This is a genomic window from Exiguobacterium sp. s161, from assembly GCF_018619045.1.
In the GTDB taxonomy this organism is placed as follows: Bacteria; Bacillota; Bacilli; order Exiguobacteriales; family Exiguobacteriaceae; genus Exiguobacterium_A; species Exiguobacterium_A indicum.
Map to the genome: position 1 here is coordinate 57,672 of NZ_JACSNH010000005.1, position 57,514 is coordinate 115,185.

The window sequence follows — 57,514 nt, forward strand, 5'->3', positions numbered from 1 at the left end:
CGGGTGGCGGAATCACCTTCTCTGGAGGTGAACCGCTCGCTCAGCCAGAATTCTTGGAGGCTGCTTTAACAGAAGCAAAACGCCATGGACTGCATACGGTCATCGATACCGCGGGATCCGTCGTCCCGAAAAACATCGATGCGATTCTCGATGCGACGGATCTAGTACTACTCGATATCAAACATATCGACGATGCCGCTTGTCGCGTCTTGACTGGACGGAGTAACGCCAATACACTCGCCTTCGCAAAACACCTAGCCGAGCGAAACATTCCCGTCTGGATTCGCCACGTCCTCGTTCCAGGTATTACGATGTCAGAACATTTCCTCCGCCAGACCGGCGAGTTCATCCGGACGCTCGGAAACGTCGAGCGCGTCGAAGTACTCCCGTATCATCAGCTCGGTGTCTATAAGTGGGAAAACCTCGGTCTTGCATATCCGTTAACTGATGTGCTTCCCCCTTCATCAGAAGAAACGGATACTGCGCAAACCTTACTTGAATCGTACTTGTGTTAACGTTTCCAGTTTGTTACAATGACGGCATAGACTATGAACAGGAGGTACAACACCGAAATGAAGCAATCACTCGTACACGTCGCTTGATGAATGAAATCATCTCTTTCGCAATGCAGTTGCGGATGTCTGACGCTACGAGTCTGCTCTTTTTCGGTGTGACCAACCTCTGGCCAGCACCTTCTTTGAGTTACACTCTGGCACACCATCCGCTCGCTTCGGATGGTGTGTTTTTCATTTCATCTTATCGGAAATGAACACTAAAGGAGCTGCTTTTATGCCTACTGAAACACTTACGATCCAACACCTATCGATGGACTACGACGAACGACGTCTTTTCTCGGACGTTTCTTTTCATATTCATACCGGTGAACATGTCGCCTTAATCGGTCCGAACGGCATCGGAAAAACGACACTGTTACACTTGATCGCTGACCAACTTCAGCCGACTGACGGTTCGATCAGGCGTCATTACAAAAAACTCGGTCTACTATCACAACACTTCGTAGCGGGCGATCACACCGTTCTTGATGTCGTCGAACGAGCGGATGCGGTTCGTTATCAACTTCGCGCTAATGCCATGAATGGTGACTTGACGATCTATCAACAAGCACTCGATCAGGACGCCTTCTCGCTTGAAGCAGATGCAACACGCGTCTTAAAAGAAGTCAAATTAGAGGAAGCACTCTGGACACACAAAGCATCTAGTTTAAGCGGTGGTGAACAGACGCGCCTCCAACTTGCCTGCCTGCTTCTGTCACGACCTGATTTCATCATTCTCGATGAACCGACGAATCATCTGGATCAAGAGACACTCGAGTGGCTCACGGAATGGGTCAACATGTCACGGACCTCGATTCTCTACGTCTCACACGAACGATTTTTCATCGACGCAACGGCTGATGCCGTCATTGAATTATCTGAATCAGGGGCAACGCGATACAGCGGAAACTATCAGTCCTATAAAGAACAAAAGGAACATCAAGCTCTGTCGCAACAACGAGCGTACGAAAAACAAGAACGCACACGTAAAGAGCTGACACGCATGATTCAGGGTTATCGGCAATGGCATCAAAAAGCCTCGAATCAAGCGAGTGAACGGGATCCCTATGCGAAAAAGAAGGCTGCTAAACATGCGACGAAGGTCAAGGCAAAAGAGCAGCAACTCGAGCGTCTACTCGAGGATCGTGTACAAAAACCACAGGTTGCACCGACTGTTCACGTCGCATTCGAACATGAAGCGATTCGTGCGAAACGACTGATTTCGTTTGAACGTGTCTCTTTCATGCATGAGACGAAACCGATCCTAAAGGATGTTTCGTTTACGGTAGAACATGGTGACCGAATTGCTGTCATCGGACCGAATGGAAGCGGAAAAACGACCTTACTGCGTCTCATCGAGGGCGAATATGCTCCTCATCAAGGGAACATAATCCGTCATCCTCGATTGAAGACCGGCTATTTTTCACAATCCCTTTCCCACTTACCGACATCAGGTACGTTGTTAGAGGCATTACTTGAGTACGGCACGATGAGTGAGACGGACGCCCGGACGTTGCTCGCCTGTTTTTTATTCCGTCGCGATGATGTTTACCGGTCGATTTCCGACGCCAGTATGGGTGAGAAATGTCGGATTGCTTTCTTACGCCTGTATTTTTCTGGTGCTCACTTGCTTATTCTCGATGAACCAACGAACTATTTGGACCTTGCGACTCGTGAACAAATCGAAGCCGCCCTCGATGTTTTCCCTGGTGAGCTCCTCTTCGTCTCCCACGATCGTTATTTTACTGATCGGCTGTCGAATCGGACGTTTGATTTAACGACTGGATTCAACGATCATCCGGTCGGAACGGCCACGGTACGAAACGCGCGCCGAAGTGACCCTGAAGCGATTCAATCCGACTTTCATCGTCTTGATGCGTTGACGGGTAACGTGCCGTTCCATACAGAAACAAATGAATTCCTTTCAAAAGAATAACGAGAAAAAAGCATCTGCATAGAAAAAGAGACTCCTTTTTCCGTTGCAGATGCTTTTCATATTTCAGTCGTATTATCGCTTTTGATACTTCACTTTCGTATGCGCTTGGGCCTGCTTGTGGATTTTTTTCCACTTTTCTTTCTCCGCCGCCTGCAACGCCACATTTTGCTTGCGTTCCGCATAAGCGATTTCTCGTTTTAGCTTGACGAAGCTATTCCAGCGTTCAGCAGTTAGTGTGCCATCTTCTAAAGCTGTCCGAACGGCACAGCCCGGTTCCTTATCATGTTTACAGTCTCGGAAACGACAGTTTTCAGCAAGCTCCTCAATATCGGAAAACGTCGACGATAAACCGTCACTTCCATCCCATAAGGCCAATTCTCGCATCCCCGGTGTATCAACGAGCAGTAGACCGTTCGATAGTCGTTTCAGTTCGCGATGCGTCGTCGTGTGACGTCCACGTTCATCGTCTTCTCGTACGCCACCCGTCTCCATTAACTGTTCTCCAGCTAAAGCATTGACGAGCGTCGACTTCCCGACGCCGGACGATCCGACTAACACGATCGTCTGCTTGATTTGTAACTGTTCACGCAACTCCTCTAATCCGTCGCCGGTCAAAGAATCAACGGCAAGGATTGGTGTTCCGAACGCGATCGCTTCGACAGCCTGCAGTTCCGTTTCAATCGACGGCATCAGACTTTTTTTCGTCAGGACGATGATTGGTGTCACCCCTGCATCCCAAGCAACCGTTAAATAACGTTCCAGTCGACGGACGTTGAAGTCATGTCCAAAAGCCATGACGAGCAAGGCAACGTCGACATTCGCGCAGATGATTTGTTCCTCGGTCTCCGTTCCTGCCGCTTTTCGGGAAAATTGAGAAGATCGTGGCAAGACACGTTCGATCCGTCCCTTCCCCGGTTCTCGCTCTGTTTGGATGATCCAGTCACCAACCGCTGGCAATTCAGCTTTCGTTCCCGATTGAAAACGCAATTTACCAGACAGTTCGCTCAGCGATTCTCCTGTTTCCGTCATGACGCGATAATGTGTTTGATAGACGGCTATGATCCGTCCTAATCGTTCTGTTCCTGTCGTTTCGTAGACAGGTGGTGTACCCCATTCGTTCAAATAGTTTCCTCCTCTGATTTAAGGGAGGGAAACCCCTCCCTGGTTTCCGATACATGTTACTTTTTTAGCGTTGATTGTTGCACTCATCAACATCACTCCTCTCGATTCAATTCCCTTATAGAGTATCATATGAATCATTGGTTCTGATAGCGCTTCCCTTAAAGTCAGACCTTCTCTCCGCCTTAAGCCCGAGAGCAAATACGGTCCAAAGAGTGTCGTAGGAATAGAAGGACTCCCGTATCATAAAGGTATCAACACAAGGGAGGCTTCCTCATGAAGCAATCGAAAGGAAAACAACTGGTGATGATTCTCGCCGGACTGGCGTTACTTGCCGTCGTTATCGGAACATTACCGCATATGATCGGACTTGGTTTAGGGGCGTTACTCGCGTTCTATTCGATCAGTAAGTTCATGCAATCGAACAAATGGCCAGCGAAACTCGGCTTCGGATTCCTAGCAGCCATCGGAATCGGACTTGCCCTCTCGAACATCTGGGCAGTCATCGGAATCGCAGCAGCCATCGCATTGTACGTCGGTTACATGCGTATGAAACTACAGCGTGTCAATGTTCAAGATCTCTTTAACCGTCGCCGTACATCAACGACACATTTCGAAGCAGACTGGAAAGACTTAGACGAAAAACGTTTCTAATCAAAATGTGTGACCCGATATCATTCGCCACTTCCAAGGAGGAATTTTTTCATGAAAAACGTATTTGATCAACTTAACGATTTTGCGACACAAATGATGACAGAAGTCAAAAAAGCAGCCGAACAGGGTGAAGTACCTGCTAAAAAGCTCGTTCGTCATATTCGATCTACAGAAGCTGATTTAAAAGAGATTGATCGACTTCTCGAGCGTCAACGGACATTACTGCAAGAATTAACGCATAAACAAGAAGAAGCGAAGGATTTAGCAGATAAACGCTTCAAGCAAGTCGAAATCGCAAACGAAGCCGGTGAACAACAACTGGCTGAGCGTGCAGCCATCGAATCGAAGCATTATGGGGAGCAATACCGCTTCTTCGAAGAACTCGTCGCTGAGACGAAACGCGAGCTGAATGAATTGGAACGTGAAGCCCTCGAGTTGAAGTTGAAGCTCGAAGATCTACAAAACAAACGGTACGAATGGATGATGCGTGAAAACGTCTCGAACTTAAAAAACAAGATGAACCAGGTGCTAGATCGCGAACCAAATGCTACTATAAAAGAAGAAGCACATCCGTTCACGGCAGAAGAGCCTGAAGCAAAACAACCAGCCGTTGATGAAGATGATATCGATGCGCGTATTGCTGAACTCGAACGCCGCATTCACCAATAAGCAGTCAATGATGAAGGAGGCGTATGCCTCCCTTTGTCATGTTAGAAAGGAGATTGATCGTGCGACGATTAAGTACGAAACAACTGGTCGGTTACGTATCGATCCTGTTCGCCCTCGGTCTGTTCTATGACCTATTGTCCGGTGCAGGAAATGTATTGTTTGGTGTCTTATTTCCGTTCCTGCTGTATTATGTCGGGATTCATTTCCGACGACGCAATCATGAAAAATTAGCAATCCTCTTCTACATCGTCGGTACGATCATTCTTGCTGGCGTCGTCCTTAGTTCGGCTGCCATCGGTTTTGTCATTGCTGGTATCTTGCTCTATCTTGGGATCATTCTCGTGACACGACATTCTGTCCGCGAATTTTTATTTTCACGGATTGCTCCGCATCAATATGAAGAGGAAGGGATTAAGATTCAACCCGCTTACTCCTTCTCGACTCAAGCCGATGCACCGTACGTCTTACAGGATTTGAGTGAACAGTTCATCGTCAAGGATTTAGAAATCGATTTGACGCACGCTTACGTCCCGGAAGGTGAGACCTTGATCGTCGTCAGTGGTGTCGTCGGGGACGTCCGAATTCTTTTACCGTCCGGCTACGACTATACACTCGACACGTCAATCGGCTTCGGAAGCGTCAAGACAGATATCCGCCGGATTCCGACCTTCTTTAATCGACGCATTCAATTCCGGGCACCGGAATACGGCGAAGCAACGCGGAAGGTTCGCATTCATGTCATGCTCGGTATTGGCAACGTGGAGGTGTCTTCGATATGAAGCGTGATCAATTCCCGCTTGGTGTCATTGCACTCCAAGTCATGACGGGCTTTTTGACTGCCGTCATGACGACGTTGTTATTCTTAAGTACACGACAAGTCGATTGGCATGTCCTATTCGTCCGTCAACAAGATTTCCCTGTCCTTCTACTCGTCATCGGACTCTCGTTATTACTACCGCTTGCCATCGGTAGCATGCATTACTTTTTCTTGCGACGTGACTTCAAACGTGTCACGACTGCCATCATTGAACTGGAACAAGGAAAAGATGTGACGATCGTTCCGGGTCCCTACTTTCATACGTTGACGCGCTTGTCGCGGATTGGAAAACGTATCGACGAACAAGTCGAGACCGTCCAAAAAATCAGTACACGTCCGCAACACGTTGAACAAGTAAGAGTTCAAGCCGTCACGGAGGAACGAAAGCGACTCGCACGTGATTTACACGACTCCGTTTCGCAACAGCTCTATGCCATCTCCATGATGACGACAGCAGCTAAACAGACGATTCTGTCTCAACCTGAAGCTGCAGCCAAACAGATCGAGATGGTCGAGACGATGGCGCAAACGGCGCAGTCTGAAATGCGCTCCCTCTTACTTCAGCTTCGCCCTGTCGAACTAGAAGGGATGACGTTACAACAAGGACTTTCGCAACTGCTCGAAGAATTATCTAGAAAGCAGTCCACACAGTTGAGTTGGAAGTTAGAAGAGATGACACTTCCACGACAAATCGAAAACGAGTTGTTCCGGATCGTCCAAGAAGGATTGACGAATGCATTACGTCATGCGAAAGCGTCTCATATGGATATCGAGCTCCGACAATTCAACGAAACGATCATTCTGAGCATGAATGATGATGGTGTTGGATTCGTCGTTGATGAAAAAAAACTTGCCTCTTATGGCATTAATTCGATGCGGGAACGAACGGCTGAGATGGGCGGAACGATTCGTCTCGTCAGTGTTCCAGGACAAGGAACCCAAATCGAAGTCAAACTTAGAAAAGATCGGATGGTGCAAGTATGATACGCGTATTATTAGTAGATGATCACGAGATGGTCCGGGCCGGTGTGTCTGCTTTCCTTTCCACACAACCAGACATCGAGGTCGTCGCCGAAGCGTCGGATGGTCAAGCAGGAGCCTTGCTTGCGCTTGAACACCGACCGGATGTCATCTTGATGGATTTAGTGATGGAGCCAGTCGATGGCGTCGAAGGAACGCGACTGATTCGCAAAGACTGGCCGGAAGCAAAAATTCTCGTCGTGACGAGTTTTCTTGATGATGAGAAAGTTTATCCTGTCATTGAAGCCGGTGCGATGAGTTATGTCTTAAAAACGGCTAGCGCCTTTGACATCGCAGAAGCGATTCGCAAGACGGCAAACGGTCAATCTGTCATGGCAGCACAAGTGACCGGTAAAATGATGGAACGTCTTCGTCGTCCTACGACACACTTGCATGACGATTTGACGGAACGTGAGCAGGAAGTTCTTCAATTGATGGCTCGTGGTATGGCGAACCAAGAAATCGCAGACGAATTATTCATTTCCTTAAAAACCGTTAAGACACACGTCTCGAACATCTTATCGAAACTCGATGTCGTAGACCGTACACAAGCTGTCGTCTATGCCTTCAAGCATAATCTCGTCAAATAAGATTTAGCCCTTCATTACTTATTCCTTAAGCTCACGCAAATAAGGGGCTGACTCAAAAGTCAGTCTCTACAAAGATAAGGGAGGCAGATTGATGATTTGCCTCCCTTATCTCGTAATAAAAAGAATGACGCGTCACACGCAACTCCTACAGGAAAAGCGCATTTATGCGTTGTCAGAGACAAACAAGCCCCCCTTTCTTGCTTAAATGAAGTAGGAAAGGGGGGCTTTGTCTCGCCTGAGGAAATGGTGTGTAATGACGCGTCATTCTTTTTTTTGAGTCAGTCCCCTCTTCACTGTCTTACCAGAGTCTCCATCCGGGAGCTCCTGGAGGGGCATTTTCAATCATATGCCAAATCGGTACCGTGTACGCAAACGCAATCAAAGCGAACGTCACGAAAATCCATAGCTTCCAATTTTCAAAGAAGAGTGGCGTTGCCATCGCCTCTTCTTCCGTTTCAGCAATCGGAAATTCTTCCGTTCCTTTTGGCGCTCGGAAGGCCAGTTGGAACATCGCATAGAGGAATAGCAGAATCGAGATGAATAAAATCGTTCCGCCGATCGCCATTGCGACATGATATGGAATCCAGTCAGCGACGATTGAATCCTTGAAGTAGGTGGCTGGTCCCGTCCGTCGTGGATTACCGAGTAATCCTGAGATGTGCATCGCAGTCGACATGAAGAGCATTCCGATCGTCCAGGCAGCCGTTTGAATAAGTCCAAGACGATTCATTGCCGCTGTTAACGTCCGACCACGTAAGAGCGGGACAAGCCAGTAGGCTGTTCCGAAGAACGTTAGTGCGACAGCAGCACCGACCGTGATATGAAAGTGTCCCGTAACCCATAATGTGTTATGAACGATGATGTTCAGCTGATGCGATGCATTAATGACACCACCTGCACCTGCTGGAATGAAGAACAACATCCCGATGAACGGTGCAAGGAACCGGACATCCCGATATGGCATTTTCTTCACCCAACCAAATATGCCAGTTGCTCCCTTACGGCGACCTGCTAGCTCAAATGTCGCAAACATCGAGAAGGCAGTCATCAATGATGGAATGATGACGAGGAATGTCAAGACGACTTGGACATACTTCCAAAATGCAGAAATCCCTGGCTCTAACAATTGATGGTGAAAACCTACAGGGAATGAAAAGAGTAGGAATAACAAGAACGACATGCGTGCTAACGCGTCAGAAAAAATCTTCCCACCAACGATTTTCGGAATGACCGTATACCAGACGATGTAGGCAGGTAACAACCAGAAATAGACGAGCGGATGACCAAAGTACCAAAATAGCGTCCGAGATAGCTCGATCCCGACCTTATCCGTCCAACCAAGAGATAAAGGAAGAAGTTGAAAGAGAATCGTTGCCGCTACGCCGAGTGTCGCAACCACCCATAACAAGGCAGTCATAATGCTCATGTAGGCTTGAAGCGGTGGATGAACACCAGGGTGTTCCCGCTTATAATCAGCATACATTCGGAACATGGCACCAGACGCGATCCACGTTCCGACGACGAAGATGACGAGTCCGATATAAAAAACAGGATGTGCCTTGAGTGGTGCATAGAACGTATAGAGGACGGAAGCTTCACCTGCAAGCACCATCCACGTGACGAGGACGACACCAAGAATCATGAACCAGAACCCGACCCATCCGAGACGTCGCGGAAACTCTTCAAAGCGTCCGAACGATTGACCTAAAAATGAGAACAATAATCCGAAAATGAATAACGTAGTAAAGACGATTGCAAGCATCAATCCGTGAGCAGTCAGAAGCTCATAGTATCCGATTCCAGCGATTTCTGGAATGGCACCTGTCCGTACCATCGTTTGTAGTAATCCACATAGACCACCGATCAATAAGGCGACAAGTGAAAAACTAACATGTGCAAAGGCCAGTTTCGCTTCCTTGACTCCGATGACGGTAGCGGGTAGACCACGCTCCATCTCGAACTGTCTTAGTTTATTTGATATAGCATTCATATTATTCCACCACCTTGATTTTCGTTGCCATCATATGATGGGCATTACCACAATATTCATTACAGACGACGAGATATTCGCCTGCTTCCTTGAACGTATACTCAATCGAATTAATATGTCCGGGAACGACCATCATATTGACGTTCGTCTTAACGATTTCAAATCCATGAACGACGTCCTTCGATGTCACGAGAAAATCGACTGTCGCCCCTTTAGGTATGACCATATCTTTTGGTGTAAACTGAAAAGCTTGTGAAAGGATGACCGCTTCATATCGGTTGTCATCAATTTTCTTTAGTCCTGGCTTATCAAACGGTTTCGTCTGATCGACTTTCGTCGGATCAATCAATGTCGCATCGGATGGCGGTTGATTTCCGGATGCAAAAGCGGATATACCGATGATCGTCAAGAAGATCGTGAGCATCGCTACTCCGAAGATCAGCCAGATTTTTTCTAAACGATGAATGTGCATCGTGATTCCTCCTTAACGTGATATGAACAATAGAAAGATTGAACTCCACATCCCGATGATGACACCTGCTACGATCAGGACGGCAACGAATGTTCCTTTTAGGTTCGATTCTGTCTTTTGACTCATCGTGATTACTCCTTTCCTACTCTGAACTTGTCTTTATTGTAAGAATTCAGCAAGTCTGGAAACTGTGATAAATATCACTTTAAATATGAAAATTCCGCACTTTTCATTTCGAAAACACACAGAAAGTTCACATCTAAACGAGCGTAGAAAAAACTTTTATACACAAAAATAACGCGAGACAGGAAAGTCCTGTTTCGCGTCGGGATGATTTGTACATCTTATTAAATTCGACAAACACCTGCTGGACACCCTTCACAATGACACAGATCCCGTAGATATTGCGGATCGTGAATGGTGATTTCTTTTGCTGTCATCGAAACGACCCCTTCTTTTTTCCACTGAGAAAACATACGATTAACGGTCTCACGTGGTGCACCAATCAATTGACCAAACTCACCGTCGGATGGTCGCTTCGCAAGACGATACGTTTCTCCCACTTGTTCCCCTTCCATCGCAATCAAGCGAAGTAACGTCGAAGCTAATGCCCCTGGTTTTCCAAACAGTAGTAAGTCACGTAATTTCGTTTCCGTTTGCTTCCGCATTAATGCTTGCCATCGCATGATCTCAAGCGCAAAGGCACCGTCTTTTTTCATAAGCTCTTCTAATTGGTTTTTCGATAAGAATCCGATGATGCTATCTTCCATCGTTTCAATACTGTAGGAACTCGGAAAAGCTTCTCCTACATCAAATTCGCCAAACAAATCTCCTTTGAAATATAAAAACATGAGTAATGGACTGCCTTTTTTCGTCAACTTCGATAGTTTGACGCCTCCTTGTTTCACATAAAACAACTTATCGTTCATTTCCCCTTCCCAACAGACAATGGAATCCTTTTTGAACGTCGTTTCTGTCATGAAGCTCTCAAGCAACGTTCGCGTTTCGAGTGATAAGACGAACGTATTGGCTTCAGTCGTTCCACAAGTTAGCATATCCATTTCTCCTCTCCTCTTCTTCTGCTTTTAGTATAGAACATCACAGTCGAAAAGAATGGATTTTCAAAAGATTGTCAAACTTTGTTCAATGTTTCACATTTGTTTTCGAAAATTTATCTGACGACCGCTTTCTAAAACTAAAGCAATCGTCAGATTGAGTATCATATATCTCCGTAATAATGATCAACGATGCGTTCCACTGCTTGACCAGGGGGATGATCATACCAACTCGTTTGAAATTCCTCCATGTGCTGACGGCACTCTTCTAGTATCGTCTCAGACATGATCCAATCCATCAATTGTTCCATTCGCTCCGTCTGTCGCACAGGCAATGGTTTCGGATACTGATCGACGAGACCTGGTAGTTGTCGATATGTATCGATATCCGGTGTATACAGGAACGCCGGAATGTTGAGGAGACAGCTTTCAAATGGAATGGAGGAATAATCAGTTACGAGCACATCTGTGATCAGCAAGTAATCATTGATTGAATACGTATCGTCCACAAGATGGATATGGCTAGAACGATAGGTCGAAAGCGCTCGAATCGTCGGATGCAATTTAACGAGAATCGTCCACCCCGCTTGAGCAAGTTTTTCAAACTGTTGAATCGTATGATCTTCTGTTTCTTTGTATTCCCGGTATGTCGGTGCATACAATAAGATCCGACGATTAGTCTTTGCGTATTGTTTTCTTAATTCCACTGTTTTCTGTTTTCGTTGCTCCTCATCAAACCAATAGTCCGTTCGTGGCATGCCGAACGCTTTAAAGTGGGATCGTTCTAAATCGTGCGGCATCATGAATTGTTCAGCACACCGCATTCCTGGAACAATAAAATCTCCGTATTCTTGATAGACACGTCGAAATCGTTTCTGTGTCGACGTGGACATCGAACGAGTTTTCGATGAGGTCAGCCCAAACTGTTTTAACGTTCCAGCGGCATGCCACAATTGAATCCGCCTTGTATTTTTTCGAGTAGAGGAAACGCTGAATTCTCCAATATAATTATCTAAAAAAACATGACGAGAAGTAGCTAAATGATAAGAAATCGTAATCAATCGCATTGGATGATAAGCAATTTTGCGACTGACATTCCAACAATCTGTCGCCCGCATATAGCGTTCGTCGAAGATAAGAACTTGCTTTTGTTGGTTGTTTCGTTGATTTAAGCGAAGATGTATTGGCATAGCATTTTCACCATAGCTCATCCAAAATAACGTCTTTTCTTGAATGGGTAAAAAACAAAATAGTTGATAGACTATTCGAAAGATAAATAAATAGATCGAAATCATCATTGAACGCATATTTAGTGACTCCCTTAAAAAAGAGACCTCACTCCCGCGAGGTCTCTTCATCCATTAATTCGAGCCTAGCTCATTCTTAATTTGGCTAGTTGAAATTCCTTCAGTGCGCTCCAAGTAAACGACTTCACAATGGTCTTTTAAGAAGTCGAATTCACCTTTCCAGTCATCACCCATAACGAATACATCAACATTATGTTTTTGAACGTCTTCTACTTTTTGTTCCCAGTTGTTCTCTGGAATGACTTCATCCACATAACGAATTGCTTCTAAGATTAATTTACGATTCTCATAGTTATGGTACGCTTGTTTATGCTTAAGACGATTGAATTCATCTGTCGAAATTGCCACGATGAGGTAATCTCCCATTTCTTTAGCGCGACGTAAAATATTGATATGTCCCCAATGTAACAAATCAAATGTACCGTACGTAATGACCTTCTTCATTTAAAAACACTCCCCGTTTATTTAATATTCTCTAAGATATCCAGCGCAGCTCTTTGTGCTGCGTGACCGTCATCCCATTCGCAATAATGACGACGAAATGCTTCACTTTTCAAATCGAATCGTCGCTCCCACGACTCGATCTGTCTGATTTCTTCAAAAAGAATTTGCTCTTCTTGAATCAACGGACCCGGTGCTTCTTCCTCAAAAGAAAAATAGAATCCTCTTAGATGATCACGATAATGTTTGAGATCATAGGTGTAGAATAGCATCGGACGTTTTAAGTGCGCATAATCGAACATCACTGAGGAATAATCCGTTATCAAGATATCTGCCGCTAAGTATAGCTCAGAAATTTCCGGATATCTAGAGGCATTCTTAATCGCTGAGACAGCACTCAAATCCAATTGATCGCCAACAAGATAATGGAGTCGTACAAGCATTGTATACTCATCTCCAAATTCTTCCTCAAATCGTTCAATGGAGAAAGGTAACGTAAATGAGTAGTTTCCTTGCTCAACGTAATCATCATCTCTCCATGTTGGAGCATATAAAATAATCTTTTTATCGGTTTCTATTTGATAATGTGCCTTTACCCGCTCAATAATACTTTCATGTTTTTCATTTTGGTACAGCACATCGTTTCTAGGATATCCGATTTCTAACATTTTTCCTTCGTATCCAAACGCTCTTTTGAAAATTTCACTCGAGTATGCGTTCGGAGAGAGAAGGACATCCCATTTTGCTGATTCTTTTACAAAATCTTTTTTATATTGATCAGTTGATGTGTTCGCCATTCGGACATCCACCATATCAAGCGCTAATTTTTTGAGTGGCGTTCCGTGCCATGTTTGATAATATAGAGTACCTTTTCGTTTTACTAGCCATGAAGGAAGGCGACTATTGGACACCCAAACGCGAGAAGTAGCTAATAAAAAAATCCATTTGATCGTCATCCGATTCACAGATGTCACCTGTTCATCCGTCATAGAAACACCGCGTTGTTTGCTGATGATCAATTCTAAGTCAACGTTCATCTTTTTCAACTCATCGTAGATGGCTTTAGGACTATCATTGTACTGTTTGCCCAAAAAGCTTTCAAACATGACACGATTTTTCCGTACCGGAAATAAGGTGAAGATTCGCATCATGACCCGAAGACTTTGCTCCACCATACCTGTTTTTTTCATGAGTCGAATTAATTTCTTCTTCACAATCAAAATCCCTCTCATACCACGTATTCAATACAGCTCATCATAACAAAAAGCGCATCCATTTGGAATTGCTATTTGTTCGCATGTAGCGGAAAGGTAAATCGAACGCCGTCGTGTTTTTGACGATTCCTTTACGATGGCTGAACGTCTCGAAACTATATTTGCCATGATATCCACCCATGCCACTCGCCCCGACTCCACCAAATGGTAAGTGATGTTGTGCGACGTGCATCAATGTGTCATTGACACATCCACCACCGAATGAAATCCGTTCAAGGATACGATGTTCGACGGCTTTGTTCTCTGTGAACAGATAAAGTGCAAGCGGTTTGTCACGATCATTGACGAACGCGATGACCTCTTCGATTTCACGGTAGGTCAACACCGGTAGGATCGGTCCAAAGATTTCGTCTTGCATCACTGGAGCATCCACCGCTACATTCGTCATGACGGTCGGCGCCATCTTACGCGTTTCCGGATCGACTTGTCCACCGAATTCGATCGTCCCTTGCGACAAGTAACTGCTGAGGCGATTCAGATGATCGTCCGATACGATTTTGACGTAGGATGAGACGCCGATGCCATTCCCGTACTGTTTGAAGGCTTCTTCTTCAATCAACTGCAAGAAACGTTCTTTAACGTCCTCATGAATCAATACGTAATCCGGGGCGATACATGTCTGTCCGGCATTCAGCCATTTTCCCCATGCGATCCGCTTCGCTGCTAGACGAAGATCCGCATCCTTGTGAACGATTGTCGGTGATTTACCACCCAGTTCAAGTGTGACCGGTGTCAAATGCTTCGCTGCAGCTTGATGCACGATTTTTCCGACGCGTGTGGAACCCGTAAAGAAGATATAATCAAAGCGTTCGTTTAATAAAGCGCTACTGACTTCAGCATCTCCTTCTATGACGATTCCGAATCGTTCATGGAATGCCGTTTCAAAAACTTCTCGTAATACACGAGAGACGTTCGGTGTCAGCTCGGATGGTTTAAGGACGACCGTATTCCCCGCTGCAATCGCACCAATGACCGGAGCAAGTGCCAGCTGGAAAGGATAGTTCCATGGCGCGATGACAAGAACGTTGCCATAGGGTTCATACTGGATTTCACTTTTTGAGCCGATATGCAGAAGCGGTGTTGCGACACGCTTCGGGCGTGCCAGTCGACGAAGTTGTCGCTCCATCCGTTGAATCTCCCCATAAACGAAACCGATTTCCGTCGTAAAAGCATCATGCTGTCCTTTATTGAGATCTTGTTTTAATGCCTCATAGATCGCCGCTTCATGCGTTTCAATCGCTTGGCGTAAGAATGTCAGCATGCTTAAGCGAAAAGCTAGACTACGTGTTGCACCTGTTTGGAAAAAGTGACGCTGTGTCTCAAGGCGCTCTGAAAGCACTGTCTCTGTCATCGTTGTCTCCATCCGAGAATCTCCCCTTTAACTGATCTATAACACTGCCTTTATCTTACCATATCTCTTTTCGACTATGAAAAAAGACGGAGAGGCTTCTCCGTCTTACTTCTTATAATTGAATCGCTGTTTCAAGCGCAACTTTCATCATATCGTTGAATGTCGTCTGACGCTCTTCCGATGTCGTTTCTTCACCTGTCAACAGATGATCTGAAATCGTCAGGATCGTCAGTGCGTTTACTTTATGTTTTGCTGCAAGTGTGTAAAGACCTGCCGCTTCCATCTCGATTGCGAGACATCCGAAATCCGCCCATTTTTTGAAGTGATGGAAATCATCTTGATAGAACTGATCCGTCGTGAAGATTTGACCGACTTTTGCATCGATACCTTGTTCTTTAGCTGCTGTATATGCTTTATGCAGCAGATCAAAAGAAGCTGTCGGTGCGTAGTCTAGTCCATTAAAACGGACACGGTTCTGTGCCATGTCATGCGAAGCACTCATCGCGATGACGACGTCACGAACTTTAACGTCTGGCGTGATCCCACCGGCAGTTCCGACACGGATCAAGTTCTTCGCACCGTATGACTGAACGAGTTCGTTCGCATAGATCGACATCGATGGTACACCCATACCTGTTCCTTGAACCGAAACTTTTTTCCCTTTATAAGTACCTGTGAAGCCATACATGCCTCGAACCTCGTTATAAAGAACAACATCCTCTAAAAACGTCTCAGCGATGTATTTAGCACGTAACGGATCTCCTGGAAGTAAGACCGTTTCGGCGATTTGTCCTTCAGCTGCGTTAATGTGTACACTCATGTACGATTCCTCCTCGATAGTCGTTTAAATCGACAACAATTCACGAAACTCATTCGGTGTCATACCGAATTGTTTTTTGAACACTTTCCGAAAATACTTATCGTCCTGATATCCGACTTCAAGTGCGATTTCGTAGATGCGTGCTTCCGTCTCACTCAATAATTCCTTCGCCCGATTCAAGCGAATCGTTTGGATGTAATCAGATAAGTTAACAGAAAAACGCTGTTTGAAGCGTCGTGATATATACTCTCGGCTCAAGTAAAACCGTTCGCTCATGAATTGCAGTGTCAATTCTTCCGCATAATGCGTTTCGATGTATTTGGCGATTTGATCAATCGCTTCCCCTGATTCCACTACCGGATGGATACATTCCATCGCGCGGGACAAGGCATCATTGAGTACATCTGGATCAACCGGCTTCAATAAATAATCAAAGGATTGATGCAAAATGGCACGTCGCATATACGTATAATCATCATACCCTGTCAGCACGATCGTGACGACCTTTGGATGATGATTTTTTGTCCATTCTAGTAATGTTAATCCGTCGAGTCCAGGCATTTCGACATCTGTCAGCATTAAATCAATCGTTCCAGTATCCAGTAATCGTTTCGCTTCTTCCCCATGTTCCGCCTCGTAAATATGTGAGACCTGCCAACTGTCCCATTCCCCGAGCAATTTGACCGCTTCCCGTACATGTCGTTCATCGTCTACGATCAACACGTTCATGCCAAGTCCCCCTTCTCATATGGAATCCGAATCACGATTTTGAATCCGCCCTCTACAGCTGAAGAAGAGAGCGTCATATTTGCTTGTTCCCCGTAAAAAATCAAGAGCCGTTCATAAATATTATGGAGACCAATGCCGCTCGTCTCGAGATCCTCTGGGCTACGATGCATGCGCATTTTACGATCAATCTCTTCAAGTCGTCCTGTTTCGAGGACGGCACCGCTATTCTCGATTTGAATAATGAGGCGTCCGCCATCCGTCCGGACTTTGTAAGCAAGATAGTTCTCCGTCGCTGCTAATTGCTGTCGAAAGCCGTGTTTAAAGTAATTTTCAGCGAACGGTTGCAAGATCATCTTCGGCACTTCAATGTCATTGAGATGCCACGGGACGTCAACGATATAACGGAAACGTTCCGGAAAACGTTGCTGTTGCAAACGAATATACGCTTGAAGATGATCGACTTCTTGTTTTAACGTCACGATCGTCTGCTCATTATTCATCGAGTAGCGCATCATTTGTGATAATCCGGTGATGGAGCGGTACGCGATCTTCCGGTCTCCTTGTAACGTCGTCGTTCCGATCGATTGTAAGGCATTGAATAAGAAGTGCGGATTGAGCTGAGATTGTAATGCCCGTAGCTCATTCGTCCGGTTTTCGAGTGCCAGTCGATACTCCCGTTTGATTAAACGATCAATCCGTTGAATCATGCGTTGGAACTGACGGTTGAGTAATCCAATCTCGTCATTCGTCGTCGCAACGAATCGTGCTGATAAATCCCCTTGTTCGACTCGCCAGACGTTTGCTGTCAACTGTTTGATTGGCTTCGTGATCTGCATGGCAACGAGACTTGCGGCAATGATCATAACGAACAGTGAGACGAGACCAATCAAAACAAGAATCAATGCCGTTTCATTCGCCCCTTGGATGACTGACGCATACGGAATCCGTTTGACGAGTATGAGTGGAACGCCATTCGTCATCGTCTTTGAGTAGACGATGAACGATTTTCCGACACGTAAACTCCCACTCTGCCCAGTGAATCGATCGACCGGTAGTTCCATCTCTGCCCCAGTCTGTGCCAACACACGCTGTTCTGTCATCAACCATAACGACTCTTCCGGATCATTCTCGAACAGTTTTAACTGTTGTTCAAATACACGGACGGGAATATCCACCGAAAGGAAGCCGAGTGGCTCATCTGTTTCGACACGATCGATGCGATAACGAAAACTAACGACTTGTTTTTCATCAAGAATCATCGTGTGCACATTATATGGTTCAATCGTGTGCGCTTCGTCAATCAACCAGCCGTTTTTTTGTTTCATCAATCGAAAATAATCCGTTTCTTGCATCCAATCAAACTTTCCTCGACTCGTTGTTTTCATGTTATAGACCGAATACTCCGAATAACCATTTAAAATGACGAAATGTAACTGCTCGATATCCTGACGTGATAAAAACAGACCTAACATCGCCCGCGAAACGACTCCATCAGATTCGTCTAGTTCCTGATCTGCCCCGACGCGCATGATGTTCATCAACGAACGATTCGCGTACAGACTCGTCGATAGACGGCGGATATCCTCTATATAATGGGTCACCTGTGTATTTCCCCGCGTCAATACGTTCAGGCTAGAACGTTCTGCCTGTTCAATGTTTTGGTGCCGCACATACAGATAGGAAATCGATGTCGCGAGGGCAGTCGGAATCAAGATCGCCAGGACGACGAGACGAATCAAACGCGTCCGGATACTTTTCATGAAAGGCGCCCCCATCCTTTTTCTTGTAATCAATCGTATCATAACCTTGAATCCGCTTACATCATTTCCTGATATTCTCTTTCATGATTCCTATAAAAAATTCTTTTTTGTTTCGACTTGATTCCGAATGAATTTTACTATAATATCATCAATGTTCGTTTTTTAATCAATTTGTTATGAAGGTGGTCCTTTTACCCATGTTTAAACTTGCCGCACATCAAACAACCGTAAAACGTGAAATCCAAGCTGGATTCGTGACGTTCATTACGATGGCCTATATTCTGCTCGTCAACCCAACGATTTTAGCAGATGCCGGTATCCCCCAAGCCCAAGCTTTTTCTGCGACGATCATCGCGACATTGATCGGTACGCTTCTGATGGGGCTTTATGCGAATCTACCAATCGCAGTCGCACCTGGAATGGGACTCAATGCGTATTTTACTTATACACTTGTCGTTGGTGAGAAGATTCCATATCAGACAGCACTCTCAGTTGTCTTCGTCGCTGGTGTCATTTTCTTATTGTTATCCCTCTCACCGATTCGTACGAAGCTGATTGAAATCATTCCGATGACATTAAAGCTTGCGATCACAGGTGGAATCGGTCTCTTCATTGCTTCACTCGGTCTCAAGATGTCAGGAATTTTAGTCGCTAGTGAAGATACACTCGTCACGATTGGCGCATTGACGTCACCAGAAGCATTGATCACACTCATCGGATTATTAGTTGCAGCGATCTTGACAATCAAACGTGTACCAGGTGCTATTTTATATGCCATGATCCTCTCTGGATTGATTGCATTCCTGACAGGTGAATTGAAGTTTTCCGATTCCTTCGTTGCGTTACCGACGTTACCAGAAGGATTGATCATCACGAATCCGTTCAACGCCATTCAAGACGTGTTCCAATACGGTCTGTTCAGCGGTGTCCTCTCCTTCGTTCTCGTGACGATGTTTGATACGACAGGTACGATGGTCGCTGTCGGAGAACAGGCTGGATTGATTGAAGAAGATGGATCATTGAAAAACAGCGAACGTGCCCTATTATCTGATTCGACTGCGATGGTCGCTGGTTCATTATTCGGAACAAGTCCTACAACGGCTTACGTAGAATCTGCAGCGGGTGTCGCTGCTGGTGGACGGACTGGACTCACATCCGTGACGGTCGGGATTCTATTCGCATTATCTGCCGTCTTTGGACCGTTCGTTCAATCGATTTCGAGCGTCCCTGCGATTACTGCGCCCGCATTGATCTTAGTCGGTGCCTTCATGATTCAAAACATCAAGCAGATTCCATGGGATGACTTCAGCGAAGCTTTCACGGCTTTCCTCGTCATCTTGATCATGCCATTATCCGGTAGTATCGCAACCGGTATCGCATTCGGTTTCATCGTCTATCCGATCATGAAAGCTATCCAAAAAGAGCGTGTCCACCCACTCATCTATGTGTTCGCGCTTCTCTTCTTCATCCAATTATTCTTCTTATCATAAAAAAACATGCCTGTTCCGTCAGTTAGTCGGAACAGGCATGTTTTTTAAATCACTTCTTATTTCTTCATTTTATCCCATGTTTTTGTGAAGTCCTGCAGCATCTCATCAGCTGTTTTTTGCTTACCAACGTATGCTTGCATGATCGCTCCGAACTCGTTTACAGCACCATCCGGATACTTGAACCAGTTCCATGAGATGGTTTTTCCATCTTTCGAGTACGCTTGAATATCATCTGCAAGCGGTCCTAAGTCCTTCGCTTCGATTGATTTGAAGGCAGGGATGAATTTAAATTTATTGACCATGTAGTCTTTTCCTGTGTCAGACGTCGCCATCCACTCGAGGAATTTCTTCGCTTCTGCTTTGTTCTTCGAGTTCTTATTGACGACCCAGTTGTTTGGTACGCCGACAGGCAGACGATCCATTTTTTCTTTATCATCATTGATCGGCATCGGGATGAAGCCCATGTTGATGTCCGGATTGACATCCGTGATCAATTGTTGTGCCCAGTTCCCTTGTTGGATCATCGCTGTCTTACCTTCAGCAAACTGAGAGACTTGTGTATTATAGTCTGTCGTTAACGGATTTTTATTTCCATACTCAATCGTCAAATCAAATAGATTCATGAATTCCTTGAACTGTTTATTGTCCTCGAACTTCGCTTTTCCAGAGTTGAGATCTGCAATGAACTGATCTGGATCATCCTGTTGTGCGACCGGAATGTTTAACAGGTGATTTCCAAGAACCCACCACTCCCCGTATCCTATCGAGAACGGTGTCACTCCATCTGCCTTCAGCTTCTTAGAAGCTTCCGTCAATTCCGTTAATGTTTTTGGAAGTTCCGTGATACCGGCTTTTTTGAAGATATCTTTATTGTAGATAAAGCCATACCCCTCAAGGTTCATTGGCATACCATACAATTTACCATCAATCGTCATTGGCTCTTTTGATAGCTCCGTTAGATCACCGACCCACTTTTCATCTGACAAATCTTCTAACTTATCTTGCCATGTCTTTGCTTCCGTAAAGCCACCGTTGTTAAAGACATCTGGTTCATTACCTGAAGCGAACTGTGATTTCAGAGCCGCGCCATAGTCCGATCCACCACCGACTGTTTGCACAACGACTTTCGTTCCGGTTTCCTTTTCATACGCTTTTGCCATCTTTTCCATGTCTTTTGCGATTTCAGCCTTGAATTGGAATACGTTGAGCGTCTTACCGTCTTTTGAACCACTATCTTTCGAGTCATCGCTATTCAATGTACCGCCACCACATGCTGCCAAAGCGACGACCATCGCCGTCGTGACGACAGGTAATGCTGCCCATCTTCTTTTACGCATTCGGATTCCCTCCCTGATTTCGTTTCATTTCGTGCTACATCTTCACAATAAATGAAAACGCTTGCAATGAAGAGAGAGAAAGTTGTCCGGTGTGGTGGAAAATATTGAACAATCGTTATCCGAGTCTTTTCATCGGAATTGTTGTATCATGAAACTAAAGATTCTTTTATGAATAGGAGTTTGATGCCATGTCCTTGCAACTCACGATTTTATTGATTGGTATATTGCTGTTTGCCGCCGTCTGAACGACGAAGTTATCAAGTCGTCTGAATATTCCTGCTCTACTGATTTTTATCGCCCTTGGTATGATTGCCGGAAGCGACATTACGGGGTTCATTCGTTTTGACGATGCAGAACTGGCTCAGCTTCTTGGAACCGTCGCCCTCATCATCATCTTATTCGAGGGTGGTCTGCAAACGGTTTGGAAGGAAGTGCGTCATGAATTAGCCCCTTCCCTCTCGCTTGCGACGTTCGGGGTCTTCATCGCTACATCCATCGTTGCCGTTGCTTCCCATTATATTCTGGGCTTTAGTTGGGCGAATGCTTTTTTACTCGGGGCAATCGTTGGTTCGACGGATGCCGCTGCTATCTTTTCTGTCTTGAGTGGTCAGCCGATTCGACGGAAAGTCGGATCAACACTCGAAGTTGAATCCGGTACGAATGACCCGATGGCCGTCTTTTTGACTGTCTTGTTCCTTGAGTTCGTGACAAACCCTGAAGAAGCATCGCTCTTATCGGGACTTGGATCACTCGTTTGGGAAATGGCGATGGGACTTCTGATTGGTTTGTTCATCGGATGGGCAGCTTCGACCTTGATCAATCGGATCGATTTGTCCTCTTCTAGCTTTTATCCGATCATGCTCATGTCGTTTGCTTTCCTGTCTTTCGGTTTAGCTGATACGTTCCATGCCAGTGGATTTTTAGCCGTTTATGTCACAGCGATCTACATCAGTAATCATGAACTCGTCTATCGACAGACACTCGTTCGCTTTACGATGAGTATGGCGCATCTTGCTCAAATCGGAATGTTCATCGTGCTCGGTCTGCTTGTCTTTCCGAAACAATTGCTCGATGTCCAGGTCATCCTGTCTTCCATTGCGCTGGCGCTGATCTTAATTTTCATCGCTCGTCCTTTGTCAGTCTGGGTGAGTCTTCTTCCGTTTCGTTATTCGTGGCAAGAGAAGGTCTTCATTTCCTTTGCTGGCCTAAAAGGAGCGGTACCGATCATTCTCGCGACATACCCTCTCGTTGCGGATATCGAGAATGCATCGATGATCTTCAATATCGTGTTTTTCACAGTCTTACTATCTACGCTAATTCAAGGGAGTATGTTGACGTTTCTTTCCGAGCGGTTACGACTGAACGAAACACAGACTTCTGCTATTCATACGGTCATTGAATTCATGTCGATTGGTAAACCGAACGCCGAAATTATTGAGTTAACGTTACCAATGTCCCATCCATTCATTGGAACGACGATCTCAGAGATTGATTTGCCACAAGAATTTTTGATCACTGCCATCATTCGTGATGATCAAATCATCACACCGCGTGGCGACACTGCCCTTGAAGGCAATGATCAGCTGTTATTGCTGACACCAAAACATCGCATCAAAACACTGAAGCGATTCCTGTTTCCTCCCGCTTGATCTGTTCATGAAACAACGCAGTGGATCTTCAGGATCCACTGCGTTGTTTTTTTACATATTCATGTATCTTGTTGTTTCGTTTGTGTGTCTTGCTTCTGTTCTTTACGCTTCGCTTTAGCACGACGGTAGAGAACGTATCCACCAAGAATCACGACGATTCCACCTAAGATCCACCATAACTCCTGTTCTAATCCTTTTAGCATGGATTCAGCACGTTCTACTCCGAATCGTTCACCGACCCAGATGTAAAAGAAGGAAACCGGAAAAAGTCCAATACTTGAAGCGAGTAAATAGCGTTTGAACGAAAGACCAAACAAACCACACGGAATCGAGACGACCGAGCGCACGACGGGGAAAAAGCGTCCGAACAAAGCAGACCATGTTCCGTATTTCCCGACGATGCGCTCCCCTTTCTCAATTTCTTTTTCTTTAATCAGTAACCATTTGCCGTACCGGATAAGTATCGGACGACCTGCATAACGACCTAGAAGATAAAAGACCGTCGCTCCCATCAGACTTCCTAAAAAACCGACCAGAACAGCAACTGTCCAACTGACTGTTCCGTTCGATACATATAGACCAAGTAATGGTAAGCCGACTTCTGCTGGGATCAATTCCGTACCAAGACCAACGATCATAATTCCTAAAAACAGCCAGAGATTGGATTCTCCGGCTGAGAACAACCATTCCAACATACAAGTAACCCTCCGTTCATCCTCTCGCTGGACGGAGGAGATAATAAATGATGACGACTAACGTCGTCCAGACGCCTGTGAAGATTCCGATGATCCCGACAATGAAGAAACCGAGTGCAACGATTGAGCCTGTCCGTTTATAATCCCGCCACATCGTTCGTAAGCCCTTAATGTTAAACCAAAGAAACGCAATGAACAAAATAGGGATGAGTATCCCAACAATTAATAGAGAAGACATGCTTTCACCTCTTTCTTATTTATTGTTATCCCCATTCTATCAGGAATCGACACGTCTTTCCTCCGCCTGAGGTCGTACGAACCTAAAAAAGGGCACGCTTCCGAATCGGAGCATGCCCTTTGCTTTATAAAACATCCTGTTTTAACGCTTTCTTACTATATATATGTCAGAGCAAGTGGATGCCTTCCGCTTGAAGACTTTTACGCGTCTCTTCTGACCAGACAGAAGCTTGGACTTCGCCGATATGACGCTTCTTCAATAAGAACATCGCCATACGAGATTGACCGATTCCTCCACCCATCGTTAACGGTAGACGCTCTTCGAGTACACCTTGATGGAATGGGAATGCCAATTTATCTTCTTCTTGAGCAATCGCTGTCTGTTTCAACAACGCTTCACGATCAACGCGAATACCCATTGAAGACAATTCGAATGCTCCGATTTCTGGGTGGTGTACTAAAATGTCACCGTTGAGCGTCCAGTCATCGTAGTCAGCCGCTCGACCATCATGCTTCTCACCTGAAGCCAGTGCGCCACCGATTTGCATGAGGAAAACAGCACCATATGCTTTCGTGACTTCTGTTTCACGTTCTTTCGTCGAAAGTGTCGGATACGCATCCTCTAACTCTTGTGTTGTCATAAAATGAATCGTTTCCGGTAAGATTGCTGAAATACCATACTCCGCTTCTACTTCTTGTTCGACTTGGCGAATCGTTGCATAAATCGCTTGTACCGTTTCTTGTAAATAAGCACTCGTCCGTTGTTCTTTCGTGATGATCCGTTCCCAGTCCCACTGATCGACGTGAATGGAGTGTGTCGCATCCAGCATCTCATCGCGACGAATCGCATGCATCAAAGTGTATAATCCTTCTCCCGCTTCAAATCCGTACGTATGAAGCGCTTGACGCTTCCACTTTGCAAGAGATTGTACGATTTCAAGATCTGCTGTGTGATCCAAGGCATCGAAGCGAATGATCCGCTCTACGCCGTTGAGATGATCGTTGACACCGAGTGTGCTTTCTACGAACAATGGTGCTTCGACACGTGTCAATCCGAGTGTCGTCGAAAAGCGTTCTTCAAAGCGTTTCTTTACGAGTGTGATAGCTTCCTGTGTGTGTTTCATCGATACGAGTGTTGTCATGGTGGTGTTCCTCCTCAATTGTGTTTTGAAAAAGAAGCCATAAAAAAGAGCCCTTCTTTCCCAAGAATATGGGACGAAAGACTCGGTTCCGCGGTACCACCCATGTTAGCAACGATGTTGCTCACTCAAAAGACGAATCACTTCATCTTCGGCCTTATGATAACGGACAGGCAACTCCGGCTACGCCTACTGACATTCGGGTTCGGGTAGCGACTCCGGGAGGTTCTTCGCATCTTGCTTCCGACTGGGCTCTCACCATCCCCAGCTCGCTATACGGTCGTACAAGGTGTTACTCTTCCCTTCAACGTCGTTGTTACAATTGAATTGAGAACATCGTACAACAGGTCGCAAGTGTTTGAAAAGACTTTTTTTCAAAAAAAATAAAAGTTGTCAGATTAATCTGACGTGTAAAACATGAAAAAAGCGTTCTCGCAGAATCGAGAACGCGCTTACAAAAATTATTTGATGGATCCACTCGTAATTCCTTGAATGATCTGTTTTTGCAAGGCAAAGAAGAACAACAATAACGGAATGATCCCGAGGACGAGTCCGGCAAGTGCTAAGTCCCACTGCTTCGTATACTGACCGAAGAAATAGAACGTCGCGAGTGGAATCGTTCGTAAATCGACGTCTCGTAACATCAGCGATGGCAGTAGGAAATCATTCCAAATCCAAAGCGTGTTCAAGATGATGATCGTGACCGTGATCGGCTTGAGTAATGGGAACACGATGCGCCAGAACACACCCCATTGTGAACAACCATCAATGATGGCCGCCTCCTCGATTTCTTCAGGAATCGACTTCATGAATCCATGGTATAAGAAGATTGATAATCCAGATCCAAAACCAAGATACATCAGAATCAATCCCCAATAACTGTTCTGCAATCCGAGATCACCAGACAGTTTCGATAAGGGAATCATGATCGACTGGAATGGAATGATCATCGCCGCAACGAATAAGAAAAAGATGATCGTTGACAAGCGTGTTTTCGTCCGGACGAGTTTCCAAGCTGCCATCGAACAAAAGATGATGATGACCGCGTTAGCGCCGACTGTAATGATGACGGAGTTTAAAAAGACTTTTCCGAAGTTCATGGCTTCCCATGCTTCTGAATAGTTGGACGTCATCCATTCTTTTGGTAGGCCAGATGTATTCGTAAAGATATCTCCCTGCGTCTTGAATGAATTCGAAACGACGTAATAAAACGGAATCATATACAGAAGCCCCATCAATAAGGCTGCCAGTTCGACCGTTCCAAGACGGAGTGAATAACGACCTCTCGTCTTTTTGGAGCGCTTCGGTTTCTCCTCTTGCGGAGTGGGTAACGGTTGTGCCGTACTCATGCTTCCACCTCCCGTTTTTTCGTCAGATAGACTTGAGTGACTGTAATCGCGGCGACAACAACGAAGAAGATGATCGCTTTAGCTGACCCGAGTCCAAGATTATTGTTCGTAAACGATTCTTTATAAATGTTTAAAGCAAGCATTTCGGTCGATTTGAATGGTCCACCATTCGTTAGGGATAAGTTCGTATCGAATAACTTGAAGGACCATGAAATCGTCAAGAACAAACAGATCGTGACCGACGGCATGATCAGTGGCAACGTAATGTTCCGTAACGTCGAGAGACGATTGGCACCATCGATTTTTGCTGCTTCAATCAGCTCTTGTGGCACGTTTTGTAGAGCTGCGATATAGATGACCATGATGTAACCGCCACCTTGCCAAATCGAAACGATGACGATACCCCAGAATCCTGTCCGGGCATCTCCCAACCATGGAAGTTCAAATATACTCCACCCTGTCAATTCACCGATCGATGCGAAGCCTTTGACATAGATGAACTGCCAAACGAATCCGAGGATCAACCCACCGATCAAGTTCGGCATGAAGAAAATCGTTCGTAAGAAATTACGCGTGCGAATATTTTGTGTCAATAAGAACGCCAAGATGAAACCGACGACATTCGTTAAGATGACGGCAACGACCGTATATTTCGTCGTCAACCAAAATGACTGCTGGAACTGCTCGTCACTCGTAAAGAGACGGACATAGTTATCAAAGCCGATCCAATTTAATTCTCCGGTTACACCGTTCCAATCCGTGAACGAATACATGACGCCATTGAAAAACGGTACAAGCACGATCACTGCGAATACAAGAAAGACCGGTCCGACGAAGAGCCAAAAATCAAGACCGCGTTTCCACTTCTTTTGTCCAGATGTCATTGTTTCATCCCTCCTCCACTCTACAGTACGTCTTTCTCTAGCACTTGAACACGTCACCATTTGACCCATTGGGTGGAAAATATTGAACGTTTTCTTTTGGCGCGTTCGCACTAGATACGCTACTATTAGAAAAAAGAGAGATCCAATCAAAGAGGGAGTCGATACCATGGAAAAGACCATTCGTTCGGACTTAGAAATCGCACAACAAACCGTCTTACGCCCGATTCGAGAAATTGCGGACCGGATTGGTTTGCAAGAAGAGGATTTTGATACGTACGGAAAGTATAAAGCGAAGTTGACAGACGGACTGTTGAACCGATTGGCAACGAAATCTGACGGTAAATTGATCCTTGTCACTGCCATCAATCCGACAGCCGCTGGTGAAGGAAAATCAACCGTCACTGTCGGACTCGGACAGGCGTTGCATCGGGCAAACCACAAGACGATGATTTGTTTACGGGAACCCTCACTCGGTCCGACGATGGGCTTAAAAGGTGGCGCGTGTGGTGGTGGCTATAGCCAAGTCCTACCGATGGAAGAGATCAATCTTCATTTCACAGGCGATATGCATGCGATCACATCTGCCCATAATACAATCAGTGCCTTGCTCGACAATCACCTGCATCAAGGTAACATCCTTGGCATCGATCCGCGTCGTATCGTCTGGAAACGCGTTCTTGATTTGAATGACCGTGCCTTGCGCCAAGTCACGATTGGTCTTGGTGGTCCTGCGCATGGCGTGCCGCGTCAAGATGGGTTCGATATCACGGTCGCTTCCGAGATCATGGCGGTCCTCTGTCTAGCAGACTCGATCACGGATCTCGAACGACGCTTGAGTCGCATCGTCGTCGCGTATACGTACGATCAACAGCCGGTTACGGTCAAAGATATTCAGGCGTCAGGAGCTGCGACGTTGCTTCTAAAAGATGCGTTTCGTCCGAACCTCGTTCAAACCGTCGAAGGAACACCGGCACTGATTCACGGTGGACCGTTCGCGAACATCGCACATGGTTGTAACTCTTTGATTGCAACGCAAACTGCACTGAAGCTAAGCGATTACGTTGTCACAGAAGCAGGATTCGGAGCTGATTTAGGTGCCGAAAAGTTCTTCAACATCAAATCACGAATTGGCGGACTCCACCCGGATGCCGTCGTCATCGTCGCTACGGTTCGTGCCTTGAAGATGCACGGAGGTGTAGACAAAACGCAACTCAGCGAAGAAAATCTCGCTGCCTTAACAGATGGTCTTGCGTTACTTGAAAAACACGTCGAGACGATGAGTCTATTCGGCGTTCCTGCCGTTGTTGCCTTGAACCGTTTCTTCACCGACACGGAAGCAGAACGGAACATGATCCTAGAATGGTGTCAGGATCGTAATATTCGTGTCGCGGAAAGTGAAGTCTTCAGTAAAGGGGGAGCTGGCGGTGAAGCACTCGTCACGGAAGTCATGCAAGCTCTTGAGGAACCGAGCCAGTTCCGCCCTCTGTATCCTGACGTCTTACCGCTTCGTCAAAAGATCGAGCGTATCGCAAAGCGTGTCTACGGTGCAGCCGACGTTCATTTTGAAGACAAAGCACTCCGCGAACTCGAACGGTGTACGGAGATGGGGTTGAATGAGTTACCGATTTGTATGGCAAAAACACCATTTTCTTTAACCGATGACCCTGCTCGTTATGGTCGTGTCGAAGACTTCACGATCACGGTCCGCGAAATCCGACCATCGGTTGGTGCAGGGTTCATCGTTGCATTGACTGGGAATGTATTAACGATGCCAGGATTACCCGCAGTTCCCGCCGCCTTCCACATGGGCGTTTCGGAAGACGGACAGGTATTCGGACTTTCTTGATGAGAGGATGAGTTACATGACGATTGATCATTCACATTGGATAGCCTCTGACGGCTATACTACGACATTGCATAGCCTCGAAGCCCATGACCCTAAAGGAGTCGTGATCGTCTTTCACGGGATGATGGAGCATGGCGCACGGTATGAGGAATTCGCAGAATTCCTCTATGCTCATCATTACCACACGATCATCGCAGACTTACGCTGTTTCGGAACTCGAGCAGCACAGCTCGGAACGCTCGGACACCTCGAGCCGAATCAAGGGTTTAAACAATTGATGCAGGACGCAGAAGAACTCGTCTCTGACATCAAAGAGCGTTATCCGACATTGCCGGTGTTCATTTTTGGTCATAGTTTTGGTTCGTTGATCGCTCGCCGGATTGGTCAAACACTCGGTCATACAGTAGCTGGAATCATCGCGAGTGGCCCTCCGACTAGCACAGGCTTACTCGGTGATGTCAGCCAAAAACTCGTCGAACGTCAAATCCATCAGCTGTCAGCAACACACCCTGCTGAGCGGTTCGGACAACTCGTGTTCGGGCGGTATAACTTACGCTTCTTCCCAGCACTTTCTAAAAATGCTTGGCTCTCTTCGGATCCTCAATCCGTCATGCGCTATGATGCAGATCCATTGTCCGGTCAAACGGTCACGCTTGGGTTCTTCCACGAACTCTTGCATGCAACGAAGCTCGTCAACGCACTTGCTTCCGTCTATCAGCATCCACGTCACTTACCCCTCTTATTGCTTGCTGGTGGGGATGACGCGGTCGCGTTCGATGGAAAAGGTATCCATCATCTATTTGACATGTATAATCGTGTTCGTGTCGATGCTGTACAGCTGACGATTTATCGAGGGTTACGTCATGAGCTCTTCCATGAGTTCGAACGCATCCGCGTTTTTGCCGATATCGCGAGCTGGTTGAATAAGCAAGTCAACCCTGCAGCTAAACAGTCATCTTCCCGTTCTTCTTAAGCCACACCGATCAATATAAAAAAAGGCAGCGGATCCTTGCGATCCGCTGCCTTTTGCACTTCTATCGTATCCTTCATTGAATCCAAGTCAGTGAAGAAATCATTGCTTCGATTTCCTCGATTTCAAGCGTCTCGCGTTCAGCAGAGTACGTCAATAAGACTAACCGTTCCCCGTCCGAATACGCGTAGATCCGTAAGAAGATATCTTCTTCTTTCCCATCTACCGCAAGCAATGCTTCTTTTGTTGAATTACGACGGACTTCAAGTGCTCCTGTTAGTTCGATGCCGAACTCTTCCACCAACAGGTTGATTTCTTGTTCCGCCGCCTCATACGGTGTCAATTCTTCTGAATCGGACTCATAAATGGATAATTGGAGCGTTCCCATTGCATTTTCATCCGTCGAATAAAAACTAACATATGTCTCTTCTTCTTGATATTCGAATACCTTTGGATATTCTAGCGTGATCCAATGATCGACTGTGTACTGTTTCATTTGAATTCCTCCATTCGTTGTATCTCTTCAAAGCGGATACCCGTCACAGCCATACGCTCGAATTGGCGAGCGAGTTGAGCAGATACGAATATGCGATGCGTGCGTTCATCTCGCATAAGATGATGCGGACAAACCGAATCGCTGATTCGTCGCTCTGTCAAAAAATAGACACGTCGTCTCGGTACCAGACGGAATACATCCGTCGTATGTAGATGTTCGATCCGACTGACAGATAAGAGATTGAGAAGATAGTACGGAACCACTCCGTCCTTCGTCTCAAGATGTACCTTGAGACATTGTACAGAAAAAGGCGCGTATGCTGCAATGACGCGTTGCACACGTTCCGAGACGAGCGGCAGATCGAATGTGTTTGGAAGGACATCCGGTAGCAAATCCGCATCTTGATTGATGGAAAAAGCAAGTACACCTACGTTATTGAACCACTCTCCTATCAATAAGCGATGACGATCGAATTGGTGGTGACAAATCGCTTCCCATCCTTTTCCCATCGATTGTTCGCTCCAAACTCGCACTTCATTCACCAGACACTCTCTCCTCTACCCAACTTTACCCATATTGCAAATCAAGATTACCATTGGAAACGATTAACTAGTATTATTGTACACCGAATCTTAAAAGAAATTGCTTTTTTTCATAAAAGTTATGGAAATGCTCTCTTTGCTATGCTACTATATTTCATGTAGCCGATACGCGGGTGTAGTTTAATGGTAAAACCTCAGCCTTCCAAGCTGATGACGAGAGTTCGATTCTCTTCACCCGCTCCAATTATGACATAACATAGGTCTAGGACCATTTCCCTCTAGAGGGCAGGCGACTCGCGACGTGCGAGTCGTCTTTTTTATTGATTCTGCTGATGATTCCAACGAATTTATGGGTATACAACGATATAGATAGAGATTCGTAAAGGAGGATTCGTATGATTCAGATGAAAATGCCTGGCGTGACGATTTATCAAAGTACACTCATGAAAACGACCTCAACATTGATCGAGACGCCTGATTGTCTGATTGTCGTCGATCCTGGCTGGCTTCCCGATGAAATTGCAACGATTCGTCGAGACGTCGAAATCGTGCGTCGTGAACGACCGTTATATGTCGTCTATACGCATGCTCATTTTGATCATATTTTAGGTGCCTACGCCTTTACGGATGCCATCGTCATCGCTTCGAAACCATTCATCGATGTCGACCGACAAGAAGCGCTAAAAGCCGTTCAAGACTTTAACGATGAATTTTACATCGACTCCCCCGTACTATTTCCAGATGTGACGCATGTCATCCATGAGTCTGAAACGATTTTGACGATTGGTCAGACGAAACTGATTTTCTTTTTGACACCTGGTCATGAATCGACTCATCTTTCCTTCATCGTCATGCCACTCCATTTGTTAGTCTGCGGCGACTATGCTTCCGATGTTGAAATCCCCTTGATTGAACACGATTCCTCTGAGTATTTGACGACGCTCGAGCTACTCGAGTCATTCATTTACGAATATGAAGTCAAACTCTTGATACCCGGACATGGTCATATTTGTGATGTCCGAACAGAGATGATTGAACGACTTCATCAGAGCTATGATTATATCCTCGCACTCCGTGCCGGAAAAGAATCCGACTGGGCTCCGTCCTGGCAAACGACGCCATTCATGAAACGTCTGCACGAAAAAAATAAGCGACAAGTCAAAAAAGAACAAGAGGAACGATTAGCTCGACGCCATTATGATTAACTCCGCTCAATCAAAAGACTCGGTCGCCAAATCGGCGACCGAGTCTTTTATAGTTATCCAAGTAATGTGACGAGCAACGCTTTTTGTGCGTGGAGGCGATTCTCGGCTTGATCGAAGATGACAGATTGCTTGCCATCGATGACGTCTGCCGTGACTTCCTCACCGCGATGCGCCGGCAGACAATGCAGGAAAATAGCTTCATTCTTCGCTTGATTCATGATATTGGCATTGACTTGATATCCTTCAAATTCTTGCAAACGCATCGTCGCCTCTTCTTCTTGTCCCATACTCGCAAAGACATCCGTATACACGACGTCCGCACCACTTGCCGCTTCCTCGGGATCCGTCATGACGATGATGTTTCCACCCGTTTCCTTCGCGATGACTTGTGCCTCATGAACGACTTGTGGATCAGGAGCATACTCCGCCGGCGCACAGATGCGGACTTCCATTCCACTGAGCGCTCCACCAATCATCAGCGAATGCGCCATGTTATTTCCGTCCCCGATATATGTCAAAATCTTCCCAGACCGGTTTCCAAATGTCTCTTCGATCGTTAACAAGTCAGCAAGCACTTGGCACGGATGATGCAGATCCGTCAATCCATTGATGATTGGAATCGTACCGTGTGCCGCAAGCGTGTCGACGATCTCATGACCGAACGTCCGGATCATGAGGGCATCGACGTAACGGCTCATGACTTGAATCGTATCCGAGAGCGGCTCCCCCCGCCCGATTTGCATATCTGCTCCACTCAGTACGATCGGATGTCCACCGAGCTCGACAACACCCACCTCAAATGATAGACGTGTTCGCGTCGATGCCTTTTCAAACAATAAGGCCACTTTTTTATGGCTTAATGCGTTTTGGTAGACACTTGGCTGATGCTTGATATCTTTCGCGAGCGCCAATAGCTCCGTCAATGCTTCCGGCGTCAGTTCCGCCATCGTCAAGAAATGTTGTAGTTGTTGCATCGTCTTCATTTTACTTCCTCCTTGATCGGCTCTGTCCATGTATGAAGTGGCTTCACAGCATAAGGGGACTTTTCTGTCGCTTGTAGATGATAATGTGCTAGTTCAGGTTCTGTCAGAACTTGTACCCCGGCAGCAAGCGCTGCTTCGCGACTCGCTTTTTCTTCTGTCACGTGCGAATAGAAAATCGCACATTGTGCCCAGTCGATCGTTCCATCTAACGCTACACCCGTTCCGAAAGCCTCTGTATCTGCTCCAGCAACGATGACGTCTCTTGTCGTCAAATGTCGTTTCGTCGTTTCGTCAAAGATAAAACGTTCCAGCGCCAGTCCGTCTGTCGTCCATTGCAGCGTTTCACCTGTCGAACGCATGACGGGACCTGTTTTCGGATCGACGCCCTGTAGTTTCAACGTTGAAAAAACAGGGGTCTTGACGGCATGGAAATCAAGTTTCGTCTGTTCCGTTGGTAGTGCGACCGCTTGACCGACCGCAGCTTGAACTGCCCACTGCAAGATCGGTTGACCTGTTACTTTGGCGACGATCGGTAACGTTCGGGAGGCACGCGGATTGATTTCTAGCACGTAGACTTGATCGTCATGCAAGACGAATTGGATATTGTACGCTCCTTTATAATCCATTCGTTGCCCGATCATCTGTGCGATTCGCTCGATTTCGCTCTGAACGGTAGCGTTGAGCGATACAGGTGGCAGAATCATCGTCGAATCTCCAGAGTGAACCCCTGCCCGTTCCAATTGCTCCATCAAAATCGGAACGTACGTCGTTGTTCCGTCCGTAATGCAGTCGACTTCGATTTCCTTTCCTTGGAGGTAGGCATCCACGAGGACCGGGAATGCTAATTCGGAAACGATCGTCTCTAATTGCTCTTGATCGTGGATGATATGCATTCCTTTACCTCCAATGACATAGGAAGGACGAATCATAACCGGATAACCAATCGTTGTTGCGACTTCTATCATTTGTTCGTGCGTCGCCACTTCTTGTCCCGGAATACGATCGATACCAATGTCATCTAAAAATTGATAGAACCGCTCACGGTCTTCCATTTGATCGATGACATCTGCCGTCGTTCCGAGAAGATGATAACCGGCTTTCTCCAAACCAGACGCAAGCGCAATCCCTGTTTGTCCTCCGAACTGGACTAAAACGTCTTCGCAATCCTCTGCTTCTAGCACATGCATGACGTCTTCAAGTGTCAACGGCTCGACATACAGGCGATCTGCGACTTCGAAGTCGGTCGAGACGGTCTCCGGGTTATTGTTGATCATGATTGTTTCGTAACCGGATGCTTGTAATGCACGTACCGCGTGAACGGAACAATAATCAAATTCGATTCCTTGACCGATCCGAATTGGTCCCGCACCGATGACAGCAACTTTCTTTTTCGTCGATGCTGTGACTTCCGTTTGACCACTCCAGTTTCCGTAGAAATAAGGCGTCGCACTCTTGAACTCACCTGCACATGTATCGATCATATGATAGACAGGGAGGATGCCTTTTTCTTTACGTAAGTGCTCGATCTCTACAGCACTGACACCCGTCAGAAGCGCAATCTGTTCATCCGTAAAGCCCATCATTTTGGTTTGCTTTAGAGAACTTTCATTCGATACATCGATTTTTTGTTGCTGATCGACAAGACGTTGAAGTACTTTGACGAATAAAGCTTGTACTTTCGTCTGTTCAACGAGTTCTTCGACGGTCGTCTCCTTGCGATCGAGTAGTGCGAGCATCGCAAGCAAGCGACGGTCCGTCGGAGCCTTTATTTCTTTCCACAATACGTCAGCCTCCGCTGTTTTCATACATGTCGGATAAAGAGGTGATTGCTCAACTCCCGCACCGCGCCACGCCTTTTGTAACGCTTCTTCTAGCGTCTTCCCCATCGCCATGCTCTCACCCGTCGCCTTCATTTGTGTTCCAAGCGTCCGGTTACTGCCGGTAAATAGATCAAATGGGAAACAAGGCACTTTTGCCGTGATATAATCCATCGTCGGTTCAAAACTCGCCATCGTCTCTTTCGTGACAGGATTGATGCAATCGTCGAGTCGCTCACCGAGCGCAAGACGTGTCGCTAATTTTGCGATCGGATATCCCGTCGCCTTGGAAGCAAGTGCCGAAGAACGACTGACACGCGGATTGACTTCAATGACGAAATAACGTTCTTCCGTCGGATGGATCGCGAATTGTATGTTGCATCCACCGATGACACCGAGATGCGATACGATTTTACGCGCTTCCGTCCGCAATTGTTGATTCATTCGATCCGAAATCGACTGAATCGGTGCAAAGACGACCGAGTCCCCGGTATGGACACCGACAGGATCGATGTTTTCCATGTTACAAACGATGATCGTCGTATCTGCGCTGTCACGCATGACTTCGTATTCGACTTCTTTATAGCCAGCGATACTCACTTCAACTAAACACTGTGAAATTGGACTCGCTTGTAAGCCGTTCTGCGCTAACAGACGTGCATCGTCCTTCGTCACTGCGATTCCGCCGCCCGTTCCACCGAGCGTAAAGGCTGGTCGGATGACGAGTGGTACCCCGTGTACTGCCATGAATTCCTCAAGCTCTGCTAACGACTCGATCGTTTGACTTTCCGGGAGCGGTTGCGCGAGTTCGATCATCTTTTGCTTGAATCGTTCACGATCTTCTCCGTCTCGGATCGTCTCAAGCGAAGTTCCTAGAAGTTCGACACCGTATTGTTCAAGTACGCCTGCTTCTTCGAGTGACATCGCAAGATTGAGTGCCGTTTGACCGCCGACCGTCGCTAGGAGATGGGATGGTCGATCTTGTTCGATGATGGCCGTTGCTTTTTCAAGAGTCATCGCCTCAATATAGACATGATCTGCCGTGCTCGGATCCGTCATGATAGTAGCCGGATTCGAATTCATTAAGATGACCTCGCATCCCGCTTCTCGAAGCGCCTGACAGGCTTGTGTGCCGGAATAATCAAATTCTGCTGCTTGCCCGATGACGATTGGACCCGAACCGATAACGAGTACTTTCTGTTTATCCCACATATGCTACCTCCTGATGTAATACGCTATTTACGAATTGATCGAAGACGACCATCGCCTCTGTTGGTCCTGGGCTCGCTTCTGGGTGAAACTGGACTGTCATGATTGGCAGAGCCGGATGAATCAATCCTTCAACGGACCCATCATTGATGTGTTCGTACGCAAGTTCCATCTCAGACGCTTCGATGCTTTTAACATCAACGGCATAGCCATGATTCTGAGATGTCATGAACACTTGCCCGGATGCTAGATGACGTACGGGATGGTTCGCTCCTCGGTGTCCATGATGTTGTTTTAATAAGGTACAACCAAACGCATGAGCGAGAACCTGATGTCCCATACAAATACCAAGTGTCGGATAGCTCGTCGCCAGTTCATGGATTCCTGAAAGGAACGGGTCTAGTTGCGTCGGATCACCAGGTCCGTTGGAAAACAGTAGACCATCTGGCGCCAGCGCTTGAATCCGTTCCGGTGTCGTATCATATGGCACGACCGTTACACGCATATGGCGTTCAAGCAAAGTATCAATCATCGATTGTTTCACGCCGTAATCGATACAGACGATGTGCCCCTGTTCGACTTCCGGTACGTATTCGATGTTTGAAGTCGTTGATACTGAAGCGATGTATGCTGTGTCGATTGACGCAGTGACAGTCATATCTACTTGCATCATGTCACCGAATTGATCGCCTTCCGTCCGTAATAGATGCACAAGAGAACGCGTATCGACTCCCGACAAAATCGGCACATTCGCTTCGCTCAACCAGCTCGCGAGTGATGTTCCTTCCCCGTCCTCTGCTAATGTTTGAACGATGACACCAGCGACTTGAATCTGGTTGCTTTCTGACGCTTCCGCTTGAATACCGTATTGACCGATCAACGGGTATGTGAAGACAAGAATTTGTCCTTGATAAGATGGATCCGTCAAGACTTCCTGATATCCTGTCATTCCTGTAAAAAAGACGACCTCTCCTTTGACTGGAGCTGTTCCTTGCCACGAACCGGTAAACGTCGTTCCGTTCGCAAGCGTTAGTTTTCCGGATTGTTTCATACGATGACCTCCTGTTGACAAACGAGTTGTATTTTTTCGATGGCGTCCATGAGTTCCTGTTCCGTTACGAACAATGATGGCAATAAGCGAATGACATGAGGACCAGCCGATACGACGAGAAGACCATTCTCACGTAAGGCGTCAATCAGCGTTGCAACAGGCATCACACACTCGATACCAATCATCAAGCCACGTCCACGAATAGAACTCACGATCGACTTGGGTAATTTATTTTCTAGTTGTTGACGTAAATATTCGCCTTTTCCTTGAACGTCTGCCATGACAGTGTCATTTAACAAAAGGTCAAGTGTGGCTTCCGCAGCTGTCATCGCGAGTGGATTTCCACCAAAGGTCGAACCATGCGATCCAGGTGTGAATACTTCCGCCGCCTCCTCCGTCGCGAGTAACGCACCAACCGCGAGTCCACTCCCAAGTCCTTTCGCAAGAGTGATGATATCCGGTACGAGGGGTGTTTGTTCAAATGCAAAACGAGATCCCGTCCGACCGATGCCGGTCTGTACTTCGTCGACGATGATTTTGACATCGTATTGTTGCGCCTTCTTCATCAACGCTTCTAGCCACGCATCGTCGGCGACGACGACTCCGCCCTCTCCTTGAATGATTTCGAGCCATACGGCAGCAGTTTGTTCCGTAATCGCTGATAAGCTCTCCATCTCGTTAAACGGTAGATGTTTGAAGCCATTTACCATCTCCCCGTATCCCGCCTTGATTTTCTCCTGTCCTGTTGCGCCCATCATCGCAAATGTCCGCCCGTGGAAAGATTGTTTAAACGTGACGACTTCCGTTTTCCCTGTCCATTTTCGAACGAGTTTGTACGCCGCCTCGTTTGCTTCCGCACCACTGTTACAAAAGAAGGCATGACTGAGATGACTGTCTTCCGTCAGTCGCTCGGCGACCCGCTCTTGTGCCGCGATTTGAAACAGATTCGACGTATGCCAAATTTGATTCAATTGTTCCTCTAGCCGTTGCTGAATATAAGGATGACGGTGTCCTGTGTTGCATACAGCGATTCCCATGATGAAATCCAGATACGTCTTGCCTGTCGCATCTTCTACGATCGACCCTTGTCCTTTGACCAATTCCACATCAGTACGTTGATAAGTGGGTAGTAGTGCACTCATGTAATTCCTCCTTGATTCGTGTCCCTGCAGCTAACGCATTTTTCCCAGACCGAATGACGACCTCTGGAATACCATGCTGAGTGGCCTGCATCATCGCTTCGACCTTCGGAATCATTCCCCCGTAGATTTCTCCCAACGCTATCGCAGCTTCGATGGCTGCAGACGTGATTTCTGATTGATAGTCACCGTTTACTTTTACACCCTCGACATCCGTCAACAATTCAAATCGGTCGACAGACCAAGCCTTCGCGACAGCAATCGCACACGCATCCCCGTTACTGTTCAATACACCTTGCTCCCCTGTGACAAGGGATGTGACGACAGGCACATAGCCATTCGTACTCAACACCGTGAATAATCGTGGATGAATGTGCGTGATCTGACCGACTGCCCCGAGTCCTTTGATCGTTTTACCATGGACGCTTGCTCCGTCTAACCCGCTCATCCCGACGGCAGGAATCCCTGCTTGATTCAACTGCTGGACGATCCCGGATTGGACTTCCCCTGCTAAGATCCGTCGTGCCCCGAGTAAGACACCATCCGTCGTTACACGGACACCGTTTCGAAACACGGGTTTGATTCCCTCTTGTTCACAGTAACTCGATAGAAGAGGACCGCCCCCATGGACGATCAATAATTCGTTACCGGTTTCGACCCACGCTTTCCATTCCTCGAAATACCGCGCATCCAGTTGCTCCAACACACTACCACCTAGTTTGATGACTTTTCGTTTCGTCATGTCCGGTAACTCGCATTGATTTTGACGTAATCGTACGTCAGGTCACAGCCGTAAGCGTGTCCTTGTCCTACTCCATCATGCAAATCGATATGAATATGGACATCCTGCTTTGCCAGTTCCTGCGATGCAACTGCTTCATCGAATAAGACAGGCATGCTCTGTTGCAACACCCACTGCGAACCAATTTTGATGTCAACGTTTGATACATCGAGTGGCTCCTTAATACTTCCGACAGCAGCGATGATTCGTCCCCAGTTCGCATCTTCCCCAAAGATGGCTGTTTTGACGAGAGACGATCCGACGACTTGTTTGGCGATCATTCGTGCTACTTCATCGGTTTGTGTTCCCGCTACCGTCACCTCAATCAACTTCGTCGCGCCTTCCCCGTCCCGCGCAATCTGTTTCGCTAAATCTTGGCAAACCGTTTCGATCGCCTGTTCGAATGCCAACGCTTCGTCCGTGCCTTCAACGATCGTTGCGCCCCCTGCAGCTCCGCTCGCTAAAATCATGACCATGTCATTTGTCGAACTGTCTCCATCTACGGTAATGCAGTTGAACGTCCGATGAATCGTCCGACGCAACACCGTCTGTAAGACATCCGGTTCAATCGTTGCATCGGTCGTCAAGAAACCAAGCATCGTCGCCATGTTCGGATGAATCATCCCTGATCCTTTCGCCACGCCACATACTGAAATTTGGACATCCCCTTGCATGTATTGTTGACCAGCTGTTTTCGTACCAGTATCGGTCGTCAGGATCGCATGAGCAAAATCATCCGCGGCATCCTTGTCATTTGTAGGCATCAGCTGTGGAATACCTGCCAGTAACGTATCAATGGCTAACGGTTGACCGATGATCCCTGTTGAAGCAATCGCGACTTGTTCTGGAGCAACATTTAAACTTTTCGCCATCGCTTGTTGCGACATATACGCATGGGATAACCCTAGTTCCCCTGTACACGCATTCGCATTCCCGCTGTTAACGAGGACGGCATGAATACGACCTTGTGACGCCTGAATCGCTTGTTTCGTCACGGTGATTGGTGCTGCTTGCACCTGATTCGTCGTATAGACAGCTGCAGCGCTTGCTCCTACTTCACACCAGATCAGACCTAAATCCTTCCGCTTTCGTTTCAGACCCACATGTATTCCCGATGCTTGAAATCCCTTCGGTGTCGTGATCGTCAATGGGGTCTTTACTTGTACTTGCCACACAGGCGTTCCTCCTCTTTCTTTTTCTCTTGATTAAATGTAGATCGGCTGTTGCGTTAAACCGGATGTCTCATCAAAACCAGCTAGAATGTTGGCATTTTGAACGGCTTGTCCGGCAGCTCCTTTTTGCATGTTATCGATGACTGAAACGATGGTCACTCGCCCTGTCCGATCATCCTTATAAACGGTCAAATCACAGTGATTACTCCCGACGACGGATTTGATTTCCGGATCAGCCTGTTGGATTCGGACGAATGGTTCCGTTGCATACTGGTCCGTCAACCAAGATCGCCACTCCGTTTCCGATAAATCGATCAACGGCTGAACCGTCATAATCGCCATGATGCCTCGATTGATCGGTAGTAGTTGGGTCGAGAACGTAATCGGATGCGATGATCCGGTCCATTCGAAAAGCGCCTGCTCAATTTCCGGGATGTGCTGATGCTGATTCACTTTATACAAGCGAACGTTTTCGCTTGAATGGACATGATGCGTTTGTGCCGTCAACGTTTTCCCTGCTCCCGTCAGACCAGAAGAAGCTTGAATGATGATTTGAGATGGATCGATTTTTTTCTCTTTTAAGAATGGTGTTAGTCCAAGCAAAACTGCTGTCGCGTAACAGCCTGGATTCGCAATCTATTTGCTCGCAGTAACAGCTTGACGATTCCATTCTGGTAATCCATAAGTTGCTCTTTGTTGCAACTGGGCATCAATGGGTTCCTTGTCATACCACGTTGCATATGCTTCAGCTGGAAGTCTCAAATCGCCACTTAAATCAATGACGTAACCGGACCAGTTTTGAAGTTGTTCTAAGTAATGCTTTGAAATCCCACTCGGTGTCGCTAAGAACACCATATCCGTATCGGTTTCCATCAAATGCTCCACCGAAAAGGAAGATAACGAGGAATATGTTTTTTTATTCATAAATGGGAATACGTCATGCATGGATTCCCCTGCCATCGAGTCACTCATCAAACAGATGATCTCAAATGAAGGATGTGACTCTAGTAGGCGAATCAGTTCAATTCCGGTGTATCCTGTTGCTCCGATGATGGTACATTTCATATCTGTACGCTCCCCTTCAAAGAATGTTATACCGATTTAAACATATGTATATTTATACTGTCAATTGAATTTTTATTAGTTTTTATACAAAAAAAGAAGCGTTGAAGCGATTGTCTTCTATAAGACAGTCCCTTCAACGCTTCTTTTATACGCACCTACTTAACGCTTTTCCGCACGTTGCGCTACGAGATGATCAATCCCAAATACGCCTGCACCCATAATCGCGACGACTACTACAAAAATCAATGTAAACATATGTATCCTCCTCATCGTTCACAAAAATGTCATTTGATACTTCTTATTGTGCAAGATTTGAGCTAAAAAAGAAAGCGTTTACGACAAAAAAACGTCACATTTTCGTTTTTTTATATTTTTCATAGAAACTCTTATGGTTGACGTCCTCCAGAATATTCGTTAATATTACGTTTGTTCAACGCTTTTGTGCATAAAAGCGTGTTAGCAACAGAGAGTCAACATACTTTCATATTCATATAAGGAGGTGGAAGCATGCGCATGTCATTCCGTGAATCCGCAGCTATCCTAGGAATCAGTATCATCATCTTATTGTCCGCGTTATTCGGTGCTAAAGCCGAACCGCATCTTGCCATCTTGTCCAGTCTTATTTTCGTCTCAGGATATGCCGTTTACCGGGGTTTTAAGTTCGAGGATGTCGAACACCATATGATTCAAGGTATTCGGGAAGCCATCAAACCGATCCTGATCATGTTGCTCGTCGGTATGACGATTGCGGTCTGGATGATGAGTGGCGCAGTGCCGACCCTTCTCCATTTTGGTTTATCTACACTTTCAGCGACTTGGTTCGCACCAAGCGCTCTTCTGATTGCGATGGTCGTCTCGACCTTTACAGGTAGTTCGTTTACAACGATCGGTACGGTTGGTGTTGCCTTGATGGGAATTGCAATCGCACTAGGCGTTAATCCAGCACTTGCAGCAGGCGCTATCATCAGTGGAGCCTGTTTCGGAGATAAGATGTCACCTTTATCAGATACGACGAATTTCGCACCAGGAATCGTCAACGTATCCGTATTCGATCATATTCGTTTCATGATGGGGACGACGATTCCCGCTATCACGATCACATTCATCTTATTCTTCATCTTCGGACGTAGTAGTGGAAATGTCGATTCGTCAGCTGTTCAAACGACACAACAAGAGTTAGCTCGTTTGTTCGACTTGTCACCTTGGACATTGCTTTCACCATTGCTCGTCATGGTGTTAGCATTACGTAAGATGCCGGTCGTCCCAACACTTGTTGCTGGCGTTTTAAGTGGATTGTTGTTAACAGGTTTTGTACAAGGAAACTGGAACATCTCGAACTGGATGGCAGTCATTCAGAACGGATTAAAATTAGAATCGTCTAGTAAGACCGTCACGGCAATCATTACTAAAGGTGGATTGCAATCGATGATGTGGTCCGTTTCACTCGTCATGCTCGCGCTCGCTTTCGGTGGCGTCTTGCGTGGTATCGGTGTCATCGATGTCGTCATTGAACGAACGGTTTCCCGATTGAAGCGCGATGGCAGCATCATTTCATCGGTTGCCTTATCATCGATCGGTGTTAACTTCATGGCTGGAGAGCAATACTTGTCCATCTTGCTTCCGGGTCAAGCATTTAAGAAAATCTTTGAAGAGCGTCAGATTGATCCGCGTTTCCTTTCTCGTTCACTCGAAGATGGAGGAACACTCGTCAACCCACTCATTCCGTGGGGAGTTTCTGGAGCATTCTTTGCTTCTACTCTTGGTGTCCCGGTAACTGAATACATCCCGTTCGCATTCTTTTTACTCCTTTCACCATTGTTTACGTTTTTACTCGCATTTCTTCGTCCAACGAAAATCGAAACAAAACAATCTCTCGCTTCTTAAGTCTATTTCATATTAAAGATCCGATATGTCCTATCGGGTCTTTTTTTCTTACCAGTATCTCCTTTATTTCCTGTTAAATACGTCAGATTTAAGACGAAAACGGCTTGGAATCACGTTTTTTTAAAGAATCATGTGTAAAGATGAAATGAACTGGGAATATACCAAACATAAGATTAAAAATTACAAAGAATGATAGAGAGAGAGTACGTTCCTGATCGACCAAGGGATGACTTCGATGTAATTTGTGGGAGGAGTTAATATGATCAAACGTGGTACGCTGGAGCGACTTGACGGCAAATATGCTGTCCTGCTATGGGAAAATGGTTCAAGTTTCATTCCACGACGTTATTTACCACCTGAAGCAAGGTTAGGCGATACGATTATTTTTGACGGTACAACCTATACGTTAGATGTCAGTAATTCATCACCCTCTTCCTTTCAAACATTTTCGTTTCGGCAAATGGGTTGATGATCGATAAAAAGCCATTCAGTACCATGAATTGACTATAGAGAAGGAGTTTCTCTCATCAGTCTTTCATGAAATGAATGGCTTTTTCGCTTTATCTACGCACATATAGGGAGTGACCATGACAAGATGGGCAGGAAAAGTGATCGATATCGGATATTTCGATTCGCTCTAGTATCGTCTGATCATGTGGGCATTCGTAAAGTGGTTGAACGACATCTAGTTGTAAAAATAGGGCACACCAAAACCGATTCGAAAATCGGTGACAAGTCGGACAGTGGTATAAATCCAATTGATACGGTACCCAATCATCCGCTAATTCCTCCTGATAAAGCTGATAGTGCTGAATTAATCGAAATCGATTCCAGTCGTCTACATACGTCCGCTGTAAAATCGGTTCATGCATCGACGGAACGAACCAAAGCGGGAGACCTGTCATGAACGCTTCGACCCCTTGCGTCAAGACAGCAGGAAATGTCGGCCAACCATCTAGTTGACCGAGTTGGAATGTTTGTCGAAAGGAGCAGTTGTGGCATAGGAGTTCCATTGTCATCCTCCTGTTCGTTTCACCATCTCTTTTAACATCTGTTCCGTTACAGGACCGATGTGCTTTGAAAGAATCTTTCCTTTCCGGTCTAATACATAAGTCGCTGGCATTGCTACGAGGCGATAAGCATCTTCTGACGTTCCCTTTCGATCATATAACACAGGATATTCAACAGGTGTCTGCTTCAGAAAATCGGCAACATCCGAAACACGTCGTTCTGATGTCGTGACATTGATCCCGTAAACGGGTACATCTGTATGTCGTGCAAAGGCATTTAGTTCTGGAATCTCTTGTTTACAAGGTGGACACCACGTTGCCCAAAAATTAATGACAAAGACATCATGATTGATTTCGTCAAGATCGATGGTTTTTCCTTCTTGATGTAAGGATAGATTCGGGGCTTCCATCCCTACTTCGAGACCACCTTGTGATACTTGTTTTTGTTGTTGCTCCACTTTTTTTTGTTTCGCATCATATGTTTGATAACTTTGATAGGCAATACCGATAATAGCAATCGCTAGGATCAGATAGACCAACGGTTTTTTCACATCTAACCCCCTCCTTCTTTGTTCAGTGTAGCAGACTTCCTCTTTTCGACTATCTACTTTTATCAACAAAAAAGCGAACTCTTCCGTCTTATATGCGGAAATGAGTTCGCTTCATTTTAGAGAATTCACGTTTTAACGAGACACACGGTTAGTTAAAACGTGGTAATTGTTTTTTGACTTGACGGTTATCTTTAACGCTACCGACAGCTTCCGCTCCCCCTAAGGCCTCATTCAAGGAAGTCTTCCCTTCCTTGACTTCTAGACGTCGATTGAATACCGATCGATTATCGACAGAAGCAACGAGAATCGATGCGACATCCGTTTCCGAAATCGTCGCGTCCTTCGTGTCCTTCAAATCTTCATCGGCTTCAATCAAGCCACGTCCTTCACCTGTTGTGATGGCAACCGGACAAATGATCGTATACGTCAAACCACTATGTTCAATCTGCTCCTCTGCTGCATTCTTAGCAGCATAGAACGGATAGACATCTTTCTTGAATTGCTCAGGTCGATCTGCACCATAAGCGCTCAGTAGCACGAAATGACGTACTCGCGCTTTTTTAGCTGCATCAATTGTTTTCAAAGCGACTGTTCGATCCAGCAGTTCTATTTCAGTTGCTTCGCCGTCTACTCCTGCGGTCGCCGCACAAATGACTGCATCCTGCCCTGCGACTCCGTGCTCAATGACTTTTTCGAGTTCTGTTTCGATATCGACGTAATGCGCCTTGACACCGAGTTTTTCGAATCGTTCCACCAGATGTTCATGACGAACGATGACCGTGACCTGATGACCCTTGGCAAGCGATTTGACGACGCGCGCTCCAATCGTACCGGATGCACCTACGACTAGTACTTTCATATGGGGGGTCCCTCCTCGATAAGTTAGTCACCTTCGTGGAATGTCGTGATGTCATGTCCAAAAATCATCGATTTCAGAGATAACCTAAAACAATCCACCAAAGGAGCAACGTACATCAATTTATACCCGCAATGACCGGAAGGAAACCCCTTCCCTTTAGTTCTTCAATGTGCCATAAAACGTCGTATCGAGCTGATCACGTAGTTCTTGCAGTGCCTTCTCATTCGGTAAATCATAGAAAATACCATTCAGTCGCTGACTGACCGCCTCGATTTCATAATGTTTTCGTTCTGACATCAAGGCAATCGATAACCCTGCCGTTGCCATCTCGCGGACGCTTAAATCGAGGTTCATCTCTTCTTTCATATACGTGTGCGCTGCTGGAATTTTCGACCATCCAGTCGGCTTCATCAAGTGTGTCGCGACGGCTTGGATGACTTCCGACTGACGATTCGCGCGCGCTCCGTCATTATCCGTTTTTCGATGTCTTGAATAGGCAAGTGCCATCGCACCATCCATATGGTATTCCTTCCCTTTTTGGAATGAATACTGATTTGCTTTCCCACTCGCATCCTGCTCGGAGAACGTTCCTGTCGAGACAAGGTCGATTCCGCCGATTTGATCCACTAATCCGATGAAACTATCGAAGGAGATGACGATCTTTCCATCGATTTCTTCATCGAGTAGACCCGAAACAGCATCTTGCGTACATTCTTCTCCACCGAAGGCAAAGGCATGTGTGATTTTATCCTTCTTTCCATTCTCACAGGAAATCGGTGTATACGTGTCTCGAGGAATCGACGTCAGTTGAATCGTTCGAGAAAGTGGAATGAATTGCATGACCGACAGGGAGTCTGAACGTGATCCACGCAACGACTCTCCAGGTCGTGCATCACTACCGATCAATAAGAACGTGAATGGTTGTGAGGCAAAAAGAACGAATGCGATGAGCAACAATAAAAATAGCCCAAGAAGCTTTCGTTTAAAACGACGTTTTTTCTTGATTTTTTTAGGATGAGCTTCGCGTGAAGAGACGTCAGGATTCTGCTGTACCGATTGCTCTGATCGACCCGCCTTCCTCGAGCGTCTCGAGCGTTCCCGATTAGCAAACAATCGTGATCCGGCACCCCCGATCATCTGTGCGACCTGTTTAAGCATGCCGCTCCCGGAACGACGCGATGTACTTTTTCGATCTCGCGGTTGCTCTTCGACATATCGATGGTACGTAGCCGGTTCTTGCTGCTTCTCAAAGGATTCTTGAGAAAATGATTCGTCCGGCGCGTACGCTTTCGAAAAAGCTTCTTCTTGCCTAGCCTGCTCTTCTTCTTGTCTAGCTTGTTCTTCTAACTGCATACGTCGTCGCTCCAAGCGAGAGCGGTGTGGTTGATGTTCTGCCATTCAGATACCTCCGTATCAATCTTTTGCGATCTGTTTCTCTTTCAAGAACTCGCGGAGATACGTCCGTTTCGGTTCGTGCATCGAGGCAGCCATCTGTTTGACCCACCCTTCTGTCCGTTGACCACCGGTCCGTTCTCCGTAATACGATGACGTTGACTCTTCGTATCCTGTCAGTAACTCACGCATCGTATCGTCATCAGTATACGTATTCCGGTGGAAGACCGCATCCATCGGAAGGCGGGGTTTTTTACCCGGTTGTTGATCCGGAAGACCGACCGCGACTCCGAATAATGGTACAACGTGATCTGGAAGTTGTAAGAGTTCGCTGACACGACGAGCATCATTTCGTAGTGAACCGATGTAGACCGTTCCGTAGCCGAGCGACTCGGCAGCTACGACTAAATTTTGAGCGGCAAGTCCCGCATCGACAGCCCCTACGACAAGCGCTTCCGTCGTCTCGATCGTCCGGCTCACGTCGCCTCCTGCTAGTTCTGCCGCTAACGTATGTTTGTGGTAATCCATACAAAAGACGAAGAAGTAACTGTTTTCTGCCACATATCGTTGACCACTTGCAACGTCGACTAATTGTCGTTTCAATCCTTCGTCTTCGACACCGATGATCGCATAGGCTTGCTGATAAGAGGATGTCGAGGCAGCTTGTGCAGCTTTTATGAGTGTTTCAATCGTCTCTTCGTCTAATTGATGTTGTTTGAATTTCCGGATTGACCGGTGGTTGAGTAAATGTTGAATGGTTTCATTCATGTGTAATCGTCCCCTTCTGTAATGAGTCTTCTTATTTAAGATAGTCGTCTCTGACTAAAAAGCGCAAATGAAGAGGTTCGGTTTATGAAAAAAGCGGGAATTGAATAGTGTTGTACTGTGCTTTTCTTGCGAAGGAGGGCGATCATGAGAATACGGAAACTGCGACTCTTACTAGAACAATATGGCGATACGACCCTTCGCGATATCATCGTCGAAATCTATCGTCAACTCCCGAGACAAGTCATCGAAGAGAAAGAGTTCGACGCCATGTTGACACAGTTCGTGAAGTATAAGGATTTGCAAAAAGAACAGGAACAACCGACCGTCGAACAGACGATTGCTCAGACGGAACGGTTTATTCAATTAGCATACGATCTCCAGTACCTTGAGCCAAATCCGATCGTACCGCTTCGCGAACAAAAGAATTGGTATATCACCGCAAAACGCCTGTTGAAGCATTTACGCCATTACGCTCATCGTAAAAACGGAACCCGGATTGCCTTTGAGGAATTTTTCTTTCTTCTTTCGTCGGCTGCCGGGGAAGAACCTTTATTTTTAAGTAATGATCCGTTTCGATTATTGAAAGTCTCGCAAGTCGATTTTTTTCAAGAATTAGTCGGCTATTATAAAAATGATAGTCATGGTGTCGAGTGGATGGAACGCGCCCTCTATACAGCGTTGAAGGTTCCGATGGACGTCGATACCGAGCGCAGTGACCTTTTGCTTGCCGTACTTGCCCATTGCGAGAAACCCGAACATCAAGAAGCATATATCCATTGCTTGAATGCGCATGCTAAAAAACTACAGTCGCATGTTCGGATTGATGCAGACGCTTTATCCACCTATCAAGAAATTCGTTTCGCAGAGCTACATGCTCTTATTTCCCTACGCGCGTTAGATCGAGCGGAGACGATGCTTTTCACTGAATATATCCCATATTTTTCGCATCGCTCGACTCCGTTTCGATATTACCTCGATCTCCTCGAACGTGCTGGACTCGAACAAGAACACGAACGAATGGCACGCGTTGGTCGAAAAAAACGAATTCATTTCTAAGAGTAGATTCTTCTTATTCACACGTAGTAGACAATAAAAGGCAAGTGACGATGGAGTCGTCACTTGCCTTTTATTAGTCAGATTCATTTCAATCGGAGGCATTGACGATGCCAAGTCCAACTGTTGCGAGTAATGCAATACAAGCAAATAGGAATGCCATGTCGTTCGGTGAATCGAATCCTTCATAGATCGGTTCTTTTCGATCGACGATAATATGACTTTGTGCTCCATAATCGCCGTATGTCGTAGACATACTGATATCAGGCTCGTCATAATCCTTTGCTTCTCCTACTGTCGCATCAGCGAGAAGTAAAAAGAGTGTTAATCCAATCACGCCCCAAAGATATTTCATAATCAATTAACCTCATTTTCTTAAATAATCCATCTACTTTCCGTTTCAAAAACAATATATAAATACCTTTAATTTACTGTAAAATAATAGGTGAATAAACTTCATATAATTAAAGGAGGACTATGATTTTGTCTATCGTACATTATAATCAACTGTCACGGAATCAAAAACGACATGTTCACCAACTATTACAACATAATCAATGGGCACACGACATTCCTTTTTTTCAATTACTTGAAGGTCATCAATTCGTTTATCTCAAACATGATCTAGTCTATGCGACTCTTGGTTATCGTATTTCAAATGAAATGACTTGTCTGATGAACGGTGCCTACTCAAATATCTCCGCATTTCACCTTCTTGCGAAACACTTACATGAGTATCTTGTTCGTCAAGGTGCCCAACAAATTAAAGTACAGGTCGTTCCGCCTCAAGATGGTGCGCTATCATCGGTTTGGAAAACACTCGGATATACACTTTCTGCTGAACAATTTCGCTTAATCGGAATTTCAAATGACCGTGTATCATCTTTACGCTTTCAACCTATACATGCCCGTAATCAAGAATTATACCTCACTCTTCGAAATCACTCTATAAAAGGATGTGATCATCTTTTTCCATATCATCAAGAACATTATGAACAATTCAGCCATTCAAACACATCACCTTATTTAATATACGACCAACAATTAGTGATCGGTACACTGCTCTATCAAAAATATGGTCGTACGATTCGTCTCCTTGAAATCACGTGTTTGCCCGAGTTGAAATATCAAGGTTACGGTCGGCGAATTCTAGATACCTTTCAAGCCAAATTGTGTAAAGCAAACATCAAGACGTTCGAAACCATTTTTCATTCCACAAACTTAGATGTGTTGAGACTATACCAAAAAAGTACATTTTGCGATATCCAACTTTTTTCTCATTGGCATACGTTTCAAGTTCAAAATAAATCGTTAACCACGTAATCGTTCAATCACTTCATCGTATTCAGGTAACACATACTCCGCATCCATTTCCCGAAAATCAACATGACCCGTTTTACGAAGCACTAGCCCCATCTCGTACAACTGTTCGATATAGGCATCTCCCCATGTCAAGGCAAGTCCAGGTTGGTGATTATGAAAAGCAAGCAAGGCATCTTCAATCATTTCAGAAGCAATGGACGCTTGCATCACACGGTTCAATAAAGATTGGAACAGTACGGTTTGTCGTCCGATCAGCGCATAAAACGGGAAATAATGTTTAGCATAAACAAACGTCGCTAGATAGGCATCCGCCTCAATCGTCTTTAGTAACAATGGTGAAGCGGGACGTTGTAATCGTTCTGCAAGTCCAACGGTCGCCTTGCATTCGCACAGCTGATCCAGCACTCGAACCGTCAACTCCTCTTCGATATCGAGCAATAAGACGAGATCAAGTAGACTCAATTCATGCGTCTCCATGAATTGATCACTGCGTTGAAGATGCATCGTATAAGTAAAGTCCAGCTTTTCAGCAACAAGTGCCCACAACTCGGAATGGCGCGCCGCATATAGACCTACCGGAAAGTGAAGGGGTTGGCGGACAATCGAGCGATGCCCTTCAAGTGTATAGACTTGATTGACGTCTAGACCGTATGCTAGCAGCATTTCGAGTAACTGCTGACGATTTTGACACGTGACGAGTGTTTGGAACAGACGATCGACTTCGACGAGTGGTTGTTTCATTTCAAGCGCTATTTTTAAATGAGCAGGTGAATCCTGCTCTAGCGCCCGCTTAATGAATTGTAAGGCCTGTTGTTCCGCATCGTTCAGTTGGGCAACATGTGTCCGAAACATTTCGATGTCAAGTTCCCGGAAGGCTTGTAACGCCGGTGCAATTGATTGATTTTTTATAAAGGGTTTCCACATGATTCCCTCGACCTCCTCATTCCAGTATCTCTTCGTAGTGTACGCAATATCCTATCGTCTTGAAAGCAAAAAATGGAGAATCTTCCGTCGTTTCAGGAAGATTCTCCATTTTTTATTTTTTACCGACTTTTAAATGAGCGTTTCGAAAGACGGCATCTTGTTTTCCTGTCTTTTCAACACTTGTTCCGACAGATCCCAGGTATTCGATTTCATCCTTTGGCTGAATGAACTCATATGTGATAGCAGGTTCACCCCGAAGTCGAACGTGTATGATTTGTCGATGTCTTAAAGAGAATGATGCGCGCACTTCAAGAAAGGAGGAAGCTGATAAATCATGTTGCCGCTCTAAAATCGTCATCAACTCTTTTTCAGAGTCACGATAGTTCCCCTGCAATTGAGCATACGAAATACCGACTCCTAAAGATAGGATACCAATTAGACTAAGAGCGAAAATGACCAGCACTTTCTTCATGACTGATCCACCTCCGAAAAAGTTCATTCTACTTATTCATCGGTTCATCGATCGTCGACGTGAAGTCTTTTTTTGAATCCTTTGCGTGAAACTGCATGTCCACATGTGGAATATCATCTTCTAAATAAGGGTCGGATACGGTTTCGAAACCAAACGATCCGTAAAACCCTTCTAGGTGTGCTTGTGCCTGTAAGTAGATCGCAGCTTCTTTCTGCAAATGCACCATCGCTCTCTCCATCATTTGTCTCGCTAACCCAACCGATCGGTGAGCATGGTGAACAGCTACCCGTCCAATCGCGACTCCTTTTGTCGGGTGATCGTACATCCGAAGACATCCGACGATTTGACCACTCTCACTCCGGACGATTAGGTGTGTCGCTTGTTGATCTTGATCATCTAGCTCCGGATACGCGCACTCCTGCTCGACGACGAAGATATCCGTCCGTAATTTCAAAAGTGCATATAAGGTATCAGGTGTCATGGAGTGAAAAGACGCGAAGTTAAATTCGTACATAAAAACTCTCCTCTTTAGTTACGACAAAGTCGTGATAGTTGTCCAGCGTAAATCGTGACAGGAATGCCTCTAAACACCGTATCTTTTTCCCAGTTCAGTCCGTTGGCACGAGCGACGTTTTGCGAAGCATGATTATCGGGATGAATGATCGAGATGATTCGATCATGCCCTCGATTGAACGCCTCCATCATTAATTGTTTTGCTGCTTCACGACCATAACCGACTTTCCAGTGCTTTGGTTCGAGCCAATAACCGACCTCTAACTCTTCTTTCCCATCGACTTCCTGCATCAATAATCCGGCGAAGCCAATCGGTTCATTCGTTTCTTTTATGAACAACAGTAAAAAACCAGTTTGTCGCTCATCCGAGTATCGCTCCAATTGCCGTTCGAACCACTCTCGTGCCTCATCTTCACTCAAGGCAATGCCTCCATTGATATAACGCATGACTTGCTCATTTTGAACAAGTGACTTATAAAAACTGAAATCTTCTTCTTCAAACGGTCGCATCCATAAACGTTCACTTTCCATCGTCATCGCCTCCTTCTATACTTCTCTTTTCCCGAGTTCTTTTCGCTTCATTCCTCTTCCTGCCCCTGCTTTCCTTGTGACATTTTTCATTACTAATCGATGACATTCACTCCCTAGTGCTTGCAATTCCCGGCATAAGTCGGTATTTTGGGAACAGTATGTTGAACAACGACCGCACGATTAATGTTAAAATATATTTTGAGCGCATGAGCGCTGGTAGGAATTCATGAAAAGGACTGAGACCATAATGACTGAACAAGTAATGACGGGACTGTATGAAGGCATTTCAAAAGAGTCCGTACTAATCAATGAACCTTTAAAATATCATACGTATACAAAAATGGGAGGAATCGCGGATTTATTCATCATTCCAACCTCTTATGAAGAAACGGCTTTTGTCGTCCGATATGCTTACGAACAAGGTATTCCCTTGACGTTGCTTGGAAACGGATCGAATCTTGTCGTACGTGACGGCGGCATCCGCGGCATTGTCCTCTCCTTTGAGAAGTTAACCGATATCTCGGTTGAAGGACATGAACTCGTTGCTCAAAGTGGTGCAGCAATCATCGAAGCGTCTCGTGTAGCTTACGCGCATCAGCTCAGCGGTCTTGAATTCGCTTGTGGGATTCCAGGAACGATTGGTGGCGCATTGATCATGAATGCGGGAGCATACGGTGGTGAAGTCAAGGATTGCCTCCATAGCGCTACTGTATTGACACGACAAGGAGAACTGTTGAACATTTCGCATGATGAACTCGAACTGGGATACCGGACAAGTTGCTTCTCGAAGAAAGAATACATCATCCTCGAAGGTCGATTTGCCTTAACAGAGGGTGACCCAGCACTAATCAAGGAAGTCATGGATGATTTGACGCATAAGCGAGAAACGAAACAACCACTCGAGTACCCTTCTTGTGGTAGCGTCTTTAAACGTCCAGAAGGCTATTTTGCAGGGAAGCTGATTCAAGATAGCAACTTACAGGGAACACGCATCGGTGGCGCTGAAGTGTCCAAGAAACACGCTGGTTTCATCGTCAACGTCGAGAATGCGTCAGCATCCGACTATATCGCGCTCATTCGTCATGTCCAAGAAACGGTTCAAGAAAAATTCGGTATCTTACTTGAGACAGAAGTGAAAATTATCGGTGAAGAAGCATAACAAGAATCTTACAAGAAAAGGTGAGCTCCGTATTCGGACTCACCTTTTTGTTCGTTTAGATTGACCAGTTTCCGTCACGCATGACTGATTCACGCGTTCCGTCTGCAAGTTCTCCTTCAATCGATAGATCCGCTGATCCAATCATGAAGTCGACATGCGTCATCGAGTCGTTCGCGCCTTGTGCTTCTAGTTCTTCTGCTGAAAGGCTAGGACCACTTTCGAGACACGTCGAGTACGCACGACCAATCGCTAAGTGGCATGAAGCATTTTCATCAAACAATGTATTATAGAATAGGATACCCGAGTCAGAAATCGGCGAACGGTGTGGCACGAGCGCAACTTCTCCAAGATAACGTGCACCTTCATCAAGTGAAATCAAGTCATCTAATGCTTCTTGACCCTGTTTCGCTTCCGCTTTAACGATTTTTCCGTTCTCGAACCAGAGTGTGAACTCATCAATCAAGTTCCCACTATAGCTAAGCGGTTTTGTGCTCGAGACGTGTCCGTTGACTCCTGTCTTTTTCGGTAACGTGAACACTTCTTCTGTCGGCAGATTCGCGATGAAATCAACACCATCTGCATTCGGACCACCGCCACCTAACCAAACATGACGTTCTGGTAATTCGATTGATAATTCTGTTCCTGGAGCTGTGTAGTGCAATGTTTTGTATTTCTTCTCTGTCAGGAATTTTGCTTTTGAACGCAGATTATGATCATGATCCGCCCATGCAGCGACCGGATCCGCTTGATCGGCACGTGTAGCCTTTAAAATAGCTGACCAGAGCTCTTCAACAGCATTCTCTGAATCAGGGAATACTTTCTTCGCCCAGCTTTCAGAAGGTGCTGCTACGACACACCAGCTGACATTGTCACTCATGACGAACTTCCGCCAATTAGCAAGAGCGACACCGGCTGCTTTATTCGCACGTGCGATTCGGCTCGAGTCCACGCCATTCAATAAATCCGGATCTTCACTGACGACCGATAAGAACGCTGTCTTTTCTTCTGCCAGTTGGTCGTAACGTGCTTTTAACCAATCCGGGAACGTATCAAACGACTCTTCCGGTGCATCGAAATAACGGATTTTCGTCATCTCATCATCTGACCATTGTACATATACTTGCGTAGCTCCTACTTCGTAGGCGACACGCGTGATTTCACGAACGAGCGGCAAATTTTCGATTCCTGCACGCACCTCGAGTTGTTGTCCTGGTTGTAGATTAATTCCCGTACGCACGGCTAAAGACGCGTATTGTTTTAATTCTGCTTGTGTCGGCATTATGTAATCCCCTTTCTTGTATCTTTATTTTCACGAAATAGTTGCAATTTTGCAAGAAATAAGGCGAAACTAGAAAGAGAAGAGAAGGAGGCATCACCATGGAATTCACACCCGGCGATTTTAAATCGGCTTATACGTATTTTCACTGACAGGCACTCGACCTCGTTGGTGATGAAAAAGCACAGCAAGAATTGTTAGTTCGAGCAGAAATCGGACTTGCGCACTTGACGCAAGATATCGCGTCTACAGAAAGCTCGGACATCGAACGCGAGGCAGAACTCGTCCTTTATTTTCAATTAAAACAACTGCTTGAAATGCTTCGTGCTCTCTATCAGAAAAAATTCGAAATGCATGCGGAGCAGGAACAATTGTTATTGACGGCCGTTCTGTACTTCACGTCTCCTGTTGACGCCTTACCGGACGATAACGTCCTCGGGCTCTTCGATGATGCACAAATCGTCGAGACGATTTACGAAGAACTGGCTGCAGACGTCGATCGCTTTCAACATATGGAATGAATGAAAAAAGCAGCTGTCGCGACAGCTGCTCTTTTTTATGCATTTTGTTTCGAAGCAATATGAACAGGTGTCGTGGATTGACGTGATTCATCTACTTCTAATTTTTCTTTATTCAGCCACGTATAGATCATTCCCATGAAGACTGCTCCACCAATGATGTTACCGGCTAAAGCTGGCAACAGGTTGTGCATCGCTCCGGCAAATGTGATCGTATCCGGATGTGGTACGACTAACGCAATGGAGAACAAGGCCATATTGGCGATGACGTGATCAAATCCAGATGCGAAGAAGACTGCGACCAGTACCATCATCATCATGATCTGCGCCAACTCATTCTTCATGTTCTTTGGAATGAAAATCGCTAAACAGACCATCCAGTTACAGAAGATAGCTCGTGTGAAGATTTCCCACGTCGTATGGTGGATCTTCGTTTCTGAGACAGAAAATAACCAGTTGTTCATACCAAGCTCTTGGATGATTCCTGTTTGAGAAAAGAGTAGCGCAAATGCTAATCCTCCAAGTCCATTTCCAATCAGACAGATCAACCAGACCTTCATCGTATCCATCTTCGTCGTATAGCCGCGCATCGTCGCCGTCGTGAAATACATCGTATTTCCTGTGAACAGCTCTGCCCCACCGTAAACGATCAGGACGAGTGCCACTCCGAAGGTCAGTCCACCAACAAGTGTCGCAACAGGTGACTCCGCCATATATAGACCGTTAATTGCTTTTAAGGTAAAAATAATTGCAAATCCAATGAAAATCCCTGCTAGCATGGCACGAACTAAGTACTCGAGAGGACGCATTTGTAGCATGCACGTCGACTTGATTGCTTTATTCCGTAATCCTTCTAATGCTTCTACCTCGTTCATCGTAGAAACCTCTCTTTCTTTTGTTCAACACTTCACAATGTTTGTTCATTTATTATCATACTTCCATCTTAAAAGATGTTCAAGTATTGAATAGACCTGTTTTATCGTTTTTATAAAAGAACGAGATGTAAACGATATCATTGTGTCGAGATTGTGAAAAATGCCTTTTCTTGCTTTATACAACTAATTAGTTTGAATTCGTAGTCGTGATGCGAAGCGTTCAAAGAAAGTATTTCGCCTTGATGCATCGAGCACATAACCATCAATGACGACCCGATTAAAGCGTCTAGAAGAGGAAGTAGCTCGTTCAATATCGGTCGGAGTGTAGGCGTCGAATGTTTTCCGGTCCATCGTAAAATCTGCACCTGAATACGGATCCGTGTAGTAAATTTCGAGATCGGTCAAATCAGGAATCGTTGAAAATAAAACAAGTGTATGATGCATCAGCACTTTAGATAACCGAGCTTTCAAAAAATCCTGATTCACTTGTAGTGTTCCAGTATCGGTACCAATCCAGGCTTGTCGCTCTTTTCCTGTAACCTCATAAACAAGCCGCAACGATTCCCCTTCGACATCTACCTGTTTTAATTCTGATGAGAACGGAAGTTGTTCGGCTAATTGACGAACCGCTACCGTATTCATCATCGAAGCACCCACTTGTCTCGCTACGAGATCTCCATCATGCCAAATAGACGTTCGATTTTCTTCATCCGATGGTTGAAAAATGCGAATACCAATTAGTATTACTAAACAAATACAACCAATAAGCAAGAACGTTTTTTTCATTTTCAT

The 57,514-nt window shown here is 45.8% G+C and carries 59 protein-coding genes, 1 tRNA gene, 1 pseudogene and 1 other annotated feature (1 of these 62 running past the window's edge); of the genes and pseudogenes, 20 read left to right on the forward strand and 41 right to left on the reverse strand.

Going from position 1 to position 57,514, the window contains the following annotated elements:
• From pflA to abc-f, 3 genes are all read left to right on the forward strand, one after another.
• Positions 1–515, forward strand: partial view of a pyruvate formate-lyase-activating protein gene (gene pflA / locus KNQ14_RS12825; RefSeq protein ID WP_214861250.1) — the 3' portion only. It extends 205 nt beyond the left edge of the window; the window shows 515 of its 720 coding nt (coding positions 206–720); the start codon falls outside the window, past its left edge; it ends in the stop codon at positions 513–515.
• Positions 516–601: 86 nt separating this feature from the next.
• Positions 602–769 carry a hypothetical protein gene (locus KNQ14_RS12830; protein ID WP_214861251.1) on the forward strand — a complete coding sequence of 56 codons (168 nt, stop codon included), beginning with the start codon at positions 602–604 and terminating at the stop codon, positions 767–769.
• A 20-nt stretch (positions 770–789) separates the two neighbouring features.
• Positions 790–2,490 (forward strand): ribosomal protection-like ABC-F family protein, encoded by a 1,701-nt coding sequence (gene abc-f / locus KNQ14_RS12835; RefSeq protein ID WP_214861253.1) that lies wholly within the window; start codon positions 790–792, stop codon positions 2,488–2,490.
• Positions 2,491–2,562: 72 nt separating this feature from the next.
• On the opposite strand, the gene rsgA is transcribed toward abc-f, so the two are convergent.
• Complete coding sequence (gene rsgA, locus KNQ14_RS12840) at positions 2,563–3,612, reverse strand: ribosome small subunit-dependent GTPase A (protein WP_035398795.1); 1,050 nt, start codon at positions 3,610–3,612, stop codon at positions 2,563–2,565.
• A gap of 273 nt (positions 3,613–3,885) precedes the next feature.
• Between rsgA and KNQ14_RS12845 the strand changes: the two genes are divergently transcribed.
• The 5 genes from KNQ14_RS12845 to KNQ14_RS12865 are packed head-to-tail and all read left to right on the forward strand — an operon-like array spanning position 3,886 to position 7,359.
• Entirely contained in the window at positions 3,886–4,263 is a 378-nt protein-coding gene (locus tag KNQ14_RS12845) for a lmo0954 family membrane protein (protein ID WP_023467260.1), read from the forward strand.
• 51 nt (positions 4,264–4,314) lie between these two features.
• Complete coding sequence (locus tag KNQ14_RS12850) at positions 4,315–4,932, forward strand: PspA/IM30 family protein (RefSeq protein WP_029340865.1); 618 nt, start codon at positions 4,315–4,317, stop codon at positions 4,930–4,932.
• A gap of 59 nt (positions 4,933–4,991) precedes the next feature.
• Positions 4,992–5,711 carry a cell wall-active antibiotics response protein LiaF gene (liaF, locus tag KNQ14_RS12855; protein ID WP_029340864.1) on the forward strand — a complete coding sequence of 240 codons (720 nt, stop codon included), beginning with the start codon at positions 4,992–4,994 and terminating at the stop codon, positions 5,709–5,711.
• Positions 5,708–6,733 (forward strand): sensor histidine kinase, encoded by a 1,026-nt coding sequence (locus KNQ14_RS12860; RefSeq protein WP_035398797.1) that lies wholly within the window; start codon positions 5,708–5,710, stop codon positions 6,731–6,733. Before liaF ends, KNQ14_RS12860 begins: the two co-directional genes overlap by 4 nt.
• On the forward strand, positions 6,730–7,359 hold the full coding sequence (locus KNQ14_RS12865) for a response regulator (RefSeq protein WP_023467256.1): 630 nt from the start codon (positions 6,730–6,732) through the stop codon (positions 7,357–7,359). The genes KNQ14_RS12860 and KNQ14_RS12865 overlap by 4 nt, the downstream gene beginning before the upstream one ends.
• Before the next feature lie 298 nt (positions 7,360–7,657).
• Here the strand turns inward: KNQ14_RS12865 and KNQ14_RS12870 are convergent, their stop codons facing one another.
• From KNQ14_RS12870 to KNQ14_RS12920, 11 genes are all read right to left on the reverse strand, one after another.
• A complete protein-coding gene (locus tag KNQ14_RS12870; protein ID WP_023467255.1) occupies positions 7,658–9,349 on the reverse strand; it encodes a b(o/a)3-type cytochrome-c oxidase subunit 1 in 1,692 nt (563 codons plus the stop codon).
• 1 nt (position 9,350) lies between these two features.
• On the reverse strand, positions 9,351–9,821 hold the full coding sequence (locus tag KNQ14_RS12875; protein WP_214861255.1) for a cytochrome c oxidase subunit II: 471 nt from the start codon (positions 9,819–9,821) through the stop codon (positions 9,351–9,353).
• 12 nt (positions 9,822–9,833) lie between these two features.
• Positions 9,834–9,947, reverse strand: a complete 114-nt coding sequence (locus KNQ14_RS12880) for a hypothetical protein (protein WP_023467253.1) — start codon at positions 9,945–9,947, stop codon at positions 9,834–9,836.
• A gap of 221 nt (positions 9,948–10,168) precedes the next feature.
• On the reverse strand, positions 10,169–10,882 hold the full coding sequence (locus tag KNQ14_RS12885) for a Crp/Fnr family transcriptional regulator (RefSeq protein ID WP_251138400.1): 714 nt from the start codon (positions 10,880–10,882) through the stop codon (positions 10,169–10,171).
• 158 nt (positions 10,883–11,040) lie between these two features.
• Positions 11,041–12,234 carry a CDP-glycerol glycerophosphotransferase family protein gene (locus tag KNQ14_RS12890; RefSeq protein ID WP_371743356.1) on the reverse strand — a complete coding sequence of 398 codons (1,194 nt, stop codon included), beginning with the start codon at positions 12,232–12,234 and terminating at the stop codon, positions 11,041–11,043.
• A 3-nt stretch (positions 12,235–12,237) separates the two neighbouring features.
• Complete coding sequence (gene tagD, locus KNQ14_RS12895) at positions 12,238–12,627, reverse strand: glycerol-3-phosphate cytidylyltransferase (RefSeq protein WP_023467250.1); 390 nt, start codon at positions 12,625–12,627, stop codon at positions 12,238–12,240.
• Between the two features lie 17 nt (positions 12,628–12,644).
• Positions 12,645–13,814: a CDP-glycerol glycerophosphotransferase family protein gene (locus KNQ14_RS12900; RefSeq protein ID WP_241492353.1), complete on the reverse strand. Its 1,170-nt coding sequence runs from the start codon at positions 13,812–13,814 to the stop codon at positions 12,645–12,647.
• Positions 13,815–13,878: 64 nt separating this feature from the next.
• The gene (locus tag KNQ14_RS12905) at positions 13,879–15,261 is read right to left on the reverse strand and encodes an aldehyde dehydrogenase (protein ID WP_058265762.1); all 1,383 of its coding nucleotides are present in this window, start codon (positions 15,259–15,261) and stop codon (positions 13,879–13,881) included.
• Positions 15,262–15,361: 100 nt separating this feature from the next.
• Positions 15,362–16,069, reverse strand: coding sequence for a purine-nucleoside phosphorylase (deoD, locus tag KNQ14_RS12910; protein ID WP_023467244.1), 708 nt, complete (start codon positions 16,067–16,069; stop codon positions 15,362–15,364).
• A gap of 24 nt (positions 16,070–16,093) precedes the next feature.
• Complete coding sequence (locus tag KNQ14_RS12915) at positions 16,094–16,798, reverse strand: response regulator transcription factor (protein ID WP_023467243.1); 705 nt, start codon at positions 16,796–16,798, stop codon at positions 16,094–16,096.
• Positions 16,795–18,558, reverse strand: a complete 1,764-nt coding sequence (locus tag KNQ14_RS12920) for a sensor histidine kinase (RefSeq protein WP_214861259.1) — start codon at positions 18,556–18,558, stop codon at positions 16,795–16,797. Before KNQ14_RS12920 ends, KNQ14_RS12915 begins: the two co-directional genes overlap by 4 nt.
• 197 nt (positions 18,559–18,755) lie before the next feature.
• On the opposite strand from KNQ14_RS12920, the gene KNQ14_RS12925 reads away from it, so the two are divergent.
• Complete coding sequence (locus KNQ14_RS12925; RefSeq protein ID WP_214749630.1) at positions 18,756–20,048, forward strand: NCS2 family permease; 1,293 nt, start codon at positions 18,756–18,758, stop codon at positions 20,046–20,048.
• A gap of 56 nt (positions 20,049–20,104) precedes the next feature.
• On the opposite strand, the gene KNQ14_RS12930 is transcribed toward KNQ14_RS12925, so the two are convergent.
• A complete protein-coding gene (locus tag KNQ14_RS12930) occupies positions 20,105–21,385 on the reverse strand; it encodes an ABC transporter substrate-binding protein (protein ID WP_214861261.1) in 1,281 nt (426 codons plus the stop codon).
• Between the two features lie 260 nt (positions 21,386–21,645).
• On the opposite strand from KNQ14_RS12930, the pseudogene KNQ14_RS12935 reads away from it, so the two are divergent.
• Positions 21,646–23,034 (forward strand): annotated as a pseudogene (locus tag KNQ14_RS12935) (potassium/proton antiporter); the annotation flags it as partial.
• A 59-nt stretch (positions 23,035–23,093) separates the two neighbouring features.
• Here KNQ14_RS12935 and KNQ14_RS12940 read toward each other — a convergent pair.
• From KNQ14_RS12940 to KNQ14_RS12960, 5 genes are all read right to left on the reverse strand, one after another.
• Positions 23,094–23,729 (reverse strand): DedA family protein, encoded by a 636-nt coding sequence (locus KNQ14_RS12940; RefSeq protein ID WP_214861263.1) that lies wholly within the window; start codon positions 23,727–23,729, stop codon positions 23,094–23,096.
• A gap of 16 nt (positions 23,730–23,745) precedes the next feature.
• Positions 23,746–23,967, reverse strand: coding sequence for a hypothetical protein (locus tag KNQ14_RS12945; RefSeq protein WP_023467235.1), 222 nt, complete (start codon positions 23,965–23,967; stop codon positions 23,746–23,748).
• A gap of 166 nt (positions 23,968–24,133) precedes the next feature.
• On the reverse strand, positions 24,134–25,108 hold the full coding sequence (gene asnA, locus KNQ14_RS12950) for an aspartate--ammonia ligase (RefSeq protein WP_035398809.1): 975 nt from the start codon (positions 25,106–25,108) through the stop codon (positions 24,134–24,136).
• 66 nt (positions 25,109–25,174) lie between these two features.
• Positions 25,175–25,422, reverse strand: a binding site (T-box leader).
• Positions 25,423–25,566: 144 nt separating this feature from the next.
• Positions 25,567–26,454 (reverse strand): carbohydrate ABC transporter permease, encoded by an 888-nt coding sequence (locus KNQ14_RS12955; protein WP_087682156.1) that lies wholly within the window; start codon positions 26,452–26,454, stop codon positions 25,567–25,569.
• Positions 26,451–27,338, reverse strand: coding sequence for a carbohydrate ABC transporter permease (locus KNQ14_RS12960; RefSeq protein WP_023467232.1), 888 nt, complete (start codon positions 27,336–27,338; stop codon positions 26,451–26,453). Before KNQ14_RS12960 ends, KNQ14_RS12955 begins: the two co-directional genes overlap by 4 nt.
• A 166-nt stretch (positions 27,339–27,504) precedes the next feature.
• Between KNQ14_RS12960 and KNQ14_RS12965 the strand changes: the two genes are divergently transcribed.
• Complete coding sequence (locus KNQ14_RS12965; protein ID WP_195865908.1) at positions 27,505–29,184, forward strand: formate--tetrahydrofolate ligase; 1,680 nt, start codon at positions 27,505–27,507, stop codon at positions 29,182–29,184.
• A gap of 16 nt (positions 29,185–29,200) precedes the next feature.
• The gene (locus tag KNQ14_RS12970) at positions 29,201–30,157 is read left to right on the forward strand and encodes an alpha/beta fold hydrolase (protein WP_082202576.1); all 957 of its coding nucleotides are present in this window, start codon (positions 29,201–29,203) and stop codon (positions 30,155–30,157) included.
• Between the two features lie 73 nt (positions 30,158–30,230).
• Here the strand turns inward: KNQ14_RS12970 and KNQ14_RS12975 are convergent, their stop codons facing one another.
• Positions 30,231–30,650, reverse strand: a complete 420-nt coding sequence (locus KNQ14_RS12975; RefSeq protein WP_023467229.1) for a hypothetical protein — start codon at positions 30,648–30,650, stop codon at positions 30,231–30,233.
• Positions 30,647–31,192 carry an imm11 family protein gene (locus KNQ14_RS12980; RefSeq protein ID WP_371743357.1) on the reverse strand — a complete coding sequence of 182 codons (546 nt, stop codon included), beginning with the start codon at positions 31,190–31,192 and terminating at the stop codon, positions 30,647–30,649. Before KNQ14_RS12980 ends, KNQ14_RS12975 begins: the two co-directional genes overlap by 4 nt.
• 169 nt (positions 31,193–31,361) lie before the next feature.
• On the opposite strand from KNQ14_RS12980, the gene KNQ14_RS12985 reads away from it, so the two are divergent.
• A tRNA-Gly gene (locus tag KNQ14_RS12985) sits at positions 31,362–31,435 on the forward strand.
• Between the two features lie 152 nt (positions 31,436–31,587).
• The gene (locus KNQ14_RS12990; RefSeq protein ID WP_050678250.1) at positions 31,588–32,397 is read left to right on the forward strand and encodes an MBL fold metallo-hydrolase; all 810 of its coding nucleotides are present in this window, start codon (positions 31,588–31,590) and stop codon (positions 32,395–32,397) included.
• A gap of 53 nt (positions 32,398–32,450) precedes the next feature.
• Here the strand turns inward: KNQ14_RS12990 and argF are convergent, their stop codons facing one another.
• From argF to KNQ14_RS16810, 8 genes are read right to left on the reverse strand one after another with little or no spacing between them, the layout of a single operon-like run.
• On the reverse strand, positions 32,451–33,380 hold the full coding sequence (argF, locus tag KNQ14_RS12995) for an ornithine carbamoyltransferase (protein ID WP_214861265.1): 930 nt from the start codon (positions 33,378–33,380) through the stop codon (positions 32,451–32,453).
• Positions 33,377–36,409 carry a carbamoyl-phosphate synthase (glutamine-hydrolyzing) large subunit gene (gene carB, locus KNQ14_RS13000; RefSeq protein ID WP_214861268.1) on the reverse strand — a complete coding sequence of 1,011 codons (3,033 nt, stop codon included), beginning with the start codon at positions 36,407–36,409 and terminating at the stop codon, positions 33,377–33,379. Before carB ends, argF begins: the two co-directional genes overlap by 4 nt.
• Positions 36,399–37,457, reverse strand: coding sequence for a carbamoyl phosphate synthase small subunit (locus KNQ14_RS13005; protein WP_214861270.1), 1,059 nt, complete (start codon positions 37,455–37,457; stop codon positions 36,399–36,401). Before KNQ14_RS13005 ends, carB begins: the two co-directional genes overlap by 11 nt.
• Positions 37,454–38,599, reverse strand: a complete 1,146-nt coding sequence (locus tag KNQ14_RS13010; protein WP_214861272.1) for an acetylornithine transaminase — start codon at positions 38,597–38,599, stop codon at positions 37,454–37,456. The genes KNQ14_RS13005 and KNQ14_RS13010 overlap by 4 nt, the downstream gene beginning before the upstream one ends.
• Positions 38,565–39,338, reverse strand: coding sequence for an acetylglutamate kinase (gene argB / locus KNQ14_RS13015; RefSeq protein ID WP_214749659.1), 774 nt, complete (start codon positions 39,336–39,338; stop codon positions 38,565–38,567). The genes KNQ14_RS13010 and argB overlap by 35 nt, the downstream gene beginning before the upstream one ends.
• Positions 39,335–40,552, reverse strand: a complete 1,218-nt coding sequence (gene argJ / locus KNQ14_RS13020; RefSeq protein ID WP_035398822.1) for a bifunctional glutamate N-acetyltransferase/amino-acid acetyltransferase ArgJ — start codon at positions 40,550–40,552, stop codon at positions 39,335–39,337. The genes argB and argJ overlap by 4 nt, the downstream gene beginning before the upstream one ends.
• Positions 40,553–40,582: 30 nt before the next feature.
• Positions 40,583–41,185, reverse strand: a complete 603-nt coding sequence (locus tag KNQ14_RS16805) for an Asd/ArgC dimerization domain-containing protein (protein ID WP_371743358.1) — start codon at positions 41,183–41,185, stop codon at positions 40,583–40,585.
• The gene (locus tag KNQ14_RS16810) at positions 41,186–41,614 is read right to left on the reverse strand and encodes a hypothetical protein (RefSeq protein WP_251138404.1); all 429 of its coding nucleotides are present in this window, start codon (positions 41,612–41,614) and stop codon (positions 41,186–41,188) included.
• 507 nt (positions 41,615–42,121) lie between these two features.
• On the opposite strand from KNQ14_RS16810, the gene nhaC reads away from it, so the two are divergent.
• Together nhaC and KNQ14_RS13035 are read left to right on the forward strand one after the other, a co-directional pair.
• Complete coding sequence (gene nhaC / locus KNQ14_RS13030; RefSeq protein ID WP_214749664.1) at positions 42,122–43,498, forward strand: Na+/H+ antiporter NhaC; 1,377 nt, start codon at positions 42,122–42,124, stop codon at positions 43,496–43,498.
• Positions 43,499–43,757: 259 nt separating this feature from the next.
• The gene (locus KNQ14_RS13035; RefSeq protein WP_023467214.1) at positions 43,758–43,967 is read left to right on the forward strand and encodes a DUF3006 domain-containing protein; all 210 of its coding nucleotides are present in this window, start codon (positions 43,758–43,760) and stop codon (positions 43,965–43,967) included.
• A gap of 91 nt (positions 43,968–44,058) precedes the next feature.
• Here the strand turns inward: KNQ14_RS13035 and KNQ14_RS13040 are convergent, their stop codons facing one another.
• From KNQ14_RS13040 to nfsA, 5 genes are all read right to left on the reverse strand, one after another.
• Entirely contained in the window at positions 44,059–44,511 is a 453-nt protein-coding gene (locus KNQ14_RS13040) for a hypothetical protein (protein WP_214749667.1), read from the reverse strand.
• 2 nt (positions 44,512–44,513) lie between these two features.
• On the reverse strand, positions 44,514–45,059 hold the full coding sequence (locus KNQ14_RS13045) for a TlpA family protein disulfide reductase (RefSeq protein ID WP_214749670.1): 546 nt from the start codon (positions 45,057–45,059) through the stop codon (positions 44,514–44,516).
• Positions 45,060–45,207: 148 nt separating this feature from the next.
• Positions 45,208–45,918 carry an NAD(P)H-binding protein gene (locus tag KNQ14_RS13050; RefSeq protein WP_023467211.1) on the reverse strand — a complete coding sequence of 237 codons (711 nt, stop codon included), beginning with the start codon at positions 45,916–45,918 and terminating at the stop codon, positions 45,208–45,210.
• 156 nt (positions 45,919–46,074) lie between these two features.
• On the reverse strand, positions 46,075–47,316 hold the full coding sequence (locus tag KNQ14_RS13055; protein ID WP_251055879.1) for an LCP family protein: 1,242 nt from the start codon (positions 47,314–47,316) through the stop codon (positions 46,075–46,077).
• A 15-nt stretch (positions 47,317–47,331) separates the two neighbouring features.
• Positions 47,332–48,078, reverse strand: a complete 747-nt coding sequence (nfsA, locus tag KNQ14_RS13060; RefSeq protein ID WP_023467208.1) for an oxygen-insensitive NADPH nitroreductase — start codon at positions 48,076–48,078, stop codon at positions 47,332–47,334.
• 144 nt (positions 48,079–48,222) lie between these two features.
• Here nfsA and KNQ14_RS13065 point away from each other — a divergent pair, with 144 nt between their 5' ends.
• Positions 48,223–49,134, forward strand: coding sequence for a hypothetical protein (locus tag KNQ14_RS13065; RefSeq protein WP_035398827.1), 912 nt, complete (start codon positions 48,223–48,225; stop codon positions 49,132–49,134).
• Positions 49,135–49,222: 88 nt separating this feature from the next.
• Here the strand turns inward: KNQ14_RS13065 and KNQ14_RS13070 are convergent, their stop codons facing one another.
• Entirely contained in the window at positions 49,223–49,486 is a 264-nt protein-coding gene (locus KNQ14_RS13070) for a hypothetical protein (RefSeq protein WP_023467206.1), read from the reverse strand.
• A gap of 128 nt (positions 49,487–49,614) precedes the next feature.
• Here KNQ14_RS13070 and KNQ14_RS13075 point away from each other — a divergent pair, with 128 nt between their 5' ends.
• The gene (locus tag KNQ14_RS13075; RefSeq protein WP_035398871.1) at positions 49,615–50,454 is read left to right on the forward strand and encodes a GNAT family N-acetyltransferase; all 840 of its coding nucleotides are present in this window, start codon (positions 49,615–49,617) and stop codon (positions 50,452–50,454) included.
• Here the strand turns inward: KNQ14_RS13075 and KNQ14_RS13080 are convergent.
• From KNQ14_RS13080 to KNQ14_RS13095, 4 genes are all read right to left on the reverse strand, one after another.
• Positions 50,443–51,378 carry a hypothetical protein gene (locus KNQ14_RS13080; RefSeq protein ID WP_214749676.1) on the reverse strand — a complete coding sequence of 312 codons (936 nt, stop codon included), beginning with the start codon at positions 51,376–51,378 and terminating at the stop codon, positions 50,443–50,445. The two genes, KNQ14_RS13075 and KNQ14_RS13080, sit on opposite strands and share 12 nt — an antisense overlap.
• 112 nt (positions 51,379–51,490) lie before the next feature.
• On the reverse strand, positions 51,491–51,850 hold the full coding sequence (locus KNQ14_RS13085; RefSeq protein WP_050678267.1) for a hypothetical protein: 360 nt from the start codon (positions 51,848–51,850) through the stop codon (positions 51,491–51,493).
• A 28-nt stretch (positions 51,851–51,878) separates the two neighbouring features.
• On the reverse strand, positions 51,879–52,331 hold the full coding sequence (locus KNQ14_RS13090) for a GNAT family N-acetyltransferase (protein ID WP_238987954.1): 453 nt from the start codon (positions 52,329–52,331) through the stop codon (positions 51,879–51,881).
• Positions 52,332–52,378: 47 nt separating this feature from the next.
• On the reverse strand, positions 52,379–52,894 hold the full coding sequence (locus KNQ14_RS13095; protein WP_035398833.1) for a GNAT family N-acetyltransferase: 516 nt from the start codon (positions 52,892–52,894) through the stop codon (positions 52,379–52,381).
• A gap of 247 nt (positions 52,895–53,141) precedes the next feature.
• On the opposite strand from KNQ14_RS13095, the gene murB reads away from it, so the two are divergent.
• The gene (gene murB, locus KNQ14_RS13100; protein WP_035398835.1) at positions 53,142–54,053 is read left to right on the forward strand and encodes a UDP-N-acetylmuramate dehydrogenase; all 912 of its coding nucleotides are present in this window, start codon (positions 53,142–53,144) and stop codon (positions 54,051–54,053) included.
• Between the two features lie 55 nt (positions 54,054–54,108).
• Here the strand turns inward: murB and KNQ14_RS13105 are convergent, their stop codons facing one another.
• Positions 54,109–55,332 (reverse strand): aminopeptidase, encoded by a 1,224-nt coding sequence (locus tag KNQ14_RS13105; protein WP_214749679.1) that lies wholly within the window; start codon positions 55,330–55,332, stop codon positions 54,109–54,111.
• A gap of 191 nt (positions 55,333–55,523) precedes the next feature.
• On the opposite strand from KNQ14_RS13105, the gene KNQ14_RS13110 reads away from it, so the two are divergent.
• Entirely contained in the window at positions 55,524–55,850 is a 327-nt protein-coding gene (locus tag KNQ14_RS13110) for a DUF1232 domain-containing protein (protein ID WP_251138405.1), read from the forward strand.
• 35 nt (positions 55,851–55,885) lie between these two features.
• Here the strand turns inward: KNQ14_RS13110 and KNQ14_RS13115 are convergent, their stop codons facing one another.
• Together KNQ14_RS13115 and KNQ14_RS13120 are read right to left on the reverse strand one after the other, a co-directional pair.
• The gene (locus KNQ14_RS13115; protein ID WP_214749682.1) at positions 55,886–56,722 is read right to left on the reverse strand and encodes a formate/nitrite transporter family protein; all 837 of its coding nucleotides are present in this window, start codon (positions 56,720–56,722) and stop codon (positions 55,886–55,888) included.
• A 183-nt stretch (positions 56,723–56,905) separates the two neighbouring features.
• Positions 56,906–57,508 (reverse strand): hypothetical protein, encoded by a 603-nt coding sequence (locus KNQ14_RS13120; RefSeq protein WP_035398841.1) that lies wholly within the window; start codon positions 57,506–57,508, stop codon positions 56,906–56,908.
• Positions 57,509–57,514 lie beyond the last annotated feature (6 nt).

Bases quoted from the DNA above. Each gene is read 5' to 3' on its own strand.
- KNQ14_RS12830 (WP_214861251.1), top strand. From the start codon at position 602: ATGAATGAAATCATCTCTTTCGCAATGCAGTTGCGGATGTCTGACGCT.
- abc-f (WP_214861253.1), top strand. From the start codon at position 790: ATGCCTACTGAAACACTTACGATCCAACACCTATCGATGGACTACGAC.
- KNQ14_RS12845 (WP_023467260.1), top strand. From the start codon at position 3,886: ATGAAGCAATCGAAAGGAAAACAACTGGTGATGATTCTCGCCGGACTG.
- KNQ14_RS12850 (WP_029340865.1), top strand. From the start codon at position 4,315: ATGAAAAACGTATTTGATCAACTTAACGATTTTGCGACACAAATGATG.
- KNQ14_RS12860 (WP_035398797.1), top strand. From the start codon at position 5,708: ATGAAGCGTGATCAATTCCCGCTTGGTGTCATTGCACTCCAAGTCATG.
- KNQ14_RS12865 (WP_023467256.1), top strand. From the start codon at position 6,730: ATGATACGCGTATTATTAGTAGATGATCACGAGATGGTCCGGGCCGGT.
- KNQ14_RS12870 (WP_023467255.1), bottom strand. From the start codon at position 9,349: ATGAATGCTATATCAAATAAACTAAGACAGTTCGAGATGGAGCGTGGT.
- KNQ14_RS12875 (WP_214861255.1), bottom strand. From the start codon at position 9,821: ATGCACATTCATCGTTTAGAAAAAATCTGGCTGATCTTCGGAGTAGCG.
- KNQ14_RS12880 (WP_023467253.1), bottom strand. From the start codon at position 9,947: ATGAGTCAAAAGACAGAATCGAACCTAAAAGGAACATTCGTTGCCGTC.
- KNQ14_RS12885 (WP_251138400.1), bottom strand. From the start codon at position 10,882: ATGGATATGCTAACTTGTGGAACGACTGAAGCCAATACGTTCGTCTTA.
- KNQ14_RS12890 (WP_371743356.1), bottom strand. From the start codon at position 12,234: ATGAAGAGACCTCGCGGGAGTGAGGTCTCTTTTTTAAGGGAGTCACTA.
- tagD (WP_023467250.1), bottom strand. From the start codon at position 12,627: ATGAAGAAGGTCATTACGTACGGTACATTTGATTTGTTACATTGGGGA.
- KNQ14_RS12900 (WP_241492353.1), bottom strand. From the start codon at position 13,814: ATGAAAAAAACAGGTATGGTGGAGCAAAGTCTTCGGGTCATGATGCGA.
- KNQ14_RS12905 (WP_058265762.1), bottom strand. From the start codon at position 15,261: ATGGAGACAACGATGACAGAGACAGTGCTTTCAGAGCGCCTTGAGACA.
- deoD (WP_023467244.1), bottom strand. From the start codon at position 16,069: ATGAGTGTACACATTAACGCAGCTGAAGGACAAATCGCCGAAACGGTC.
- KNQ14_RS12915 (WP_023467243.1), bottom strand. From the start codon at position 16,798: ATGAACGTGTTGATCGTAGACGATGAACGACATGTACGGGAAGCGGTC.
- KNQ14_RS12920 (WP_214861259.1), bottom strand. From the start codon at position 18,558: ATGAAAAGTATCCGGACGCGTTTGATTCGTCTCGTCGTCCTGGCGATC.
- KNQ14_RS12925 (WP_214749630.1), top strand. From the start codon at position 18,756: ATGTTTAAACTTGCCGCACATCAAACAACCGTAAAACGTGAAATCCAA.
- KNQ14_RS12930 (WP_214861261.1), bottom strand. From the start codon at position 21,385: ATGCGTAAAAGAAGATGGGCAGCATTACCTGTCGTCACGACGGCGATG.
- KNQ14_RS12940 (WP_214861263.1), bottom strand. From the start codon at position 23,729: ATGTTGGAATGGTTGTTCTCAGCCGGAGAATCCAATCTCTGGCTGTTT.
- KNQ14_RS12945 (WP_023467235.1), bottom strand. From the start codon at position 23,967: ATGTCTTCTCTATTAATTGTTGGGATACTCATCCCTATTTTGTTCATT.
- asnA (WP_035398809.1), bottom strand. From the start codon at position 25,108: ATGACAACACTCGTATCGATGAAACACACACAGGAAGCTATCACACTC.
- KNQ14_RS12955 (WP_087682156.1), bottom strand. From the start codon at position 26,454: ATGAGTACGGCACAACCGTTACCCACTCCGCAAGAGGAGAAACCGAAG.
- KNQ14_RS12960 (WP_023467232.1), bottom strand. From the start codon at position 27,338: ATGACATCTGGACAAAAGAAGTGGAAACGCGGTCTTGATTTTTGGCTC.
- KNQ14_RS12965 (WP_195865908.1), top strand. From the start codon at position 27,505: ATGGAAAAGACCATTCGTTCGGACTTAGAAATCGCACAACAAACCGTC.
- KNQ14_RS12970 (WP_082202576.1), top strand. From the start codon at position 29,201: ATGACGATTGATCATTCACATTGGATAGCCTCTGACGGCTATACTACG.
- KNQ14_RS12975 (WP_023467229.1), bottom strand. From the start codon at position 30,650: ATGAAACAGTACACAGTCGATCATTGGATCACGCTAGAATATCCAAAG.
- KNQ14_RS12990 (WP_050678250.1), top strand. From the start codon at position 31,588: ATGATTCAGATGAAAATGCCTGGCGTGACGATTTATCAAAGTACACTC.
- argF (WP_214861265.1), bottom strand. From the start codon at position 33,380: ATGAAGACGATGCAACAACTACAACATTTCTTGACGATGGCGGAACTG.
- carB (WP_214861268.1), bottom strand. From the start codon at position 36,409: ATGTGGGATAAACAGAAAGTACTCGTTATCGGTTCGGGTCCAATCGTC.
- KNQ14_RS13005 (WP_214861270.1), bottom strand. From the start codon at position 37,457: ATGAAACAATCCGGAAAACTAACGCTTGCGAACGGAACGACGTTTACC.
- KNQ14_RS13010 (WP_214861272.1), bottom strand. From the start codon at position 38,599: ATGAGTGCACTACTACCCACTTATCAACGTACTGATGTGGAATTGGTC.
- argB (WP_214749659.1), bottom strand. From the start codon at position 39,338: ATGACGAAACGAAAAGTCATCAAACTAGGTGGTAGTGTGTTGGAGCAA.
- KNQ14_RS16810 (WP_251138404.1), bottom strand. From the start codon at position 41,614: ATGAAATGTACCATCATCGGAGCAACAGGATACACCGGAATTGAACTG.
- nhaC (WP_214749664.1), top strand. From the start codon at position 42,122: ATGCGCATGTCATTCCGTGAATCCGCAGCTATCCTAGGAATCAGTATC.
- KNQ14_RS13035 (WP_023467214.1), top strand. From the start codon at position 43,758: ATGATCAAACGTGGTACGCTGGAGCGACTTGACGGCAAATATGCTGTC.
- KNQ14_RS13040 (WP_214749667.1), bottom strand. From the start codon at position 44,511: ATGGAACTCCTATGCCACAACTGCTCCTTTCGACAAACATTCCAACTC.
- KNQ14_RS13050 (WP_023467211.1), bottom strand. From the start codon at position 45,918: ATGAAAGTACTAGTCGTAGGTGCATCCGGTACGATTGGAGCGCGCGTC.
- KNQ14_RS13055 (WP_251055879.1), bottom strand. From the start codon at position 47,316: ATGGCAGAACATCAACCACACCGCTCTCGCTTGGAGCGACGACGTATG.
- nfsA (WP_023467208.1), bottom strand. From the start codon at position 48,078: ATGAATGAAACCATTCAACATTTACTCAACCACCGGTCAATCCGGAAA.
- KNQ14_RS13065 (WP_035398827.1), top strand. From the start codon at position 48,223: ATGAGAATACGGAAACTGCGACTCTTACTAGAACAATATGGCGATACG.
- KNQ14_RS13070 (WP_023467206.1), bottom strand. From the start codon at position 49,486: ATGAAATATCTTTGGGGCGTGATTGGATTAACACTCTTTTTACTTCTC.
- KNQ14_RS13080 (WP_214749676.1), bottom strand. From the start codon at position 51,378: ATGTGGAAACCCTTTATAAAAAATCAATCAATTGCACCGGCGTTACAA.
- KNQ14_RS13085 (WP_050678267.1), bottom strand. From the start codon at position 51,850: ATGAAGAAAGTGCTGGTCATTTTCGCTCTTAGTCTAATTGGTATCCTA.
- KNQ14_RS13090 (WP_238987954.1), bottom strand. From the start codon at position 52,331: ATGACACCTGATACCTTATATGCACTTTTGAAATTACGGACGGATATC.
- KNQ14_RS13095 (WP_035398833.1), bottom strand. From the start codon at position 52,894: ATGGAAAGTGAACGTTTATGGATGCGACCGTTTGAAGAAGAAGATTTC.
- murB (WP_035398835.1), top strand. From the start codon at position 53,142: ATGACTGAACAAGTAATGACGGGACTGTATGAAGGCATTTCAAAAGAG.
- KNQ14_RS13105 (WP_214749679.1), bottom strand. From the start codon at position 55,332: ATGCCGACACAAGCAGAATTAAAACAATACGCGTCTTTAGCCGTGCGT.
- KNQ14_RS13115 (WP_214749682.1), bottom strand. From the start codon at position 56,722: ATGAACGAGGTAGAAGCATTAGAAGGATTACGGAATAAAGCAATCAAG.
- KNQ14_RS13120 (WP_035398841.1), bottom strand. From the start codon at position 57,508: ATGAAAAAAACGTTCTTGCTTATTGGTTGTATTTGTTTAGTAATACTA.